Genomic DNA, 56599 nt, shown 5'->3' with positions numbered 1-56599 from the left:
GCGCCGGCCGTCGGCGCCTGTGCGGTCTGCCCCGTGGGGGCGGCGCTGCCCGGCGAGGCGGCGGGCTCCTCGGCCTTCACCGCCGGCGGCGTGTCCCTCTTGACGTCCACGCCCTTGGGGGGCGCGTCCGGCCCGTGAGTGCAGTTGCCCTCGGCGGTCCGCAGGACGCCGACGCACTTGTCGCCCTTGGGTGCCGCTTTGAGACCGGTGTACACCAGGCCGCGCGGCGGATCGTTGCTCGGTACTGCGGCCACCGGCTCCGGGGCCTTGTCGTGCGCGGGTTCGGACGCCGGCGCGGACCCGTCGGCGGACACGCCGGCCGCAGCCGTCGTCCGCTCCTCGGTGAAGACGCCGCCCATCGCGGCGCTGCCCACGAAGACCCCCGTTGCGGCCACGACGGCGGCGACCAGCATCACGCGGGTGCCCTTCCGCCGGTTGACCGCTCTTCTACGACCGGACAAAACCAGACCTCATTCCTTGGAGGGGTTGAGTGCCGGGAATCCTGCCAGAACGTTCGATCGGCTTGGATACACGTGTTCTACGCGCGAAGAAGTACGGAGTTCAACGACTCCACAATTTGATCAGATGGTCCGTCAATACTTGTGTGAAGATGCCGAGTTGGTCGATGGATGGACGATTGGTCCAGACCGCAGAGCGATCACATCCGTATGCGACTTTATGTAAACGTTATGTTTCGTGATCTGTCGTTAGACGGCTCGTCAAATAGTGAAATTGCACAGAGTAGGTGCAATATCACTCTGCATCATGGCGAGAAGATTCCATTTGGAGATGTCCCAGCCGTACTTATGGACCTCAGGTGACGATCCGTCATCAGCTCGGCGCGGAGCGGTCACACCGGACACACCGCCCGCGGCCGGCGCTGCGGGCCGCCGGAAAGGCACTGGCGTGGCGCTCCGACCGGGCGGCATGATCGCGACATGACCTGGACCGCACCCGACATCACCCGCACCGGCGGCTCCCTCGTGGCCGGCGAGCGCGAGATGCTGACCGGCTACCTCGCCTGGCAGCGCGACACCTTCCTGTTCAAGTGCCAGGGCCTGACGGGCGAACAGCTCGCCCTGCGCCCACTGCCGGAGTCGAACCTCTCGCTGCTGGGCCTGGTCCGCCATCTGGCGAAGGTCGAGCGGACGTGGTTCCGCGAGCGCTTCGCCGGCCTGCCGGTGCCACGCCTGTACTCCGAGAGCCCGAACAAGGACGCCGACTTCGACGAGCTCGACCCGGCGCGGGCCGAGGAGGACTACGGCCGGCTGCTGGAGGAACGCCGGCTCGCCGACGAGGTCCTGGCCGGCGCCACGCTGGACGACACCTTCGTGCTGGACGGCGAGGAGTTCTCGCTGCGGCTGGTCCTCTTCCACCTGGTGTCCGAGTACGCCCGCCACAACGGCCATGCCGACCTGCTGCGCGAGCACATCGACGGCGTCACCGGCGGCTGACCGGACCGCACCACACGGAGAGCACCCCTCTGCCGACGAGGCCGGGGGGTGCTCGCGTCACCGCGGCCGGCCGGACACCTGCTCACGGACGCTCAGTCGCGGCGGACCCGGAAGCGCAGGTGGCACACCCGGTCGCCCTGGACGATCTCCGGGTCGTCCAGCATCAGCGGTGAGCCGTGGTAGCCGCCGAAGTAGTGCACGCCGGCGCCGAACACCACCGGAACGAGGTCGACCAGGACCTCGTCCACCAGGCCCGCGGCGAAGGCCTGGCCGCCGATGTCGCCGGGGGTCACGCCGACGTCGCCGTCCCCGGCGTACTCCTTGGCGAGGGCGACCGCCTCGGCCGGGCCGCCGGTGACGAAGGTGAAGGGTGCGTCGGGGAAGTCCCAGTCGTCCGGCGGACGGTGGGTGACCACGAAGACGGCCTCGCCGACCGGCGGCCGGCCGTCCCAGCCGTTGGTGATGTCGAACAGGCGCCTGCCGATCACCGTGGCACGGACGGTGGACCACGCGGCGCGCAGGTACTGCGCGCTGGCGGCGGAGACCCGGAACACCCGGTCCGGGTCGGCGCCGGTGACCTCCACGTCCCCGTTGGAGTACCAGTCGAACAGTGCCCCGACCTGGTCGGAGTGGTCCGCGATGAATCCGTCCAGGGACATCGAGGCCTGTGTGACCACCCGTGCCATGTGCGCCCTCCTGCCGCCCACCGCCTGCCCGCCCACCGTAGGGGCGGGCGGCCGGGGCGGGCACGGGACACACCGGGCCGGCCGGCCGCTCACCCGGAGCGGTCAGGCCCGAGGGGCCGTCAGCCGACTGTGGTGTACCAGTGCGCGCGGACGGCGTCGGTGGGCCGGGGCTCGCCGAGGTCAGGGGTGCCCCAGGTGGCGAGCGCCTCCAGCACGGGGCGCAGCTCGTGTCCGCGGGCGGTGAGTTCGTACACCGAGGCGTTGGCGGGGCGCTCCAGCCGGCGGCGCTCGACCAGTCCTTCGCCCTCCAGCTGCTTGAGCCGGGCGGCGAGGATGTCGGTGGAGACGCCGGGCAGGTCGGCGTGCAGGTCGGTGTAGCGGCGGGGCCCGCCGAGGAGTTCACGGACGATCAGGAGGCTCCAGCGCTCCCCCACCGAGTCCAGGGCGCGGGCGACGGCGCAGTACTGGTCGTAGCTTCGGCGTGGCATGGGGATCAGCATAGCCAAAAGGTTGGACTTTCCAAGTGGTTACTTGGTAGAACAAAGCAACCAGAGGTGAGGTCGGGAGGCCGCAGTGGAGTTTCGGCAGTCCAGCAAGCTCAAGGACGTGTGCTACGAGATCCGTGGCCCGGTGGTCGACCAGGCGAACGCCCTGGAGGAGGCCGGGCACAGCGTCCTGCGGCTGAACACCGGCAACCCCGCGCCGTTCGGCTTCGAGGCTCCGCCGGAGATCCTCCAGGACATCATCCGCAACCTGCCGAACGCCCACGGCTACAGCGACTCGCGGGGCATCCTGCCGGCCCGCCGCGCGGTGGTGCAGTACTACCAGCAGCGCGGTGTCACCGGCATGACGGTCGACGACGTGTACCTCGGCAACGGCGCCTCCGAGCTGATCCAGATGGCCGTGCAGGCGCTGGTGGACGACGGCGACGAGGTGCTCGTCCCGATGCCGGACTACCCGCTGTGGACGGCGGTGGTGCGATTCGCCGGCGGCCGCGCGGTGCACTACCTCTGCGACGAGCAGGCCGACTGGTTCCCCGACCTCGACGACATCGCCGCGAAGATCACCGACCGCACCCGGGCCATCGTCGTGATCAACCCCAACAACCCGACCGGCGCCGTCTACTCGAAGGAGCTGCTGGAGGGCATCCTCGACCTCGCCCGACGGCACGGCCTGATGGTGCTGGCCGACGAGATCTACGACAAGATCCTCTACGACGGCACCGAGCACCACTGCCTGGCCGCGCTCGCCGACGACGTCCTCACCCTCACCTTCAACGGCCTGTCCAAGGCGTACCGGGTGGCCGGCTTCCGCAGCGGCTGGCTGGCTGTCTCCGGCCCCAAGCAGCAGGCGGCGGACTATCTGGAGGGTCTGACCATGCTGGCCGGCATGCGGCTGTGCCCGAACGTGCCGGCGCAGTACGCGGTGCAGGCGGCGCTCGGCGGCCACCAGTCGATCAACGACCTCACCCTGCCGAACGGCCGGCTCACCGAGCAGCGGGACGTCGCCCACCGAGCGCTCAACGAGATCCCGGGCGTCAGCTGCGTCAAACCGAAGGGTGCGCTGTACGCCTTCGCGCGGCTGGATCCCGAGGTGCACAGGATCGTCGACGACGAGAAGTTCGTGCTGGACCTGCTGCTCCGCGAGAAGATCCACGTCGTCCAGGGCACCGGCTTCAACTGGCCGCGCCCGGACCACTTCCGCTTCGTCACCCTGCCGCGCGCCGACGACCTGGAGACGGCGATCAGCCGGATCGGACGCTTCCTGGCCACCTACAAGCAGTGACCGCGGGCCCGGGCCCTCTCTGCCGGATCCTGTCGGATCGGCGTGCGGCTCCCCCGGCCCCCTTGGGACTGGGGGAGGTTGGGACTGGGGGAGGGATGCCCGGCGTCGCGCGCCCGGCACGATCCGAAAGAGAGGGCCCACGGCCCGGCGGGGTGCATGACACCCGCCGGGCGGCGGGCTAGCATCGGGCTGCGAGTAGACAGACAGGTCTGTCTACCAGACGCCCGAGGGGACACCCATGCCCAAGCCGCCCGAGGCCGGAACCCAGGCCCCCGACTTCGCCCTGCCCGGCCTGCTGCTCGACGGGGACACCGCGCAGCGCCGGGAGTACCGGCTCTCCGACGCCAAGGGCGGCGGCCCGCTGGTGCTGGTCTTCTACCCCGGCGACGACACTCCCGTCTGCACCAAGCAGCTCTGCGAGTACACCTCCGACCTGGAGCGCTTCACCGGCCTCGGCGCCACCGTCTGGGGCATCAGCCCACAGGGCCTGGACAGCCACGAGCAGTTCGCCCGCCGGCACCGGATCGCCTTCCCGCTGCTCGCCGACACCGACCGGACGGTCGCCAGGGCGTACGGCATCGCGGTGCCCGGACTCGGCCTGCGCCGTTCGGTGTTCATCCTGGACGGCGACCTCGCCGTCCGCTGGAAGCACGTCGCCCTGGCCGGCCTGACCTTCCGCCACAGCGACGAACTGGCCTCCGAGCTCGCCGCGTTGGGCTGAGCGACGACACCGGGCCCGCCTCCCCGACCGGAAGCGGGCCCGGCACGTCCGGCATCAGTGCGCCGCGCACTCGCCCGCGCGGCGGGCGATCGTGAAGTGGTCGACCTGCGTGCCGTCCTCGGCGAGGGCGGTGACCTTCATGGTGGCGGTGCGGCCCTTGTGCGCCGGGGTGACGTCCACCCGCACGAAGGAGTAGCCGGTGTAGCGCACCCGCGACCACTCCACCGTCTCCGGCACCTTCACCCCGCCCTTGGCGAAGTGGAAGGTGGCCACCGAGTCCACCCGCTTCTCATGGCCCTCGTAGCTGTCCGGTGCGTCGAAGGAGTACAGGCTGCGGCCGGCCGCGCCCGCCGTCACGTACACCACGCCGTCCTTGGCCGGCTCCACCGTGCCGCCGCTCGGCACCGCCTTCGCCACCTTGTTGCCGAGGATCGCGTCGGTGCGCTCGTACACGTGGTTGTGGCCGTTGACGACCAGGTCGACCCGGTACTTCTCGAACAGCGGCACCCAGGCCTCGCGGACACCGCCCTCGGAGGCGTGCTGGTGGGTGGTGGAGAAGGCGCAGTGGTGGAAGAAGACCACGACGAAGTCGACGCTCCCGTCGGCGCGCAGCGAGCGCAGCGTCCGCTCCAGCCAGGCGGTCTGCCGGCCCGCGGTGAGGCCGAGGTTGGCGGGGATCTCGTAGGAGACGTCGTTGGCGTCCAGCGAGACGACGCCGACGTTGCCGTAGACGAAGGAGTACACGCCGGGCGCGGTGCGTGGGTCCGGGCCGTTGCCGGGCAGGAAGAAGCGGGCGTCCTCGCCGCCGTAGCCGTGGTGCGAGTACCAGGCCTCCATGTCGTGGTTGCCGTAGGAGACCATCCACGGGATCTTCGCGGCGACCGTCTCGGTCTGCACCAGGAAGGCGTCCCAGGTGGTGGCCGAGTACACCGACTTGTCGGAGTCCTGGCCGGAGCCGGCCGGGTCGGCGTAGCAGATGTCGCCGGCGTGCAGGTGGAAGGCCGGCTTCTGGGCCAGGATCGCGTGGTCGTTCCCCGCGGCGTGCGAGGAGACGCCCTGGTCGCCGAAGGCGGTGAAGGTGAACGGCTCGTACGGGCGGCCGCCGCGGCCGTGCCGGGCCGGGGCGGTGCGGAAGGTCGACAGGGTGGAGATCGCCTGGCCGGACGCCGGGTCGAAGCCCTGGTGGCCGACGCCGTAGTAGTAGGTGGTGTCGGGCTGCAGGTGGTCCAGTGCGACGTGCAGGTAGTACTGGTCGACCGGGCTGCCGGTCGGGGTGAGCGCCGGGGTGTGCAGGGCGCGCACCTCCGCCTCGACCTTGTGCGAGAGGTCCCACGGGTGGCGGCCGAAGCGCAGGAACGGCCGCTTCACCGGCGCGGGGACCTGCCAGGAGATCCGGAACTGGGTGTCCGGCCGCGGGCCGAAGGCGAGGTGGCGGCCCGTCGGCGCGACCAGCGCGCCGTCGATGCCGTCGGTGACGGAGCCGCCGGCCGGCGCCGCCGAGGCCGTCCCGCTGCCCAGCGCGCCGCCGACGGCCAGCAGGCCCACGGTCACCGCCGAGGAGCGCAGCATCCTGCGCCGGGACAGCCTGCTGCGCAGGTACTCGTGCTGCTCGGCCATGCTCATGCGGTCGGCGAGCCCCGCGGGCACGCCCATGTTCGGTATATCCATGCCCGGGAGACTCCCAGCGGTGGTTGACCCACGGACGGACTTCCGGTGAACGGCCACCGTCGTGCCGGTCTGCCACCGAGCAAGAATCGGCCATCAGTTCGCAAAATCTCCGACCGGACCGGCCGACGGTGTGTCAGAGCTCCACGGTGACGGTGCGCAGCCGGCCAGCCGCCAGCTCCAGCAGCCCGCCGCCCTCCTTGTGCAGCGGGACGATCCGCAGCTCGACCGTGCAGGCCCGACCGTCGGCCGCTTTGACAGGCTGCGGTACGACTGTCGATTTCGAAGCGCTTCGACCTGCCACCTCGTGACGCCACGGCTCCGGCCCCCGTACCACAGCGGAGGACCATCCATGCCCGGCACCCCTGACCGCGACGCCCCGACCCGTCCACCGCACCGCGGACTTCGGCGACGGGGACGACCCGGGCCGGCCTCACCGTCGCCCGGGCGGCGGTCCACAACCGCTCCCGCGGCGCCGCCACTTGGCGATCCGCGCACGGATCGTGCACGGAGGGTGCACGGACCGTCCGAGGCCGCCCCGGGCACGCACGGGCTGAGGCAGGATCAGCCCCCATGACCGCCAGGATTCTCGTTCACACCCGCAACCTGCTCTTCCCGCACGAATCCGTCGTCGACGGCGTGCGCGCGCTGCACGAACTCGGCGCCGACCACGGCTTCGACGTGGACACCACCGACGAGCCCTCGGAGTTCCGCCCGGGCTCGCTGCGCCGCTACGCCGCCGTGGTCTTCCTCTCCACCGGCGGCGACGTGCTGGACGAGCCGGGACGGGACGCCCTGCGGGCCCACCTCGGCGCCGGGAACGGCTGGATGGGCGTGCACTGCGCGGCCGGCACCGAGCTGGAGTGGCCCTGGTACGAGGGCCTGGTCGGCGCCCGCTTCCACAGCCACCCGCCGATCCAGACCGCCACCGTCCGCACCGCCGACAGCGGCCACCCGGCCACCTCCCATCTGCCGCCCACCTGGACGTGGACCGACGAGTGGTACAACTTCCGCACCGATCCGCGGGATCGCGGCGCGCGGGTGCTGCTCACCGTGGACGAGGACGGCTACGAGGGCGGGCTGATGGGCCCCGGCCACCCGATCGCCTGGTCCGGCGAGCACGACGGCGCCCCCACCTTCTACACCTCGATCGGCCACGCGCCGGAGGCCTACCGGGACGCGTGCTTCCGGGCGCACCTGCTGGGCGGTGTCCGGCATGCGCTCGGCGAGAAGTGAGAGATGCCCGGTTTGACCGATTTCCTGTGAGAGGCTGGCGGGCGCCGGACAAGCCCGAGGAGCAGCCCCGATGTACGCCATCCACAGCCCGCTGCCCGACGCCGACCGCACCGTGGTCGGCGAGGCGCTGCAGGGTGCCCTGGTCGACCTGGTCGACCTCTCGCTGGTCGCCAAGCAGCTGCACTGGAACGTGGTGGGCCCGCGCTTCCGCTCCGTCCACCTGCAGTTGGACGAGATCGTCGCGCTGGCCCGGCAGCACGCCGACACGGTGGCCGAGCGGGCCGCCGCGATCGGCTTCCCGCCCGACGGCCGCTCGCGCACCGTCGCCGACAGCAGCGGCATCACCGCCCCCGCCTCGGGCCCGATCCGGGACGACGACACGGTCGCGGCCCTGGTCGCCGCCCTCGGCGCGGTGATCGCCCGGATGCGGCAGCGGATCGCCGTCACCGGCGAGCCGGACCCGGTCAGCCAGGACATCCTGATCGGCCTGTCCGCCGACCTGGAGAAGTACTCCTGGATGGCGCAGGCCGAACACACCGGCTGAGCCCGCCGCGGTGCGGGGCCGCGCGGGAGTCGTCCCGCGCGGCCCCGCTACAGCCGCTCCCCCGGCACCGCCGTGTACGCCGCCCGCAGGGCCGCCACCACCGGGTGCGCCGCGGCCAGGGCGGTGCCGTCCACCGCCGCCACCGGGCGCACCCCGACGGCGGCATTGGTCGCGAAGGCGGCCTCGAAGCCCGCCGCACCGGTGATCCGCTCGGCCCGCCACGGGTGGGCGGCCTGCAGCAGTTCCATGGTGGTGCCGCGCAGCTGATCGGCCGTCGGCCAGACCACCTCACCGCCGCGGACGAAGCCGATGTTCCAGGTGCCGCCCTCGGAGACGGCCCCGGAGGCGTCGGTGAACAGGGCGTCGTCGTAGCCGGCCGCCTGGGCCGCCCGCCGCTCGCGCAGCGCCCCGAACAGGCCGACCCCCTTGACGTGCGGTGCGTCCCGCTCGTACCGGACGGTCCGCACCCGCAGCGGCGGCAGCTCCGCCGGGCCGGCCGGACGGGTCGTCACCAGCACCCGCGGGCTCGCCGCGGCGCCGATCCGGCCGAGGTCCAGCTCGGGGTCGAAGACGGTCACCCGCACCGTCGCCGCCCCTGCCTCCGGCGCCGCCCGGCGCGCGCAGGCCCGGACGCGCTCCAGGTCGAGGGCGGTGTCGAACAGTTCGCGGCAGTCCCGATCCAGCCTGGCGAGGTGCAGCCCGAGGCCCCTGACCAGGCCGTTCTCCACGAGCATGGTGGTGAAGTGTCCGTAGTTGGTGAGTGCCAGGGCCTGCAGCTGTCCGGCCGTGGCCGGCTGCCCGTCGAGTTCCGCCATGCGCCCAGCATGGCAGCAGCCGCCGCGGTAGCCTCGGCCCGGCCCGGCCCGGCCGGCGCGGGCCGGCGGCGGCGACCGGTGAGGACGGAATGACGGCGATCGCGGTGACCGGGCACCTGGACCTCTCCGAGCGGACGGTACCGCTGGTGCGGGAGGAGCTGCGGGCACTGCTCGCGGCGCACCGCCCCACCCGGCTGACCGGGCTCTCCTGTCTGGCCCCCGGGGCGGACTCGCTCTTCGCCGAGGAGGTGCTCGCCGCCGGGGGACGCCTGGTCGCCGTCCTGCCCTCGCCCCGCTACCGCCGCTGGCTCGCCGAGCCGGACCGGCCGCGGTTCGACCGGCTGCTCGCGGCCGCCGCCGGGGCGGTCGTGCTGCCGTACCGGGAGCAGTCCGACACCGCGTACCAGGCGGCCAATGCCGAACTGCTGCGCCGCGCCGACCTGGTGGTCGCGGTCTGGGACGGCCGGCCCGGCCGCGGCCTCGGTGGCACCGCCGACATGGTGGCCACTGCGCGGCGGGCCGGGGTGCCGGTGCGGGTGGTGTGGCCGAACGGGTCGGCCAGGGCGTCGGCCTGACGGTCAGCCGGGCAGGTTCTCGCGGACCCGGCGGGAGACGGTGAACTCCTGCAGGTCGAGGGTGCCCGGTGCGGGCACCAGCCCGGGGCCACCGGCCCGTACCCACTCCACCACTTCGTCGATCATGTCGTCGGAGAGCACCCAGCCGAGCCAGACCGGCCGCCCGCCGGCCTGCCGCCCCTCGGCGGACGGGCCGACCACAACGACGTTGGAGTGCCCGCAGGCGTCCAGGCAGTCCACCGCCCGGACCTTGCCCGCCTCGCCGATCCCTTCGCGGAGCCGGGCCAGCTGGCCCTGGTGGTCGACGCCGGGGTGCTTGGCCGTCGTGCCGCAGCAGCAGCCCCGGCAGACGGTGACGGTGACCGGCGCGGCCGCGGCGGGCGGCTGGCTGCGGGGACGACGGGCCATGGGTTCCCTCCCTGTGCCCGCCGCCGTGCACCGCCGAACGGGTGACGGCTGCGAGGACGGCGGACCGGTACGAACGGCACCGCCGGAACGGTCGGTACCCGGGGAGATTCTGCCGCAGCCGGCCGCCGGCTCCGCGCGCGACCCCGGACGGGGATGCATATGGTGATCGCACCATCACGCTCCGCGTGCCGTCGCGGCCGCGACCGGCGGCCGACCCCACGGACGACGAGCGGACGACGAGAGGAACCCCCGTGACCACAGCCAGTGACATCATGCACCGCGGCGCCCAGTGCATCGACGCCGACCAGACCCTGATGGCCGCCGCCAAGATGATGCGCGACCTGGACGTCGGCGCCCTGCCCATCTGCGGCCCGGACAAGATGCTCAAGGGCATCATCACCGACCGGGACATCGTGGTGAAGTGTCTGGCGGTCGGCAAGGACCCGTCCACCATGATGGCGATGGACCTGGCCGGCCACCTGCACTGCGTGAAGGCCGGCGACGACATGGAGACGGTGCTCAAGAAGATGGAGCAGCACCAGATCCGCCGGATGCCGGTGATCGAGAACGGCAAGCTGGTCGGCATGATCAGCGAGGCCGACCTCGCGATGGGACACCGCGAGGGCCAGCGCCTGACCGACCGTCAGATCATCGAGTTCATGGACAGCATCTACGTGAGCCGCTGACGCCTGCGGCGAACACCTCGGGGCGCGGAGGACCGCACGGTTCTCCGCGCCCCTCGGGCGTCACCCGGTCGCCTTCGCCGCGGCCCGGCCCGCCGCCCGGCCGGAGAAGAGGCAGCCGCCGAGGAAGGTGCCCTCCAGGGCGCGGTAGCCGTGCACCCCGCCGCCGCCGAAGCCGGCCGCCTCGCCGGCCGCGTACAGGCCGTCGAGCACGGTGCCGTCGGCGCGCAGCACCCGCGAGGAGAGGTCGGTCTCCAGGCCGCCGAGCGACTTGCGGGTGAGGATGTTGAGCCGCACGGCGATCAGCGGACCGGCCTTGGGGTCGAGCAGGCGGTGCGGGGCCGCGGTGCGGATCAGCTTGTCGCCGAGGTAGCGGCGGGCGCCGTGGACGGCGGTGACCTGGAGGTCCTTGGAGAACGGGTTGGCCATCTCGCGGTCCCGGGCCTCGATCTCGCGGCGCAGCTCTGCGGCGTCGATCGGCGCCTCGGGCGTCTTGGCGTTCATGCCGCGGACGAGTTCGTCGAGGGTGTCGGCGACGACGAAGTCCGCGCCGTGCTCCTTGAACGCCTCGACCGGGCCGGTGGCGCCGGGCAGGGCCCGGCCGAGCACGCCCTTGATCGACTTTCCGGTGAGGTCGGGGTTCTGCTCGGAGCCGGAGAGGGCGAACTCCTTCTCGATGATCTTCTGGGTGAGGACGAACCAGGTGTGGTCGTACCCGGTGGTCATGATGTGTTCGAGGGTGCCCAGGGTGTCGAAGCCGGGGAAGAGCGGGACGGGCAGCCGGCGGCCGCGGGCGTCCAGCCAGAGCGAGGACGGGCCGGGCAGGATGCGGATGCCGTGCAGCGGCCAGATCGGGTCCCAGTTCTGGATGCCCTCGGTGTAGTGCCACATCCGGTCGCCGTTGATCAGGTGGCCGCCGGCGTCGCCGGCGATGCCGAGCATCAGGCCGTCGACGTGCGCGGGAACGCCGGAGAGCATCCGCTCGGGCGGCGTGCCGAGCCTGGCGGGCCAGGCCTTGCGGACGAGGTCGTGGTTGCCGCCGATGCCTCCGGAGGCGACGATCACGGCCTGGGCGCGGAGTTCGAAGGAGCCGGTGACCTCGCGGGAGCTGGACTCGCCGCGCCCGGCGCTGCTGGGGGTGAGGATCTCGCCGCTGACGGTGTCCAGGGTGCCGCCCGTCGCGGCGAGGGCGGTGACCCGGTGGCGGAAGCGGAAGTCGACCAGGCCCTTGCCGGCGGCGGCCTTGACCCGGCGGGCGAAGGGTTCGACCAGGCCGGGGCCGGTGCCCCAGGTGATATGGAAGCGCGGCACCGAGTTACCGGGGCCGGTGGCGGTGAGACCGCCGCGCTCGGCCCAGCCGACCACCGGGAAGAAGCGCACCCCGCGCTCGTGCAGCCAGGAGCGCTTCTCGCCGGCGGCGAAGTCGACGTAGGCCTCGGCCCAGCGGCGCGGCCACGCGTCCTCGGGGCGGTCGAAGCCGGCGGTGCCGAGCCAGTCCTGCCAGGCGAGCTCACGGGAGTCCCGGATGCGCATGCGGCGCTGCTCGGGCGAGTCGACCAGGAAGAGACCGCCGAAGGACCAGTGGGCCTGGCCGCCGAGCGAGGCGGCGGGCTCCTGGTCGAGGAGGATCACCTTGCGGCCCGCCTCGGCCAGTTCGGCGGTGGCGACCAGGCCGGCGAGGCCCGCTCCGATCACGATCACGTCGGCGTCGAGTGCCATCCGGGCGGTCCTCCAGGGCTGGGAGCGGGTTGTCGATCTCCGTGACCAGCATGGTGCGCTCCCGCCCGGGCGCAGGTCAACCGGCCGGTAACCCCGCTTCGGGAATTACGCTCCGCCGCGTAGTGGAAATACCGAACGCTTCACCGTGGAGCGTAATTCGGGGCGCGCTCTGACGGAATTTCAGGCGCGAATTGGGTGTCGAATATCTGGACAACTGCGTTAACGTGCCAGTAACTTACCGAGCAGTAACGCCCCCACCCTCCCCCCGTTTCTCTTCCCCAGGAGGAACCGTGTTCAGCCATGCCCTGAAGCGTTCGTCCGTCCTGGTCAGCGCCGTCCTCGCGACCGCCGCCGCGGGACTGCTCGGCGCCCCCGCCGCGGACGCCGCGGACGTCACCGGCGACTACGTCGCCCTCGGAGACTCGTACGCGGCCGGCGCCGGCGTCCCCTCGCAGTACGCCGGGCTCTGCCTGCGGTCGAGCAAGAACTACGGCCACCTGGTCGCGGCCGAACTCGGCAGCACCAGCTACCGCGACGCGACCTGCGGCGCCGCCAAGGTCTCCGACCTGACGGAGGCCCAGTACGACGCGTTCATCCGGGTCAACGACCCGCAGCTCGACTCCGTCTCGGCCGGCACCGACCTGGTCACCCTCGGCATCGGCGGCAACGAACTCGGCACCTCCGACCTCGGCATCGGCGACGTCATCGCCACCTGCATGGCGGGCGCCGTGGTCAACCCGTTCGGCACCCCCTGCAAGGACGTCTACGCCCACGGCCACTGGGACTTCCGCACCTGGTCCTGGCAGTGGGGCGCGGACACCCTGGTCAACCGGATCGACGCCGCCGGGCCGCAGATCGCCGCCGCCCTGCAGAAGATCCACGCCAAGGCACCGAACGCCAAGGTGCTGCTGGTGGGCTACCCGTCGGTGCTGCCCGACAACGAGCGCAACTGCATCGGCCGTCAGCCCATCACCACCGGCGACGTCGCCTACCTGCGCGGCATCCTGCACCAGCTGAACGACACCCTCGCCGCCACGGCCGCCGCCAACGGCGCCACCTTCGTCGACACCCTCACCCCGACCCGCGGCCACGACGTCTGCTCCGACGACCGCTGGATCGAGGGCGCCCTGCCCGGCTCCCCCGCCGTACCCTTCCACCCCAACGCCACCGGCGAGAAGGTGATGGCCCGCGCGGTCCTCGCCGCCCTCGGCAAGTAGGGCTCCTGACGGAGGCACGGCCCACAGGACCGGCAGGCCCCCAGGAGCTGTCTTCAAGGCGCCCGGGTGGTCGGTTCAGGGGCGCGTGGGGGTACCTCCCGGCCGAAGGCCGGGGGGAACTGCGTGATCCGGAAGGAGCGGCACCGTCACTTCCGTTGTCGCGCGCTCCCCCGCGCCCCTCGCGGTCGGCCCTGTGCCGAATCGCCGCCCAGGGCGCGCGTCAGACGGTCCAGCCATTCTTCGGCGGTGCCCGGGAAGCCCTGCCAGTCGACGTGGCAGTGCGGCAGGTCCTCCGGCCCGACGGGGTGCGGGGCACGGCGCAGTACGCGGCGCAGGAGGCGGGCGTCGAGGTCGGTGGCCGGGTGTTCGGCGAGCAGGACGGCGTCGTGGAGGTCCTTGCCGCGGGCGGTTCCGCCGTCGGCCGTGCCCTCGGCGAGCAGCCACAGCAGCTTCCAGGCGAGGGAGAGTTCGCGGCTCGCGGTGGGCAGGACGGTGGGAGGCCCGCCGTCGGCGCGCGGCAGCGCGGTGAACACCGGCGGCTCGGGCAGCGGTTCGTCCCAGGCGAAGTCGATCCGCAGGGTGCCCGGCGCGAGCCCGTCCACCGTCCACGGGACCGTCAGCCGCAGGCCCGTGGCGCCACCGCAGCCGTCGCCGTAGGGCGCGTAGTAGCCGCCGAGGACCTCGTGCCGGGCGGCCTCGACGTCGAGCAGCAGGCCCGGTGCGGCCTCGGGGACGTCCCGCAGCCGGTCGAGCAGGTCGTCGTGCGGCGCGTCCTCCGGTTCGGTGTCGCGCAGCCAGTGCAGGCCCTCGGGCGGGAGCCGGACGCGGGCGCCGCGCGGCTCGGCGCCCTCCGGATCCCAGAGTTCGGGGGCGCCCGCGCCGTGCGCGGCCTCCGGATCGAAGAGCACCGCATCGACGGTGTCGAGGTACGGGTACGGGCCCAGCGGGTCGATCGGCACCACGGGAACGGCGCGCAGGACGAAGTCGAGGTCGGCTGGCGGCCGGGCGGTCTCCGGGCACCAGGCGGCGAGGACGGCGCTGCCGCGCAGCACCAGGCCGTCGATCCAGGGCGCACCGGCGGCGGTCGCGAGCACGTGGTCGAGGACGGCCCGGTGGGCCTCGGCGGTCGTCCGGCTGGTCACGGGCGCACGCTAGCGGCCGGGACCGACAGCCGGGCGGGCCGGGCCGCCGGGGCGATTCGCCGGATCTGTCCCTTCGGACTGCCTCGGTCGGGCGGCGAGTTCGGCCAGCACGGCAGGTCGCCCCGCGCCGGCGGCGGCCGAGCCGCGGAGCAGTCCGGCCAGGTCGCGGGGGTGTGCCCGTTCACCGGTCGGAGTCGCCGCCGAGATCCGGTCCAGCCGGAAGCCCCGTCCGGCCCGTCGGGTGCGGCACCAGGCGATGAGGTACCAGCGGCCGTCGGCGGTGAGCAGGCCGGCCGGTTCCACGAGTCGGTCGCTCTCCCGTCCCGCCGCGTCGGAGTAGGACAGCCGCAGCACCGTGTGGTCGGCGAGGCCCTGCTCGACCGCGATGCGGATCGCGGGGTCGCCGTGCCCGGGCAGGGCGACGACGCGTGCGGCGAACTCCCGGGCCGCCGCCGAGGCGGGACCGGTCATCGAGGCCGTGATCTTCTGGGCTGCGGTGCGGGCCGCGCCCGCGTAGGGGGTGGCGGCGTCGACCGCGGCGAGCGCCGCGGTCAGCGCCGAGGCCTCGTCGGCGGTGAGGTGGATCGGGGGAAGGGTCGTCCCGGCGTCGACCGACCAGCCGCCGCCCCGCCCGGGTACGGCACGCACCGGGACGCCGGCCTCCATCAGTGTCTGGAGGTCGCGCTGCACCGTTCGCGTGCTGACCTCGAACCGCGCGGCGAGCACCGCGACCGTCAGCGACCGCGGTGCCGCCGCGCGCAACTCCTCCACCAGTGCGTACAGTCGGGCGGTTCGGTTCATGCCGCCGACGCTACCGTCACGCGGAGACCAGGAAGTCGCGCTCGCGCCGCTGCTCCCGCTCGGTGACGGCCAGCGGGAACAGAGTGAAACCGTGCATCGCACCGGCGACGACGCCGAGTTGCACCCGCGCACCCGCCGCCCGCCACCGGGCCGCCAGGAACAGCGAGTCGTCCAGCAGCGGGTCCTCGGTGCCGACGACGATCCGGGCGGGCGGAAGCCCGGTCAGGTCCGCGAAGAGGGGCGAGATCTCCGGACTGCGGCGCTGCTCCTCCCCCGCCCCGGGCGTGAACAGCTCGTAACTGCCCTGCAGGGAATCGGTGTTGCTCAGCAGCCGGCGTGGGCCGAAGTTGCGCTGGCTCGGTGTCATCGACAGGTCGTAGACGCCGTAGCGCAGGTTGGCCGCGCGGAACGCTCCGGTGAGGCCGTGCCGGTCGCGCAGGCGCAGCAGCGTCAGCACCGCGAGGTGGGCGCCGGCCGACTCCCCGCCGATCAGCAGCCGCTCGGTGCCGAACTCGGACGCCGCGTGCTCCACCAGCCACAACGCTGCGGCTTCGCAGTCGTCGGGCCCGGCGGGGAAGGGGTGTTCCGGGGCGAGGCGGTAGTCGATGCTCACCACGGCCAGCCGGGCCTGCTCGGCGAGCCCCCACAGCCGCTCGTCCTGGCCGTCCGCCGAGCCGAACGCCCAGCCGCCGCCGTGGATGTGCAGGTAGACACCGGTCACCTGCTCCGGGGCGAAGACCCTCACTCGGACGCCGCCCGCGACGGTGCGGTCCCGGCCGTGCGCCAGCCGCACCGGCGGGGTGTCCCCGCCGAGCCGGTTGCGCCGCAGGTGGGCCAGTACGGCGGCGTCGGGTGCCCGTCCGCGGGCCGGGCGGCCCGCGGCGGCGGCCTCGAACTGCTCGTTGAACGCCAGGGTCTCGGGGAGGCAGTCCTCGTCGGTGATCGTCATGCCGTCGACTGTCGCAGCCGACCGCGACAGCACCCTGTCACCCTTTCCCTGTGAACCGCGTCACGCTCAGCCGTCCTGACGGTGGAACGGGTGCGGGCAGCGGTTCGGCGGGAACGCCGGCGGGGCGCGGCCCGGGGGAAGTCCCGGGCGGCGCCCCGCCGTTCAGCCGCGGATCACGGCTTGACGCGCACGATCTGCGGGTCGTGGTCGCTCGCCTGGGCGGCGAACTCGCTGTTGACGTGCACCACGTCGTAGTCGACGTGCTGGCGCTTCAGGCCGGGGCTGACCAGGATGTGGTCGAGCACCTGGGAGTTGCCCTGGTAGACGTACGAGTAGCGCTCGGACGCCGGCAGTTCGTTGACCAGGTCGCGCAGCACGCCGCCCTCGGTGAGGGTCTGCAGCGCGGGCGAGAACTGGTAGTCGTTGAAGTCGCCGAGGGAGACCACACGGGCGCCCGGGTCGGCGGCGAGCAGCTTGGCCACGAAGGCGTGCTCGACGGCGGCCTGCTTGGCGCGCTGCACCTCGGAGCTGCGGGTCGGCGCCTGGAAGCGGCTGTCGATGCCCTGGTCGCCGCCCTTGCTGTTGAAGTGGTTGGCGATCACGAAGATCGGCTTGCCCTTGAAGGAGAACTGGCCGACCAGCGGCTTGCGGCTGGTGGTCCAGGCCTCGTTGCCGGGGTCGATGCGGCCCGGGGACGCGGTCAGCGCGGTGGACTTGCCGGTGCCGGTGACGTCGACCGCGGTGGTGGAGTCGCCACCCGCGATGTCGGTGAAGGAGATCCGGGCGGGGTTGAAGAGGAAGACCTGGCGGATGTTTCCGCCGGGCTCGCCGCCGTCCTTGCCGTCGACCGGGTCGATGGAGCGCCACTCGTAGGCCGGGCCGCCGGCGGCCTTGATGGCCGCGACGAACTTGGCGACGGTCGCGCCCGCGGTGACGGTGCCGTCGTTGACCGCGCCGTTGTCGTCCTGGATCTCCTCGAGGGCGACCACGTCGGGCGAGCGCAGGTTGGTGACGATGCCCTGGGCGAGCTGGGCGAACTTCTCGTCGGGGTCGGACGGGTCGAGGTTCTCCACGTTGTACGTGGCGATGGTGGCCTCGCTCGGCAGCGGGCGGGCGGTGACCTCGCGCCGCAGCCCGTTGTCCTTGAGCGTGCCCATCGTGGTGGCCGCGACGGTGTAGCCGCCGAACTGGTTGTAGTCGAGCGGGCCGGCGGTGGTGCCGGTGAGGCGGTCGCCGACGTTGGCGACCGGGAAGGCGCCCTCGGCGGCCGGGATCAGCGACTGCACCATCAGACGGCCGGTGTTGGGCTTGTCGTAGCCGAGGTAGACGACGCCGCCGCGGCGGGTGGCCGGGTCCTCGCAGGAGGCGTCCACCCACAGCTCGTTGTACTTGTCGGTGGCCTGGACGACGCGGGCGTCGGCGACCTCGACCCGCATGCCCTCCAGCGACTCGTACAGGTCGAGCGCGTACGTCGCGGGCTGCAGCGGCAGGTTCTCGATGGTGGCGCCGGCGGCCTCGGGGGCGTACGCGGCGGGGATGCTGCGGCTGTCCAGGCGGACGGCCGCGGGCAGCGGGTTGCCGGAGGAGAGCACGGTGGTCTTGGGCGCGCTCAGCTCGGTGACCGACTGGCTGCCGCCGCTGTACGACGGGTAGTACTCGGTGACCTTGGCGGTGACCAGCACCGAGTCGCCGATCTTGACGGCCGGGGCCGCGCTGCCGGTGTAGACGAAGACGGCCTCGCTGGTGGCCGGGTCGGCGTCCGGGGTGGCGTCCTGGATCCAGAAGCCCTTGGAGCCGGTGGTGCGCACGCCGGTGACGATGCCGGGGATGCCGGCGATGGTGCTGCCGGCCTTCGGGGATATCCGGGTGTTGCCCTGGATGTCGTGGATGCGGACGGTGCCGGGCTCGGTCGGGCCGGTGGAGCCGGAGTCGCCGGTGTCGGCGGTCTCGCCCTTGCTGTTGACCGGGGTGGGTGCGCCGGCCTTCAGGTCGGCGGCGTTGTCGTCGGTGTCGGCGAGGCCGGCGGCGCGGGCGACCGAGGCGGTGTTGCTCGCGCCGGCGGCGGACGCGCTGCCCTCGTGGACGACGGCGGTGCCGAAGCCGACCAGGTCGCGGATCCGGCTGTCGGCGGCGCAGTCCGCGGCGGTCTTGCAGGTCAGCGGGGCGGTGCCCTGGACGAGCGCGACGGTGCCGGAGGTGCCGGACAGGGCGAGGGTGCCGGAGGCGTCCGGGGTGGGCAGCGCGACGGTGCCGCCGGTGCCTGCGGCCTCGGCGATCAGGAAGCGGCCGCCGGGCGCGATCGCGCCGCTCAGCGGGGTGACGCTCCAGGTGCTGCTGGCGCCCGGGGTGCCGGAGATGTACTGGACGCTCCAGCCGTCGAGGCCGAAGGCGGCGCCGCCCTTGTTGGCGAGCTCGATGAAGTCGTTCTTCAGCGTGGCGCCGGAGTTGCCGCCGCCGCCGTAGACCTCGGCGACGACGGCGTCGGCGGAGGGTGCGGCGGTGGCGCCGGGCAGCGGGACGAGGACCAGCGAGGCCGCCACGGAGGAGGACAGCACGGTCGCGCGCAGCAGTCTCCGGCGGGAGCGGGGGTTGCGGGCGGCGGTGGTTTCGGTCACCGGGAGGGGCTCCTTAATCTGCCGGCGGACGCGGGACCACCGCGCGCGGGCAGCACGGTCACCCGGCGGACGTGGGCTCACCGGGTGCTGAGGGTGTGTCAGAGTTGGTAACTACTCGCGTAGATACCGTGCAGTAAGATACGCGCGTAGAAGGTGACACGACAAGACATCCTGCGTTAACTCTTGGCGCCGACCGCATGCCGTCCCGTCGCCGGAGGCACCGTCAGGGTCCGTGCCGGACGGGCCGACAGGGCCCGAGCGGCACGGACACCCGCGTCCGGCTACCCCAGCCGCGCGTCGGCGGCGAGCGAACCGACCAGCTCCTCGACCCGGTCCTCGGGCAGGCCCCGGGAGACGAACCAGGCGCCGACGTTGCGCACGTCCCGCTCCAGGAAGGAGAGCCCGCGCGGGTTGGCGACCACGTCGACGATCTGCGGTACGTCGATGATCACCAGCCGTCCGCGGTGCACGAGGATGTTGTACGCGGAGAGGTCGCCGTGCGCGTAGCCGTCGACGGCGAGCAGCGACAGGCTGCGGCCCAGCTGCTCCCAGAGGTCCTCGACGTCGGCCTCCTCGGCACGGAGCTGGGCCAGCCGGGGCGCTGCCGCACCGTCCTCGTCGCCGACGAACTCCATCAGGATCTCCGTCCCCGTGATCTGCACCGGGTACGGGACGGCCACCCCGGCCGACCAGAGCCGGCACAGCGCGGCGAACTCGGCCCCGGCCCACTGCCCGGCGATCGCCTCCTTGCCGAAGGCGGTGCGCTTGGCCATCGCCCGGGTGATCCGGGACTCCTTGTGCTGACGGCCCTCCAGGTAGCCGGAGTCGCGGTGGAACATCCGGTGCTGGGCGTCCCGGTAGCGCTTGGCGGCCATCAGGGTGCGGCGGCCGGTGCCCGGCACGGCACGCTCCAGCAGGAAGACGTCGGCCTCCTTGCCGGTCTTCACGATCCCGAGCTCGGTGTCCACGGCCGCCAGCTCGGTCACCACCCAGTCGGGGCGCGGCTCGGGGCCCTTCTCGGTGGGGGTGGACCGGTCCCAGGTGGACCAGCGGTCACCCTCGGCGGGGCCGTCGGACACAGCCGGGGCGAGGTCGTCGAAGCCCTCCGGGAGAGCGGCCGCGGAGGGGAAGTACTCGGGCTCGAAGTCGTCGAACCGGTCGGACCGGCGGCCGCGCCGCGGCCCGCCCTTGGGACGGATACGGGAGAAGGAATCGCTGTCGGCAAAGCGCTCGCGCACTGCGGTGGCTCCTGGGAGAGGCCCACCGGGTGCGTCGGATGCGACGCGCTGTCAGCCGGTGGGGAGGTGACGATCGAGGGAGGCGTATGGCGCGCACGCGAAGGCGCGCCGCGACACGGCGGCAACCATCCGGACACACCTCCTCGACGTCAGGTCCTCGCACGGCGTTCGCGAGGACGAGAGCACACTAACCGCTCCCACCGGCAGCGCAACCGAATATCCGAAGCGCGTCGGGCGCCGTGCTATCGGCCGGCCCGGACGATCCCCCGGACGGGCAGGTCGGAACCCTCGGTCGGAACCTTCCACCGGCGCAGAGCGTCCCTCGCACCGGACGGCCAGCCGTCCTCGTCCCGGCCCGCGAGGAAGCGCACGACACGCTGCTGCACGTCACTCGGGTCATCGACGTCGCTCAGGTCGTCGACGGAGTGCGGCGGTTCGACGGGCCGGAAGACCAGCGTGAACAACGTCTGCGCCGTGTAGTACCTGTCGTAGAACGCCTCCACGCCCGTGCAGCCGGCCAGGCCGGTCAGCATGGCATCGACCCGCTGGGAGCGTTGCGCCTTCGGGCGTTTCGGCCAGGCCATCGCCGCGAGGCCGCGGTAGGAGCCGCTCGGGATCGTCCCGGTCTTCTCGGGCGGCCCGGCGACGACCCCGGTCAGCACGTCGACGACGGCGGGGCCGGCGATGCCCAGCCGCGTCGACGCGAAGGCGGAGGCCCGGCGCAGCTCGACGACCGGGCTGTCCAGGTGGCGCTCGACGAAGGGGACGGCCGCCGGCTCGCCGAGCAGGCCGAGGACCAGTCCCGTCGCCGCGGCACCGGGCGAGACTTCGTCGGCGACGAACGCCTGCAGCAGCGGGACCGTGGCCGCCGCGGACTCGGGGAACCAGGCGATCAGGTTCGCCGTCTCGGCCCGCAGTTCCGCGCTGTCCGAGCTCAGCAGGACGTCGAGCACCGGAAGTGCCTCCCGAACGGCGCTGTGGCAGCGCACCACCGCTTCGGCGTCGACGAGCACCTGCGCCCGGCCGCCCTCGCGCTGTGCGCGCTGCTCGTCGTCCGCCGCTTCGGCGATCCACCGGGCCCGTACGTCGGCTTCGCCGCGCGGCCCCTCCAGGTGGGCGCGGTCCTCCCGGGGGTCGTAGCCGTTCGGCAGGTGGTTGTCGTCCACACCGATCGCGATGGCGACCAGCAGACCGACGAATCGACGCCTGTTGACCAATGTCGGGTCGAGTGCCATCCGCACGAGGACCGGAACGGTGTGCGCCGCGGCCTGCGACCGGGTGCCCTGGTGCACGATGCGGTCCGCGAGCTGCGCCATCGGCGGGTAACTGCCCTCCCGAACCCCCGCCCGGATCGCCCGGAGGCGTCCGGGGACGTCCTCGGCCGTGCCGTAGGAGTGAGGGAGTTGGGCGCAGGGCACGTCGTCCAGGCCGGCGAGGTCGTCCAGGCCGGCGAGAGGGTCGCTGTCCGTCACGGCAGCAGATCCCGGCACACCGGTTCGACACCCTGCCCGGCGCTCCCCGCACCTCCCCGGCCTGTCCGGAGGCCGGGCCCGGCTGCGTTACTCGGCCTCGGCGGCAACAGGCTCGCGGACGGCCGCCGACCACTTCTGCTCGACCTTGCCGAGCTTCCAGTAGGCGATCGCGCCGGCCCAGGTGACGACGAAGAGGCCGACGATGGCGTAGCCGACCAGGTTGAGGTCGAGCTCGGCGATCCAGCCGACCGGGCCGGCGGTGACGTCCAGCTTCTCGGCGAGCAGGCCGACCAGCTCGATGACGCCGATCACCAGGGCGACCAGCACCGACAGGCCGGTGACGGTGAGGTTGTAGTAGATCTTGCGGATCGGCTTGGAGAACGCCCACTCGTAGGCGAAGTTCATGAACGAGCCGTCGATGGTGTCGAGCAGGCTCATGCCGGCCGCGAAGAGGATCGGCAGCACCAGCAGCGCGTACCAGGGCAGCGAGAAGGCGGCGGCGCCGCCGGCCAGCACGAGCAGCGAGACCTCGGTGGCGGTGTCGAAGCCGAGGCCGAAGAGCAGGCCGACGGGGTACATGTGCCAGGGCTTGGTGACGGCGCGGGTGACCCGGCCGAGGATGCGGTTGAGGAAGCCGCGCTTGTCGAGCTGACGCTCCAGCTCCTCCTCGTCGAACTCCCCGGCCTTCAGGGCACGGAAGACCTTGAGGATGCCGTTGAAGGCGCCGAGGTTGATCAGGCCGATCAACACCAGGAAGGTGCCGGAGACGGAGACGCCGATCAGCCCGGTGGCGGTGTGCAGCGCGGACCCGTCGGACTCGACCTGGCCGGCCAGCGAGCGGATGCCGAAGGCGAGCAGCGCGCAGAGGCCGAAGACGATCGAGGAGTGGCCGAGCGAGAACCAGAAGCCCACCGACAGCGGCCGCTTGCCCTGACCCATCAGCTTCCGGGTGGTGTTGTCGATCGCGGCGATGTGGTCGGCGTCGAAGGCGTGCCGCATGCCGAGGGTGTAGGCGGTGAGGCCCATGCCGGCGCCGAAGACCTGGCCGCCGACGTCGTAGTGGTGCGGGGCGATCACGGCGAGCAGGGTGAACCAGCCGACGATGTGGAGGGTCAGCACGAAGCCGCCCATGCCGGCGAGCCGGATCCACTCCTCGCGGGTGAGCCGGTCGCGCAGACGGCTTGGCGTTGACATGGGAGTCCTCCCGGCAGCGGACGGATGAGCCGGGCCATCCTGTCGCCCCCGGAACTCAATTGCAAGTCATGTGCAACTGCTGAGCCGAGGCATGCCGAGCTGCACCGATGCACCGGGGGCGCATTCCGCGCAGGACATGTCACACGACGTACCCGATCCCTTAACCTCCCGCGTCTTCCTCCGCCCCCTTCTACGCGCGGATACTCGGCTCGGTGCTCGGATCTACGCGCGGATACCCCAACTGTCCGCGTGCGGTTCCGTGCGCGGGTACCACTGCCCCCCCCAATCCCCCAACTCCCCACGGAGGAACGGCAGATGATCGGCACTCGCACCATCCGCACGAAGGCCGCCCTGGCCGCGACCGCCGTCCTGGCGGCCACCCTCACGGGCCTGGCCTCGCCCACCGCCCCCGCCGCGGCCGCCACCCCCCACCGGGTGCTGTTCGACAACAGCAAGGCCGAGACCGCCGGCAACGCCGACTGGATCATCAGCACCAGCCAGCCCGACCCGCTCGGCCAGAACGCCAACCCCAGCACCGAGAAGAGCTGGACGGGCGCCCTCTCCGCCTGGGGCGTCGCCCTGCAGAAGGCCGGCGGCTACAGCCTCAAGACGCTGCCCGCCGGCTCCACCATCAGCTACGGCACCGGCGCCGCGCTCGACCTCGCCAACTTCGACACCTTCGTGATCCCCGAGCCCAACATCCGCCTCTCCAGCGCCGAGAAGACCGCTGTCATGCGCTTCGTGCAGAACGGCGGCGGCCTCTTCCTGGTCTCCGACCACAGCAACAGCGACCGCAACAACGACGGCTGGGACAGCCCCGAGATCATCAACGACCTGCTCACCGCCAACGGCGTCGACAACACCTCACCGTTCGGCTTCTCGGTCGACGTGAAGACCGTCAGCACCGACAACCCGCGCGCGGTCAACGACTCCGCCAACCCCGTGCTGCACGGCGCCTTCGGCAACGTCACCGGCTCGATCCTCCGCTCCGGCACCACCTTCACCCTCTCCCCCGCCGACAACCCCTCGGTCAAGGGCCTGGTCTACCGGACGGGCTACAGCGGCAACACCGGCGCCTTCTTCGTCACCAGCACCTTCGGCAGCGGCCGGGTCGCCGCCTGGGGCGACAGCTCCCCGATCGACGACGGCACCGGCCAGTCCGGCAACACCCTGTACGACGGCTGGAACGACCCCGCCGGCAGCGACGCGGCGCTCGCGCTGAACGCCACCGCCTGGCTCGCCAAGGCCTCCTGAGCCGCCCCGCCCGGCGGCCCCCGTCCCGCGGCGCGCTCCGCGGAACGGGGACCGCCGGGCGGCACGGGCCGGCCGCGGCGCGGCCCGGTGGAAATGGCGCCCGGCCGCGCCCATCCTGGGGAGGTCGGGCCCGCCCCGGGCCGCCGTACGACCCCACGGAGGGCCCATGCAGCCGCCGGCCCCGTACCCCTACCGCACCACCCGCAAGGACGTCCGGATCGCCATGCCGGACGGCACCCGCCTCGCCGCCCGGCTCTGGCTGCCGGTCACCGACCACCCGGTGCCCGCCCTGCTCGAGTACCAGCCGGGCGGACTCGGCGACACCACCGCCGTCCGCGACGCCCAGCGGCACCCCTGGTACGCCGGCCACGGCTACGCCTCGCTGCGGGTCGACGCCCGCGGCCACGGCAGCTCCGAGGGCACCCCCACCGACCCGGCCTCCACGGCGGGCACCGCCGACGGGCTCGCCCTGCTCGACTGGATCACCGCCCGGCCCTGGTCGAACGGCCGCGCCGGCGCACTCGGCATCGGCCGCGGCGGCACCGCCGCCCTCGCCCTCGCCGCCCGGGCACCCGAGGCGCTCGCCGCCGTGGTCGCCGTCTGCGCGGACGACCGCACCGCACCCGCACGGGAGCTGACCGGCGCCCCGCTCGCCGCCGCCGTGCACGCCGAGTCGGCCGACCGGCTCGCCGCCGCGTGCCGGCCGCCCGACCCCCGCTATACCGGCGACGACTGGCGGCGGCTCTGGCTGGAACGCCTCGCCGCCGTCGAACCCGACGGCCCCGAGGACGAGGGCGGGCCGATCGAACTCCGGGCGATCCGCGCCGCCGTGCTCGCCTTCGGCGGCTGGGCCGACCCGCAGGCCGGCACCGTGCTCCGCCTCGTCGAACGGCTCGGCGAGAACGCCCGCGGCGTCCTCGGCCCCTGGCCGCACCAGTACCCCGACCAAGGGCTGCCGCCCGGCCCCGCGATCGGCTTCCTCCAGGAGTCGCTCCGCTGGTGGGACCACTGGCTCAAGGGCGCCGACACCGGTGTCCTCAAGGAACCCGCCCTGCGCAGCTGGATGAACGAGTCCGTGCCGCCCGCCACCTTCTACGCCAACCGGCCGGGCCGCTGGATCGGCGACGAGAGCTGGCCCTCCCCCGACGTCCGCGAGGTGCACTACCGCCTCGACGACGCGCTGCGGACGGCCGGGACGCCCTCCGGCGAGCGATTCGTCCCCGTCCGCTCCCCCCAGCACACCGGCATCGACGCCGGGGCGGTGCGGCCGCTCGGCCGGCCCGCCGACCTGCCACCGGACCAGCGCGAGGAGGACGGCCGCTCGGTCTGCTTCGACTCGGTGCCGCTGCCCGAACCCGAGGAACTGCTCGGCACCCCCTCGGTACGGCTGCGGGTGCGCCTGGACTCGCGGCACGGGCAGGTCGCGGCCAGGCTGTGCGACGTCGCCCCGGACGGTTCGTCCACGCTGGTCAGCCGCGGTGCGGCCGCCCTGGCGGGCGGCTTCGGCCCGGTGGAGGTCGAGTTCGGACTGGCCGCGGTCGCACACGCCTTCCCCGCGGGCCACCGGATCCGGCTCGCGCTGTCCTCGGCGTACTGGCCGTGGTTGTGGCCGGTGGCGGAGACCGGCGGCTTCGAGGTGGACCCGGGCGGCTCGGTGCTCACCCTGCCGGTGCGGCACCTGGCGGCGGACGCGGGCAGCCGGCCGGTCTCCTTCGACCCGCCCGAGCATGCGCGGACCCCGGCCGAGCTGCACCCCGAACCGCTGACCGCCCACCCGGAGCGGCAGGCGGTGCACGACGTGGCCGCCGGCGAATGGCGCCTGCAGCTGGCCCGCCCGGACGGCGCGGTGGTGCGCCCCGACGGCCTCGCCGAGGAGGAGCACGTCCTGGAGGCCTACCGCATCCGCTCGGACGACCCGCTGAGCGCCCGGGCCCGCACCGACCGCACCCTACGGCTGGAACGGACGGACATCGGCTGGGACGTCACCCTGCAGATCCGCTCCGAGGCGAACTGCGACGCCGGGCACCTCACCGTCCACGACCACATCCGCGCGCTGGAGGGCGGCGACGTGATCTTCGAACGCACCTGGCGCCGCCGCACCCCGCGGGGCGACCACCAGTGACGTGAGTCGGAGATTCACCGGCCGTAGGCGGCGACCTTGTCCCTCGGTGTCGAGGTGGGCCACTTCACCACCGGGCGCCACGCGGAGATGATCAGGGTTCGCGCTGGCCCCGGCCCGACCTTCCGCTCCGGGTTGCTCTGGGCGTCCTTGATGTGGCGTGCGCTCTGGGCCACTGCAGGGTCCGAGAGCTTCATGACCAGCTCGACCCTCGCCTCGGCGAAGACCGTGCCCTTGTGCTTGCCGCCGGGAGGGCCGGCATCACCTTCCCCTCCTTCGTCGGGAAGACGGTGCCCGGCGAGGAGCAGCCCCTGCACCGCCTGGTCGACCGTGCGAAGCAGGACACCAACCGGGCAGCGGCGATCAAGACGTGCGACGACGTGTGGGGCGACTGCTCGGGGTCCGGCCTCGAGTGTGACGAGTACCCCTTCTCATCCACCTACGAGCGGGCCGCCGCGGGTGGCGATTCGCCGACCAGGCGGTACTCGTCCCGGCTGATCGATGCTGCCGACAACGGCGCGGGTGGCACCATGATCCTCGCCGTGTACACGCAGAACCGGATTCTGGGCGGCGACCCGTTCTATGTGACGATCACCCCGTGACGCAGGGACAGGAGAAACATGGCCGTGGCGCTTGAGTTCCGTACCGAGGCGAAGCCGGACCACGGTCTGATCTTCGTCTACGACTCGGACGCCTACCTTCCGGACAACGATGCCGCCGAGCTGAGCCGGCAGACCGTTGTGGCAGGCCTCGGTCCCCAGCTCTACATCCGAAGCCTCCAGGGCACCTCGCCCGCCGAGATCGTCCTGCGCGTGTGGGACGGGCCGGTGACCGGCGGCAGCCTCGGGGAGTGCGACGCCTTCTGCCCAGCTGTCCTGGACTGCCCCACCGGCACCGTCACCATCCGGGCGTTCTCCCCCGAGTACCCCGGATACATCGAGCTGCCCCGGCCCGGCGTGTACGCCGCCCTGGTCTCGTGGCGCGGCAGGGAAGCCGCTGCCGCCCAGCAGGCGTCCCTGTTGCGCAGCCTGGCGGAGCCGGAGGGCCAGGCCGATTCCGACGGGGTCTTCGCCGCCCACGCCGAAGTGCTCGAGTCCTACCGGATCGACCTGTGGTGGCAGTACGAGTCGGACATCGAAGTCGACTGAGTCCGGGCGTCGCACCCGCCGGCACAGCGAGGAACATTCCAGGCACCGACCGGGTCCGGGTCCGCACAGCAGCGCGTGCGGGCCCGGCCCCGGCCTGGCGTACCGTCGCCGCCCGGACCGGCCGTCGGCTGCTGCGATGACCTGCGCGATCCGGCACAACCGCACCACCGGCCGACCCGTCACCCGCTCGCCCCTCGCCCACGACCACGCCCACGCCCACGACCACGACCGCTGACCGACGTCGGAGCTGCTCGTCCGGGCCCCGGGGTCAGGCCGCCGCCTCCGCCCGGGCGCGTCCGGGGAGCTCCCCCGGGAGGACGCGCCGGCGGCGGGAGGGCATGCCCGCGGTCGGGTTGGCGACGCCCCAGGCCGCGCCCTTGCAGATCAGTTCTTTGTAGAGGGCGGCCACCCGGCCGGTCAGGGTGCGGTCGACCGCCCGGTCGTCGGCGGTGACGAACTGGATCAGGCCTTCCCTGCGGCCGAGCGAGATGCACTGCTGGAAGTAGCGGACGGGCACGCGGGGGACCTTGGTGCCGGCGAGGCGGGCCGCGATGGCGTCGGCGGCCTGCCAGGCCATCGGGATGCCCGAGGCGCAGGACATGCGGAGCGGCTTGCCGGCCGGGCCGATCGCCATCGCGGCGTCACCCACGGCGTAGACGTCCGGGTGGGAGACCGAGCGCATCGTGCTGTCGACCACGATGCGGCCGTGGTCGGTGACCTCCAGGGTGGTGGCCCCGGCGATCGGGTGGACGGCGAAGCCGGTCGTCCAGACGGTGACCTCGGCGGGGATGCTCCGGCCGTCGGCCGTCCTCACGCGGTCCGCCTCCACGGCGGTGACCGCGGTGTGGTCGTGGACGGTGATGCCGAGCCCGTCCACCACCTTCCGCAGGTGGGCGCGGCCCTTCGCGGAGAGCCAGTCGCCGAGGGCGCCGCGGGCGGCCAGGGCGACGTCGAGGTCCGGGCGGGCCTCGGCGATCTCGGTCGCGGCCTCCAGGCCGGTCAGACCGCCGCCGATCACGACCACCGGCCGGCCGGCGTCCAGCGCGGCCAGGCGGTCGCGGAGGCGGAGGGCGCCGGGGCGGCCGGAGATGTCGTGGGCGTGTTCGCCGGTGCCGGGGACGCCCCCGTCGTTCCAGCCGCTGCCGAGGGCGTAGACCAGGGTGTCGTACTCCAGTTCCTCCTGCCCGCGGCCGTTCACGGCGGTGACGGCGACCGTCCTGCGGTCCACGTCCACGGCCGTGACCTTCGCCAGCTTCAGGGCCACGCCGGTGCCCGCGAACATCTCGCCGAACGGCCGGGGCCTGAGGTCCTGGCCGGCCGCGAGCTGGTGCAGCCGGACCCGCTCGACGAAGTCGGGCTCGGGGTTGACGAGGGTGATGGTGACGTCCTCGCGGTGCAGCCGCTTGGCGATGCGGCCGGCGGCGACGGCTCCGGTGTAGCCGGCTCCGAGGACGACGATGCGGTGCTGCATGTGCCTGCTCCTGTCTGGAGGGTTCCGCCGCTGTCTCTGCGCGGTTTCGCCTCTTGAACCGGGCAGCCCGGCGTTTCCTGACAGGGTCGGGATGTGAAGCACGTCACACGGGGTCAGAGCACGACGAGCGGGGTGCTCCCGTGGTCCGCAGCGGCCCACTGCCCGGTCGCGCGGACCAGCTTGTCGGGGTTGACCTGGCTGCGGACTGCGGCGATGCCGTCCGCGGTGACCTCCAGGCAGGTGATCCCGACGACCCGGCCCTCCACGACCGCCACCACGGCGGGCCCGCCGTTGGCGATCGCGAAGTGGATCTCGGGCGCACCGCCGACGTGGGCCCGCTTGGCCTCGCTGGGCTTGAACAGGCCGCGCAGGAACTTCGCGACCGCGAGCGCGCCCTCGAACGCCTTCGCGCGGGCCGGGACCTTCCCGCCGCCGTCGCCGACCGAGACGGCGTCCTGGGTGAGCAGGCGCACCAGGGGCTCGGTACGGCCGCTGGTCGCGGCGGCCAGGAACTCGTCGACGACCCTCCGGGCGGCGGCCTCGTCGATCTCGGTGCGGGCCCTGCCCTCCGCGACGTGCTTCTTGGCCCGGTGGTGGATCTGCTGGCTGGCCGCCTCGGTGATGTTCAGGATCTCGGCGATCTCCCGGTGCGGGTGGCCGAAGGCCTCGCGCAGCACGTACACCGCCCGCTCGTTGGGCGACAGGCGCTCCAGCAGCACGAGGACGGCGTACGACACCGACTCGCGCTGCTCGGCGGTGTCGGCCGGGCCGAGCATCGGGTCGCCGGCGAGCAGCGGCTCGGGGAGCCACTGGCCCACGTACGTCTCGCGCCGGGCACGTGCCGAAGTGAGCATGTTGAGGCACAGGTTGGTGAGCACCTTGGTCAACCAGGCCTCGAGCACCTCGATCCGCTCGGCGTCGGCCGCCTGCCAGCGCAGGAACGTCTCCTGAACGGCGTCCTCCGCCTCGCCCGCCGAGCCGAGCAGGCGGTAGGCGATGGCCTCCAACCGGGGCCTGGCAGCCTCGAACCGCTCCACGTCGCTCATGATCAGGGCCATGCCCGCGATCCTAGTTGCCACCGGGGTGGAACGGCAGACGGGCCGGAGCTTCCGGGTGGGTGAAACGGCTGCTCGGTCCGCCGCGGAGGCGGCCCTGCGGGAGCCTGCGGCCGTAGGCCAGCAGCAGGAGGTCCTGGGCGGCGCCGTAGAGGGGAGTGCCGGAGCCGTAGGACCAGTCCATGTCCTCGGCGCACAGCCGCACTCCGCGGAGGTCGGCACCGAAGAACCTCAGGCCGCGGGGCGTGATGTCGTCGAGCAGGAGGCGCAGCCTGTCCTCGGGGACACTCCGCCCGAGTCCGAGCGCGACCGTCACGTCCAGCCCGTGCACCACGTCGTGGCCGAGGGCGGCCGCGAGGCCGCCGACCGGCGGCGTCCACGGGTGCTCGGCGTTGTCCCGCAGGAAGGCGCTGAGCTCGCCGGTGGAGTACGCGGCCGCGTCCCTGCGGGCGACGCGGTCGGTCATGCGGTGCAGGCTTCCCCGGGCCTTGACCAGTTCGCCCAGAGTCGCCGGCAGGGAGAACCGGAACCCCGTCGACATGTGGGCGACGACCTCGCGGACCCGCCACCCGCCGCACAGGCTCGGTGCGTCCCACGCGCCGGCCCGCAAACCCTCGAACAGGTCGGCCAGTTCCCGGCGCTCCGCTGCGATCGCGGCCCTGATCCCCACCTCGGTGCCCGCCCGTCCGTCCCGGCGTCCCGCTGCGTTCTCCATGGGTCCAAGCCTGCTGACGGCGGATCAAGACGTCCAATACACAGGTGTGCTGCGATCTAGAATGATCACTTATGGAGCTTCGCCAGCTGCGCTACTTCGTCACCGTCGTCGACGAGGGCGGCTTCACCCGCGCAGCCGCCCGACTGCACCTGGCCCAGCCGGGTCTGAGCGCTCAGATACGCCAGCTGGAGCGGGAGTTGGGGCAGCAGCTGCTCGACCGCTCGCACCGGGCGGTGACGCCGACCGAGACCGGCCGGGCGATCCTGCCGTACGCCCGGGCCGCGCTGGCCGCGGCGGATGCGGTACGGCAAACGGCTGACGCGTACACCGGGCTGCTGCGGGGCCGGGTCTCGCTCGGGACGGTCTCGGGCGCCACCGGCCATGCGTTCGACATCGCCTCGTTCCTCGCGGACTTCCATGACGCCCATCCCGCCCTGGAGATCACGCTCACCGAGGACACCTCCGAGCGGATGCAGGCGGCACTCCTGGCCGGCGACCTCGACATCGCCCTCCTCGGACCCACCGACGAGGTGCCCCCGCCCGGCCTGTCGCTCGTCACGGTCGTCGACGCTCCGCTGGGCGTCCTCGCTGCGCCCGGAGACCCGATCCACGCCGCGGCCGGGCCCGCGGGCGTCCCGCTGACGGAGCTGCGCGACCGGGCGCTGATCTGCCTGCCCCGTGGCACCGGAGTCCGAGCGGCGCTCGAACGTGCCTGTGCGCAGGCCGGGTTCCGCCCCCGCGTCACGTTCGAGGCAGCTGTACCGGATGTGCTGGCACGGCTCGCCTCCCGTGGGCTCGGTGTCGCGGTGCTGCCGGCCGGGGGCGACGGCCCGGCCGTCGACGGACGGGTGCGGCCGCTGCCGATCGTCCGTCCCGGTGTCCGCGCCCGGATCGCGCTGGCCTGGCGGGGCGCCGGCCCGGCGAGTCCCGCGGCCCGGGCGCTGCTCGACCGCCTGCGCGAGGCCCTGCGCGAGGCCCTGCCCGCACCTGCCCCGGACACACCGGGGCAACCTGCGGGGAGCTGACGACGAGGGGTCCGGCGGCCGCCGCCGCCGGACCCCTCGGTCTGCGGGTCAGCGGGTGCGGTGGTTGCGGATGATCTCCGCGTACCGCTCGCCGCTGGCCTTCACGGTGCGCCGCTGGGTGTCGTAGTCGACGTGCACAAGGCCGAACCGCTTGTCGTAGCCGTACGCCCACTCGAAGTTGTCGAGCAGCGACCAGGCGAAGTAGCCCGCCAGCGGGGCGCCCTTGGCGACGGCGCGGGCGCAGGCGTCCAGGTGGCCCTCCAGGTAGGCGGTGCGCTCCGGGTCCTCGATCCGGCCGTCCGCGGTCACGGTGTCGCGGTAGGCGGAGCCGTTCTCGGTGATGTAGATCTTCCGGACGCCGTACTCCTCGGTGAGGCGCATCAGCAGCTGGTGGATGCCCTCGGCGTCCACCTCCCAGCCCATGGCGGTGTGTTCGGCGTTGCGGCCGGGGGCCTGGCGGAACTGCGGGACGGCGCCGGTCGGGTCGTCCTCGACGAACTGGCGGAAGTAGTAGTTGAGGCCGATCCAGTCGAGCGGGGCCGAGATGAGATCCATGTCGCCGTCACGGACGGGGAGTTCGACGCCGTAGAGCTTGACCATGTCCTCCGGGTAGCCGCGGCCGAGGACGGGGTCGAGCCACCATCGGTTGATGTGGCCGTCGGCGCGGACGGCGGCGAGGCGGTCGGCCTCGCTGTCGGTGGCCGGGACGATCGGGCTGAGGTTGTTGACGATGCCGACCTGGACGTCCGGGTGGGCGGCGCGCAGCGCCTGCACGGCGTAGCCGTGGCCGAGGTGCAGGTGGTACGAGGTGCGGACGGCGGCGGTGAGGTCCGTCCAGCCCGGGGCCATCGCGCCCTCGAGGTGGCCGATCCAGGAGGAGCAGAGCGGCTCGTTGAGGGTGGCCCAGTGCTTGACGCGGTCGCCGAGGCGGTCGGCGACGACGGCCGCGTACTCGCCGAAGCGCTCGGCGGTGGCGCGCTCGGGCCAGCCGCCGCGGTCCTGCTGGGCCTGCGGGAGGTCCCAGTGGTACAGGGTGCCGTGCGGGGTGATGCCGGCGTCCAGCAGGCCGTCGACCAGGCGGTCGTAGAAGGCGAGGCCCTCGGCGTTGATCCGGCCGTCGGCCTGCGGCACCACGCGGGGCCAGGCGACGGAGAAGCGGTAGGCGCCGAGGCCGAGCCGCTTCATGAGGCCGATGTCCTCGTTGTAGCGGTGGTAGTGGTCGCAGGCGGTGTCGCCGTGGTCGCCGTTGTCGATCTTCCCGGGGGTGTGGGAGAAGGTGTCCCAGATGGAGGGCGCACGGCCGTCCTCGTCCACGGCACCCTCGATCTGGTACGCGGAGGTGGCCGCGCCCCAGACGAAGTCGTCCGGCAGGGCGTTGAGGTCGTTCACAACTGGCCTTTCAATCAGGGTCACTTGACGGCGCCGGCGGTGAGTCCGGCGACGAGGTAGCGCTGCAGCAGGAGGAAGCCGGCGACGACCGGGACGCTGACCACCAGCGAGGCGGCCATGACCTGGTTCCAGTACACGTCGTTGAGCGTCGCGTAGCCCTGGAGGCCGACGGCGAGGGTGCGGGTCTCGTCGTTGGTCATGACGGAGGCGAAGAGGACCTCGCCCCAGGCGGTCATGAAGGCGTACACGGCGACGGCGACGATGCCGGGGACGGCGGCCGGGACGATGATCTGCACCAGGGCCCGGACGGGGCCGCAGCCGTCGACCAGGGCGGCCTCGTCCAGGTCCCGCGGGATGGAGTCGAAGTAGCCGACCAGCATCCAGATCGAGAACGGCAGCGAGAAGGTGAGGTAGGTGAGGATCAGTCCGCCGCGGCTGCCGTAGAGGGCGACGCCGGTGCTGTTGCCGATGTTGACGAAGATGAGGAACAGCGGCAGCAGGAAGAGGATGCCGGGGAACATCTGCGTCGACAGCACGGTGACGGTGAACAGCCGGCGGCCGCGGAAGCGGTAGCGGCTGACGCCGTAGGCGGCGAGGATCGCGATGAGCACCGAGCAGACCGTCGCTCCGCCGGCCACGATGATCGAGTTGATGAAGTACTTGCCGAGCGGGACGGTCTTCCAGATGTCGAAGTAGGGCCGGACGGTGAGCGTGCTCGGTATCCAGCGGAACGGCCCCTGGACGTCCTGGAGCGGCTTCAGCGAGGAGCTGACCATGACGCCGACCGGGACGAGGGTGAAGACCGCGAGCAGGGCGAGCACGATCCGGCGGGTCCACCGGAAGGACGCGGGCGGGTTAATCATCGGCGCCCCTCCGACGCGAGGTGGTGAACAGGTAGACCGACGTCACCAGCAGCAGGAACAGCAGCAGCAGGACGGACATGGCCGAGCCGGCGCCGAAGTTCCAGGTGACGAAGGAGGACTGGTAGATGTGGATGGAGATGAGGTCCGACGCCTCCGGTGCCGACTTGCCGAAGAGCACGTACGGCGTGTTGAAGTCGTTGAACGTCCAGAGGAAGAGGACGAGCACGAGGACGAGGTTGACCGGGCGCAGCGAGGGCAGGGTGATCCGGCGGATCTGCTGCCATACGCCGGCGCCGTCCATCGCGGCGGCCTCGTAGAGCTCGCGGGGGATGTTCTGCAGACCGGCCGTCAGGGTGAGGAAGGCGAACGGCCAGGAGCGCCAGACGGAGACGACGACGAGCGCGGTGAAGCTGTTATCGCCGATCAGCCAGAACGGCCGGTCCGAGGTGAGGTGGAGCTGGTCGTGCAGGACGTGGTTGACCAGCCCGGTGTCCCGCTGGAACATGAACGACCAGGTGATGACGGCCGCGTAAACGGGCAGGGCGTAGGGCAGCAGGAAGGCCGCGCGGAGCAGCCCCCTGCCGCGGAAGGCGTCCTGCATCATGATCGCCGCCGTGGTGCCCACCAGCCAGGAGAGGCCGACGGCGAGGATCGTGAAGGCGCAGGTCACCCAGAACGAGTTGAGCAGCGACTGGCCGACGGGGGCACTGAAGTCCACCGCCAGGTGGTAGTTCCCGAGGCCAGTCCACGGTGCGGACGACCAGTCCCGGATGAAGAACTGGGTGAGCTGTTTGAAGCTCATCGCGATGCCGACCACCATGGGCACCAGGTGGATCAGCAGCTCCAGGAGCAGCGCCGGGAGCAGGAGCAGATAGGGTAGGCCCTTGGGGGTCAGGCGCAGTCGGCCGAGTCGCTGTCGCACGTCAGTTGGCCGGCATCTGCTGCTGGGCCTTGGTGAGTTCGGCCTTGACGGACTCGTCGGTGACCGGCTTGCCGGCGGCGGCCGCGGCGAGCAGGTTCTTGACGGCGGTGCCGACGAGGGTCTCGAACTGGCTCTCGTTGGCGACCTGCGGGAGCGGCTGGGCGCTGGAGCCGAGGACCTTGGAGAGGGCCTGGAGCTCGGGGGTGGCGAAGGCGGCGTCGCCCTGGGCGTCGGCGACCGGCGGGATCGAGCCGTAGGTCTTGTTGAGCTGGATCTGCTCGTCCTTGCCGGTCATGAACTTCACGAAGTCCAGCGCGCCGTTGAGGTTCTTGGTGTTCTTGAAGACGGCGAGGTTGATGCCGGCGACCATGGAGCTGGTGAGCTTGGTGCCGGAGGCACCCGCGGGGACGGGGACGGGGGCGACGCCGTAGTCGTCGGGGTTCATGCCGTGCGACTTGAGGTTGGCGCCGGCGGACTGCCACATCATCATGCCGACCTTGCCGGTGGCGAAGTCGGTGAGGGTCTGGTTGTTGGCGTACTCGGCGTTGCCCGGGGCGGCGATCTTGTCCTTGGCGATCAGGTCGACGTACTGCTTGATCGCGGCGACGGCCTCGGGGGCGTCGAAGGCGGGCTTGCCGGAGGCGTCGAAGAAGTCGGCGCCGTGCTGCTTGCCGAGGGTGAAGGCGTGGTGGACGTTCTCGGAGACGTTGCCGCCCTCGACGGCGATGCCGTACTTGCCGTCCTTGGTGAGCTTCTGGCCGTCGGCGATCAGCTCGTCCCAGGTGGCCGGCGGGCGCTCGATGCCGGCGGCCTGGAACATCTTCTTGTTGTAGTAGAGGCCGTAGGCCATCGAGTACAGCGGGACGGCTGCCGGGTCCTTGCCGGCCGCGCCGGCGGAGGCGATGGTGGCGGGCAGGAAGCGGTCCTTGCCGCCGATCTTGCCGAAGGTGGCGTCGTCGAAGGACAGCAGGGCGCCGGTGGCCTGGAGCGAGGCGGACCAGGTGTTGCCGATGTTGAGGACGTCGGGGCCCTGGCCGGAGGTGGTGGCGGCGAGGATGCGGTTGAGCAGGTCGGACCAGGGGATGACCTCGAGCTTGACCTTGATGCCGGTCTGCTGCTCGAACTTTCTCAGCTCGGGCTCCAGGACCTGCTTGTCGTTCTCGAGGCTGGTGCCCTGGTTGCTGGCCCAGTACGTCAGCGTCTTGGGGCTGCTGTTGTCGCCGGAGCCGCCGGTGCTGGAGCCGCCCCCGCAGGCGGTGGCGGTGAGTGCAAGAGTCGCGACCACGGCGGTCGCGGCAGCCAGACGGTTGATACGCATGACCATGCCCCTCTCGGGCGGGTGGATGGCGTGGTGGGGGTGGAAGGGCCCTCCGCCGGGGTGCCGGCCCCGGAGAGGGCTTTCTTCAGGCCGTGATTTAACGTGTGAGAAAAGCTGGCGTCAAGAGGACGTGCAGCGCTAGATTCGCTGCAGGAGGGAGTACCGATGGCAGAGCGAGGCAAGCAGACGGTCCGCGACCTGCGGCGCGGCAGCAGATCGACCCTTTTGCAACGGTTGTATTTCGAAGGGCCGCTCAGCAGGCAGGAGTTGGGCCAGATCAGCGGGCTCAGCGCCGGTTCGGTCAGCAATGTGATCGGCGAGCTGCTGGCGGACGGGCTGGTCGAGGAGTGCGGATCGGTCGAATCGGACGGAGGCCGGCCCCGCATCCTGCTGCAGGTGCCGCCCGACCGGGCCCACCTGGTCGGCGTCGACGTCGGCGAGACCCAGGTCAGGGTCGCGCTCTTCGACCTGGGGCTCACCGAGCTCGCCGCCAGCGACCACCCGCTCTCGGACTGCGGCCACGACTCCGACCACGTGGTGGAGCTGATCCTCACCGGGCTCGCCGAGGTGCTGCACGCCACCGGCACCGACCCGGCCACCGTGCTCGGCGTCGGCGTCGGCGTGCCCGGCATCGTCGAGCAGGGCGACCCGGGCACCGACGGCCTCGGCATCGTGGTGCACAGCCAGACCGTGGACTGGGACGCCGTGCCGCTCGGCCGGATGCTGCGGGCCGGCACCGACCTGCCGCTCTACGTCGACAACGGCGCCAAGACGCTCGGCCAGGCCGAGATGTGGTTCGGTGCGGGCCGCGGCGCCCGGCACGCGGTGGTCGCGCTCTTCGGCTCCGGCGTCGGCGCCTGCGTGATCGCCGAGGGCGCCCGCTTCCGCGGCGCCACCAGCAGCGCGGGCGAGTGGGGCCACACCAAGGTGCACGTGGGCGGCCGGCTCTGCCGCTGCGGCTCGCGCGGCTGCCTGGAGGCCTACGTCGGCGCGGAGGCGCTGGTCGAGCGCTGGGGCCGGGCACCCGCCGGGTCCAGCGAGAAGGCCGGGCTGGCCGCCCTGCTGGCGGCCGCCGAGGCCGGCGAGCAGGACGCCGTCGAGCTGCTGGCCGAGGCCGCCGAGTACTTCGGCGCGGCCATCGCCGACCTGATCAACCTGTTCAACCCGGAGCGGATCGTGATCGGCGGCTGGGCCGGGCTGATGCTCGGGCCGCGCCTGCTGCCCGCGATCCGGGACGCCGCGACCGCGTACGCCCTGCGCTTCCCCCGCGCGCAGACCTCGATCGATCTCGGCCTGCTCGGGCCGGACGCCGTCACCGTCGGCGCGGCCACCCTGCCGCTCTGGCACTTCCTGCAGTCCGGCGGCGAGCTTCCCGCCCGGATGTCGGCCGCCGCCACCGGCTGAGCCGCACCCCTCGCGGCCTGCGCGAACCCGCCGTCCACTGCGCCTGGCGGCGGGTCAAAGGGCGCTCCGCGCAGGCCGGTTGATCCGTGTCGGAACTCCCGACCGGGGACTTGACACCCGAGATCGCAGCCCCACAGACTCCCTCCGGGGAGCGCTCTCTCGGCTCGGCCGCAAGGATTCCGGCCCCGCCCTGCCCCGCATTTCCCGGCGCCCCTGCGCCGCGCCGGCCCGCCAGTCGCGGGCCGGTTCCCCACGCCGACGCCCGACGTCCGCGCCCCCACGAAACCCCCACCCACCCCACCGCAGGAGAAGCCCGTGAGGCTCACTTCAGCACGCCCCGGCGCCCGAGCCGGCCGCCGCGGCCCCGCCGCCCTGCTCGGCATGGCCCTGCTCTCGGGCGCCGTCCTGGCGCTCCCCGGCAGCGCCGCCCACGCCGCCGACACCCTGATCTCGCAGGGCCGGACGGTCACCGCCTCGTCCGTCGAGAACGGCGGCACCCCGGCCGCCTACGCCGTCGACGGCAACACCGGCACCCGCTGGTCCTCGGCCGCGAGCGACCAGCAGTGGATCCAGGTCGACCTGGGCGCCTCGGCGACCATCAGCAAGGTCGTGCTCCAGTGGGAGGCCGCCTACGGCAAGGCCTACCAGATCCAGACCTCCGCCGACGGCAGCAACTGGACGACCGTCTACTCCACCACCACCGGCGCCGGCGGCAGCGAGACGCTCAACGTCTCCGGCACCGGCCGCTACGTGCGGATGAACGGCGTCACCCGGGCGACCGGCTACGGCTACTCGCTCTGGGAGTTCCAGGTCTACGGCTCGTTCGGCGGCACCACCCCGGACACCTGCGGCACCACCAACGCCGCCCAGGGCAAGGCCGCCACCGCCTCCAGCACCGAGAACGCGGGCACCCCCGCCTCGGCCGCCGTCGACGGCAACACCGGCACCCGCTGGTCCTCCGCCGCGAGCGACCCGCAGTGGCTGCAGGTCGACCTCGGCTCCGTCCAGCAGGTCTGCCAGGTCCAGCTGAACTGGGAGGCCGCGTACGGCAAGGCCTACCAGATCCAGACCTCCGCCGACGGCGGCAACTGGACGACCGTCTACTCCACCACCACCGGCGCGGGCGGCAACGAGACCCTGAACGTCTCCGGCTCCGGCCGCTACGTGCGGGTCTACGGCACCCAGCGCGGCACCGGCTACGGCTACTCGCTCTGGGAGTTCGCGGTGCACACCGGCGGCGGCTCCACCGTCCCGCCCGTCCAGGGCGGCGGCGACCTCGGCCCGAACGTGCTGGTCTTCGACCCGTCCACGCCGAACATCCAGGCCAAGGTCGACGAGGTCTTCACCAAGCAGGAGTCGAACCAGTTCGGCAACGAGCGGTACGCGCTGCTCTTCAAGCCCGGCACGTACAACAACATCAACGCCCAGATCGGCTTCTACACCTCGATCGCGGGCCTGGGCCTGAACCCGGACGACACCACCTTCAACGGCGACGTCACCGTCGACGCCGGCTGGTTCAACGGCAACGCGACCCAGAACTTCTGGCGCTCCGCCGAGAACCTGCACCTCAAGCCGGTCAGCGGCACCGACCGCTGGGCCGTCTCGCAGGCCGCGCCGTTCCGCCGGATGCACGTCGAGGGCGGCCTCAACCTCGCCCCCGACGGCTACGGCTGGGCCTCCGGCGGCTACATCGCCGACTCGAAGATCGACGGCCAGGTCGGCAACTACTCGCAGCAGCAGTGGTACACCCGCGACAGCTCGATCGGCGGCTTCTCCAACGGCGTCTGGAACCAGACCTTCTCCGGTGTCCAGGGCGCCCCCGCCCAGGGCTTCCCGAACCCGCCGTACACCACGCTGGACACCACCCCGGTCTCCCAGGAGAAGCCGTTCCTGTACCTGGACGGCAACGACTACAGGGTCTTCGTGCCCGCGAAGCGCACAAACGCCCGCGGCACCTCCTGGGGCAACGGCACCCCGCAGGGCGCCTCGCTGCCGCTGAACCAGTTCTACGTGGTCAAGCCGGGCGCCACCGCGGCCACCATCAACCAGGCGCTGGCCCAGGGCCTCAACCTGCTCTTCACGCCGGGCGTGTACCACGTCGACCAGACCGTCAACGTCACCCGCCCCGGCACGGTCGTGCTCGGCCTCGGCCTCGCCACCGTCGTCCCGGACAACGGCGTCACCGCGATGAAGGTCGCCGACGTCGACGGCGTCAAGGTCTCCGGCCTGCTGCTGGACGCCGGTGCCGTCAACTCCCCCGCCCTGCTGCAGGTCGGCGACGCCGGCCCGGGCGCGAGCCACGCGGCCGACCCGGTCGTCGTCCAGGACGTCTTCGTCCGGGTCGGCGGCGCCGGTGCGGGCAAGGCCACCAACGGCATGGTGATCAACAGCAACAACACCGTCGTCGACCACACCTGGATCTGGCGCGCCGACCACGGCGCGGGCATCGGCTGGGAGACCAACCGCTCCGACTACGGCTTCGTCGTCGGCGGCAACGACGTGCTCGCCACCGGCCTGTTCGTCGAGCACTTCAACAAGTACGACGTCTGGTGGAAGGGCAACGGCGGCCGCACGATCTTCTTCCAGAACGAGAAGGCGTACGACGCCCCCAACCAGGCGGCGATCCAGAACGGCAGCACCCGCGGCTTCGCGGCCTACAAGGTCGAGGACTCGGTCAACACCCACGAGGGCTGGGGCCTGGGCAGCTACTGCTACTTCAACGTGGACCCGACCATCGTCATGGACCACGGTTTCGAGGTGCCGAACAAGTCCGGCGTCAAGCTGCACGACGTCCTGGTCAACTCGCTCGGCGGCAACGGCCAGTTCGCCCACGTGGTGAACGACACCGGCGCCCCCACCTCCGGCACCTCCACCACCCCGTCCAACGTCGTCTCCTACCCGTGACAGCCTGACCCCCACCCAGCAGGACCGTCACGCGGCGGCCGCCGCACCGGGACACCGGTGCGGCGGCTTCGCCGTGCGTGCGGGTCAGGCCTCGTCGCCCTCCGTGTTGATGTGCGGCAGGATCTTGTCGAGCCAGCGCGGGGTCCACCAGGCGTGCGGGCCGAGCAGCGTCATCACCGCCGGCACCATCAGCAGCCGGACGACGGTGGCGTCGATCAGCACGCTCACCGCGAGGCCCAGGCCCAGCATCTTGACCACGATGTTGTCGCTCAGGATGAACGCCGCGAACACGCTCACCATGATCAGTGCGGCGCAGGTGATCACCCGGGCGGTGATCTCCAGCGCGTGCGCCACGCTGTCCTTCGCGTCGCCGGTGCGCATCCAGTTCTCGTGCACCCGCGACAGCAGGAACACCTCGTAGTCCATGCTCAGACCGAAGACGATGGCGAACATCATCATCGGCACGTAGCTCTCGATCGGCACCGTTCCCGACACCCCCAGCGCAGGTCCGCCCCAGCCCCACTGGAAGACCGCCACCACCACGCCGTACGAGGCCGCGATCGACAGCAGGTTCAGCACTGCCGCCTTGACCGCCACCAGCAGGCCGCGGAAGACCGCCAGGATGATCAGGAAGGCGAGGCCCACGACCACCGCGATGATGGCCGGCAGCCGGCTGGCGACGATGTCGCGGAAGTCCACCTGGGCCGCGGTCGTACCGGTCACGTAGGTGACCGCCGGGGTGTTCGCCACGGCCTTCGGCAGCGCGGTGTCCTGCAGGCTGTTGACCAGCTGGGTGGTCTTCTCGTCCTGCGGCTGCTGGGCCGGGATCACCGTGGAGGTCAGCACGTCGTTGTCGCTGGACGGCAGGAACGGGCCGATGCTCGCGATGTTCGGGGTACCGGCCAGCGCCTGCTGGACATCGGTGACCACCGCCTGCTGGTTCGCCGCCGGCACGTTCGTCTGGTCGATCACCACCGTCAGCGGGCCGTTGGAGCCCGGGCCGAAGGCGTCCGACATCAGGTCGAAGGCCTGCTTGTCGGTGAAGGAGGGCGGATCGGCGCCGTCGTCGATGTGCCCGAGCTGGATGGAGAACAGCGGGATCGCCAGCACGCACACCACCACCACACCGGAGATCAGGAACCGCCACGGGTGGCGCTCCACCACCTGCGCGTACCGGTGCCAGGTGCCGGTGGCCTCCTCGCCCGGCGCGGCGTCGGTCTCGGCGACCGGCTTGCGGACGTGCCAGCGGTCGATCGCCCGGCCGATGATGCCGAGCATCGCCGGCAGCAGGGTCAGCGCACCGGCGACGGCCGTGACCACCGTGACGCCCGCGGCCAGGCCCAGCTTGGAGATGAAGCTGACGCCGGAGACCGAGAGGCCCGCGAGGGCGATGATCACCGTGCAGCCGGAGACCAGCACCGCCCGGCCCGCGGTGGACACCGCGTGGCCGGCCGAGCCCACCGGGTCCGCGCCGTCCATCAGCCCCTGCCGGTAGCGGGTCAGCAGGAACAGCGCGTAGTCGATGCCGACACCCAGGCCGATCATGGTGGCCAGGGTCGGCGAGACGGTCGCGAAGGTCGTCGCCGCGGCCAGCAGGCCGAGGCAGCCCAGGCCGACGACCACCGCGATCAGCGCGTTGATCAGCGGCAGGCCTGCAGCGATCACGCTGCCGAAACCGATCAGCAGCACCACGATCGCCACCGCGAAGCCGATCGCCTCGCTGCTGCGGTCGTCCGCCTTGGGCCGGGCCGCCTCGCCGAGCGGTCCGCCGTACTCCACCTGCACCCCGGCCTGGCGCATCGGTGCGACCGCGTTGTCCACCTGGGTCAGGTAGTCGCTGCCGTAGGTGCTCGGGTTGGCGTCGGTCTTGAAGGTGATGAAGGCGGTCAGCCCGTCCGTGGAGAGCGGGCCGTTCGGGGTCTGGGTGGTCGGCTGGCCGGGCTGCGGCAGCGGGTTCTGCACCGACAGCACGTTCGGCAGCTTCTGCAGGTTGGCGACCGACTGGTTGATCTGGTCGGAGAAGCCGGTGAGCGCCTGGGCGTCGTGCAGCACGATCTGCGAGCCGACGCCGCCCGCCGCCGGGTTGTGCGCCCGCAGCACGTCGAGGCCCTTCTGGGCCTGGCTGCTGGAGATGTTGAAGTCGTCCGAGAAGGTGCCGCCGACCAGCCGGTCGGCGGCCTGGATGCCGCCCAGCGCGACCAGCCAGGCGATCAGGACGAGGACGCCGTGCCGGGCACACCAGGATCCGAGCCGGTGCAGCGCGCCGGGGCGGCGGGTCCTCTCCGCGGTGGCGGTGCTCGGCGGCGGTGACGGCATGCGCCCTCCCGGGGTCGGCACGGCCGGGTGCCACCGGCGGTGCGTCGGGCGATCGGAGGCCGGCAGGCCGGGCGCCCGGCGGTGCGAGCGGTGATCGGCGGATGACGGCCGGTGACGAGCGTAGGCAGCGAACACGGCGCCGGGCGGGCCGACACACCGCCCCGTCCCCCGGACGCCAGCGCCCCCCGGCCCCGTCCCGGCAACCGCCGACCGTCCGTCGGGTCCACCGCCGCGCGGGCCGTCCGTGCACATTCTTGACACAGCCCGGGGGCGTTCTGAACGCTTTCTGACAGTCCTCTACGATCAACGCGTGTTGAGCCTGACCGGACTGCCGCTGCGCGTCCTCGCCCTCCTCCTCGCCGTCGCCGCCTTCGCCGCCACCATGTGGCTCTGGCCGAAACTGGCCGGCCGCGGCTGGAAGGCCTGGCTCGGCAGGCTCGGCGCCTTCTTCGGCACCCAGCTCGCGGTGTTCGCGGCCATCGGCCTGGTCGCCAACGCCTACTTCGGCTTCTACACCACCTGGGGCGACCTGCTCGGCACCGACGGAAAGCCCGGCACCGTCGTCGACCACGAGCCCGGCGGCCGCGCCGTGTCGGTGCTCGGGCAGCAGAAGATGTACTCCTCGCAGGGCTCCGCCGAGGAGCGCTCCGGGACGATCGAGAAGGTCCGCATCCGCGGCGCCGCCTCCGGCCTCACCGGCACCCCCGCCTACGTCTACCTGCCGCCGCAGTACTTCCAGCCCGCCTACGCGCACAGCCGCTTCCCGATGGCGCTGGTGCTCTCCGGCTACCCGGGCTCCGCCGAGAAGCTGATCTCGCTGCTGGAGTACCCGGACTCCACGCTGAAGGCGATCCAGGGCGGACAGCTGCCGCCCACCGTGCTGGTGATGATGCGGCCCACCCTCGGCGGCAACCGGGACACCGAGTGCATGGACATCCCCGGCGGCCCGCAGGTGGAGACCTTCTTCACCGAGGACCTCCCGCGCGCGATGGCCGGCACCTACCGGATCCTCGACCGGCCCGAGGCACGGGCCGCCGTCGGCGACTCCACCGGCGGCTACTGCGCCCTCAAGTTCGCACTCCGCAAGCCCGACTCGTACCGCTCGGCGATCTCGCTCTCCGGCTACTACAGCGCCCCGACCGACCCCACCACCGGCGACCTGTTCGGCGGCAAGCCGCGGCTGAAGCAGGAGAACGACCTGCTGTGGCGGCTGCGGACGCAGCCCGCCCCGCCGGTCTCGCTGCTGCTCGCCACCAGCTACGACGAGCACAACTACGGTGCCACCCAGAAGATGGTCGGCGCGTTCAAGGCGCCGACCAGGGTGTCCACCATCACCCTGGACACCGGCGGCCACAACTTCCGGACCTGGACGCGGGAGATCCCGCCCGCACTGGAGTGGCTCGGCCACCGGCTGGCCCCGCCCGCGCCCACCGGCTGACGCCCCCGGGCCGACGGCCCCGCAGGGCGGCCGGACGGCCGGACCGGCGGGCCCGAAGAAGATCACACCGGGCTCATAGGCCGCTCTCATGGAGCTCTCAGCCCGCGCGGTCAGCGTATCCCCCATGACCACGACCAGTTCCGTACCTCCGACCAGCGAACCGTGGCCCGAGGCCGCGAACTTCCCGCCGCCGGCGCCCGCCGACCGGCAGGCCACAGTCGAGCCGCTCTTCCCGCCGGCCGAGCTGCCGCTGCGCGGCCCCAAGGGGCCCGGGTCGTGGGCCGGCCGGCTGCGGACCCTGCCGGCCCGCGCCTGGCGCGGGCGCGAGGACGACCCGCGCTGGGTCCGGCCGGCGTTCCTCGCACTGCTCGCCGCGACCGCCGCCCTCTACTTCTGGAACCTGACCGCCTCCGGGTGGGCGAACTCCTTCTACTCGGCCGCCGTCCAGGCCGGCTCGCAGAGCTGGAAGGCCTTCTTCTACGGCTCCTCGGACGCGTCGAACTTCATCACCGTCGACAAGCCGCCGATGTCGCTGTGGCCGATGGCTCTCTCGGTGCGGCTGTTCGGCCTGAGCTCCGGCAGCATCCTCGCACCGCAGGTGCTGATGGCGGTGGCGACCGTCGCCACCGTGTACGCCACCGTGCGCCGCCGCTTCTCGCCGGTCGGCGGACTGGTCGCCGGCGCCGCACTGGCGCTCACCCCGGTCGCGGCACTGATGTTCCGCTTCAACAACCCGGACGCACTGCTGGTGCTGCTGCTCACCCTCGCCGCGTACGGCCTCGTCCGGGCGACCGAGACGGCGAGCACCCGCTGGCTGGTGTTCGTCGGAGTGATGTTCGGCTTCGGCTTCCTCACCAAGACGCTGCAGGCCTTCCTGGTGCTGCCGGCCTTCGCGATCGTCTACCTGGTCACCGCCCCGACCGGCCTCGGCCGACGGTTCCGCCAGCTGCTCCAGGGCGGCCTCGCCATGGTCGTCGCCGCCGGCTGGTGGGTCGCGATCGTGGAACTCGTCCCGGCCTCGGCCCGCCCCTACATCGGCGGCTCGCAGGACAACGACTTCCTCTCGGTGACCTTCGGCTACAACGGCTTCGGCCGGATCACCGGCAACGAGACCGGCAGCGTTGGCGGCGGTGGCCGCGGCGGCGCGGGCGGCGGCATGTGGGGCGAGACCGGCATCACCCGGCTCTTCGACGGCGACATCGGCGGCCAGATCGCCTGGCTGATGCCCGCCGCCCTGATCCTGCTGGTGGTCGGCCTCTGGGCGACCCGCCGCCACCCGCGCACCGACAGCGCCCGGATCGCCTTCCTGGTCTGGGGCGGCTGGCTGGTCTGCACCGCGCTGACCTTCAGCTTCATGTCCGGCATTTTCCACCAGTACTACACGGTGGCCCTCGTCCCCGCCGTCGCCGCCCTCGTCGGCATGGGCGCGGACGGCCTCTGGCGGGCCCGGCACCGGCTGCCGTACGCCGCCCTGCTCGGCGGCACGGTCGCCGTCACCGCGGTCTGGGCGTACGTGCTGCTCGGCCGCAGCGCCGACTTCGTGCCCTGGCTGCGGTGGGTCGTCCTGATCGGCGGCCTCGCCGCGGCGGTCGCGCTGCCGCTCGCCGGCCGGGCGAGCGGGCGGCTCGGGGCGCGGCTGGCCACGGTCGCCGGGCTGGCGGCGCTGGCCGCGGCACTCGGCGGGCCGACCGCCTACGCCCTGCAGACCGTCTCCACCGGGCACAGCGGCTCCATCGTCACGGCCGGCCCGCAGGTCCAGGGCGGCGGGTTCGGCGGCCCGGGCGGCGGCCGGTTCCGGGCGGGCGGCGGTATGCCCGGGGGCACGGGCTTCCCCCCGGGCATGCAGGGCGGCCAGACCGGCCAGGGCCAGACGCAGGGTCAGAACGGCTTCCCCGGCATGAACGGGCAGGGCTTCCCCGGCGCGACCGGCCAGAACGGCTTCCCGGGCATGAACGGGCAGGGGTTTCCCGGCACCGGGACCGGCGAGGGCCGGACAGGGCGCGGCGCGGGCGGTCCGGGCGGCATGGGCGGACTGCTCAACGGCGCCCAGGTCAGCAGCGAGGTCGCCGCCCTGCTCACGCAGGACGCCGGCCGGTACACCTGGGTCGCGGCCGCCGTCGGCTCGCAGAACCAGGCCAGCTACCAGCTCGCCACCGGTGAGCCGGTGATGGCGCTCGGCGGCTTCAACGGCACCGACCCGTCGCTGACCCTGGCCCAGTTCCAGCAGTACGTGAAGGAGGGCAAGGTGCACTGGTTCATCGGCGGCGGCGGCTTCGGCGGCGGTGGCATGGGCGGCTCGTCCGACTCCTCGGAGATCACGAGCTGGGTCCAGGAGAACTTCACCGCCAAGACCGTGGGGAACACCACCCTCTACGACCTGACGGCGACGAAGTAGGGAAGGCTCGACAGCAGGGCGAACCCAAGGGGCCGCCGGACACGTGGGGCAAGCCACCGGGGGTGCGGGGAACTGCGCGCAGCGGAACGTGACGAACCGTCACCTTCCGCCCGCGCAGTTCCCCGCGCCCCTGGCTTCGGGTCTGCCCGAGCTGTCGGGCCCGCCGTCCCCGGATTGCGCAGTTCCCCGCGCCCCCGAGGTCGTGCCCACCCTGTCCGGTCTCGGTCAGCTGCACTGGGCGAGCATGGTCTGCTTGTCGGCCGGGGTGACCGGCAGGTCGTACTTGAGGGCGACCTGGGCGAAGCGGACCACGTAGGCGCAGCGGATCTTCGGGTCGGCGGGGAGCCACTCGGAGGGGCCGGAGTCGCCCTTGGCGGAGTTCTGGGGGCCGTCGGCGGGGATCAGGTTGAGCGGGTCGTTGGCGATCCTGACCCGCTTGGCCTTGTCCCACTTCGCGGCGCCCATCTGCCAGTCGTAGGACAGCGGCATCACGTGGTCGATCTGGATCCTCGTGGCCTGCGCCTTGGTCCACTGCACGTCCTTGCCGGTGTACGGGTCGTGGATGGTCATGGAGGTGACGGTGCAGGCGGAGCCGTCCTTGTGCTGGACGGAGCGGCCGTCGCGGGCGAGCAGGTCGTTGCGGGTGTCGCAGTTGTTGTGGCCGAGGGCGGTGCCGTCGACGTTGTCCGTCCAGGCGGGGCCGAACTGGTCGCGGTCGTAGCCGGTCCTGGGGCCGGCCGCGGCGGTGCGGACCTTGCCGATCAGGTCGCGGCCGGCCTTGTGGTCGGCGGCGGTGGTGAGCGGGGCGAGGCCGGGCCTGGTGCCGTCCGGGTTCTGCAACGGGCTGGTGCCGAGGGCGCCGGCCGGGGCGTGGTCAGCGGAGCTGCCGGAGGTACCGGAGGTGCAGGCGGTGAGCAGGAGGGCGGGCAGCAGCAGGGCGGACAGGGTGGTGGCAGGGCGGGCGCGCACGGGTTCTCCCCCGACGGTGTGGCGGTGACGGCGCACCAGCAGAGCAGGGGCCGTCGTGCCGGGTCAAGCCGCCGGGGTGCGGGGCCGGGGGGTCAGCCCCCGATCGCGGACATCGGGCGGTCGGGGCGGACGAAGCCCGCGGAGTCGATGGCGTGGCCGGGGCCCTTGCGGGCGATGGTGGCGCGCCAGGCGGCCTCGATCCGGTCGTCGTCGGCGCCGCCGCGCAGCAGGGCGCGCAGGTCGGACTCCTCGGTGGCGAAGAGGCAGTTGCGCAGCTGGCCGTCGGCGGTGAGCCGGACGCGGTCGCAGCCGCCGCAGAACGGCCGGGTGACGGAGGCGATGACGCCGACGACGGTGTCGGTGCCGGCGATCCGCCACTCCTCGGCGGGGGCGTTGCCGTGCCGGCCGACCGGGACGAGCTCCCAGCGGCCGCCGAGGTCGGCGAGGATCTCGTCGGCGGTGACCATGCGGGCACGGTCCCAGGCGCCCTGGGCGTCGAGCGGCATGGATTCGATGAAGCGCATCCGGTAGCCGTGTCCGGCGGCGAAGGCGACGAGGTCGCGGAGTTCGTCGTCGTTGACGCCTCGGACGGGGACGGCGTTGACCTTGACCGGGCCGAGGCCGGCGGCGCGGGCGGCGGCGAGTCCGTCGAGGACGTCGGTGAGCCGGTCGCGGCGGGTGATCTCGGTGTAGCGCTCGGGGCGGAGGGTGTCGAGTGAGACGTTGACCCGGTGCAGGCCTGCGGCCTTCAGGTCGGCGGCGGTGCGGGCGAGGCCGATGCCGTTGGTGGTGAGCGAGAGCTCGGGACCGCTGTCCGGGCCGCCGAGGGCGGTGAGGGCGGCGACCAGGCCGGGCAGTCCGCGGCGGAGCAGCGGTTCGCCGCCGGTGAGGCGCAGGCTGCGGATGCCGAGGCGGTGGACGGCGATCCGGGCGAGCCGGACGACCTCGTCGTCGGTGAGGAGTTCGGGGCGGGGCAGCCAGTTCAGGCCCTCGGCGGGCATGCAGTAGGTGCAGCGCAGGTTGCAGCGGTCGGTCAGCGAGATCCGCAGGTCGGTGTGGATCCGGCCGTGGCGGTCGAGCAGGGGGCCGCCGGGGGGCTGCGCGGTGCCGGGAGCGGTGGAGCGGGGTGCCATGCGCCCAGTACAGGGCGAGGGCGGGGGGCGCGGCCAGCGGCGGAAGTTCCGGTGTGTGCCGCTGACCTGCGAGGTCTCCTTGTCGGATCGTCCAACTGCCGCTGCGGCGCCCGGGTCGGGAGACTGGGGGCATGAGTGATCGGCGGATTCCGGCCCTGGTGCTGGCGGCGGGCGGCGGGCGCAGGTTGGGCGGCCGGCCGAAGGCGCTGGTGGAGCACCGCGGGCGGCCGCTGCTGGAGCATGCGCTGGAGGTCGTCCGGGCGGGCGGCTGCGGGCCGGTGGTGGCGGTGCTGGGGGCGGCCCGGGAGGAGGTGCGGGCGCGGGCGGAGACGGGCGACTGCCTGCTGGTCGACAATCCGGCGTGGGAGAGCGGGATGGGCTCCTCGCTGCGGGCGGGGCTGGCGGCACTGCCGGCCGGTGCGCCGGCGGTGCTGGTGATGCTGGTGGACACGCCGGGGGTGACGCCGGAGGCGGTGCGCCGGCTGCTGGCGGCGCACCGGGCGGGCGGCCAGCTGGTGGCGGCGGCGTACGGCGGGCGGCGCGGGCATCCGGTGCTGATCGGGGCGCGGTACTTCGCGGAGGCGGCGGACGGGGCCACCGGGGACGCGGGGGCGCGCGCCCTGCTGGCCGCGCACGCCGGGGGGCTCCTCCTGGTGGAGTGCGGCGACGTCGCGGTGCCGGACGACCTGGACACTCCGGAGGACCTGGCGCGCTGGAGGGCGTCCGCCGGATGAACCGGCTTGCGGCGCAGGAACGTTGGCCACTCGCGTGCGCCTCGGCCACCGGTGCCCCCGCTGTTCGGCGGGGGCGCCGCCGCCGACCGGTCGTACGCCCCTCAACTCTCCCTGAGGTTTGCCGTAACCCGTTCCACCACCTGCCCGGATCAGCGAAGATATGGGTGACCTGCCCAGCCGACACCGAACGGACGGTGCCAGCATGACCGCAGTGCCGCAGCCCGACGACTTCAGCGACCGGGTGCCCGGCCCCGCCCCGTCCGCGGGTGGCACCGCGATCCGCTGCCCCGCCTGCCGGGCCGAGCACGTGTACGAGGCACCCAACCTGCCGTGTCCGTGCGGGGCGCAACTGCGGGTGCCGCTGCTGCGCGGCGGGGTGCCGGTGCAGGTGCGGTTCCGCTCCTGGGAGGACTCCTGGCTGAGCATGCGGTGTCCGCACTGCGGCCGCAACGACCAGTGGCCGCAGCCCGAGTTCACCTGCAACTGCGGGGCGACGGTGCGGCTGCCGGTGGACCGGGCGCCGCGGCAGCCCGCCACGGGGGCGAGCGGCCGGCCGGTGGGCGCCCGCCCGTACACCACGGCGGTGCCGCCGGACCAGGTGGCGTCGCCGTCGGGCCGGCACCGGCTGATGCGGCCGCCGTTCCGTCCGCAGCCGGTGCACTCGCCGCAGGACGCGATGCTGGCCGCGGCCCGCTACCTGCAGTGGCTGGGCTTCGAGGATCTGGAGCTGACGGACGGCCAGGACCGCGAGGCGGTGACGCTGCTCGGCTCCCGGATGGTGGCCCAGGTGGACACCTGGTCGGACCCGGCGGACGTGAAGGCCGTCGAGTGCCTGTGGATGCAGACGCTGCACAGCGAGGAGATGGCGGCGGCGATGTTCACGCTGGCCGGCTTCTCGCACCAGGCGGTGGTGCGCGGCGAGCAGTTGCTGGTCGCGCTGTTCACGCTGGACGCGTCGGGCATCCCGCAGCCGGCGAACGGCGCGGCCGAGGCGCTGATGGAGACCGGCTGGACGTCCTGACCCCCGCCGCGGCGGAAGGTGCCACTCCGTAATCCGTGCCGCTCGTGATCTGGTGCACAAGCGCGCCCCCGTGTTGAATTGCCGCCACAGCGCGGCCGTGGGGACGACCCGCGCCTGCCGGATGGCGCACACAAGGAGGTGGCGTTGTCGGAGCACGGAACGGGCCCGGGGGGCGTGGCGGACGCCGTATGGCGGCTGCGGTCGCGCGGATGCTGGCAGGAGGCTGCGGAGTTACTGCGACCGCACGCCGGACGGGATCCGGCCGCCGCCCTCCAGCGGGCCGAACTCCTCATCGAGCAGTGCATGTTCACGGCCGCGAACTGGGCCGAGGCGGAGGCCGCGCTGCGGCTCGCCGAGGCGGGGGCGGCGGCGCCCGCCCAGCGCGCCGCGGCGGCCTGTGCCCGCGGGTTCCTGGCGTACGTGGCGAGCGTGCTGGGCAGACGGGACCGGTTGGACGAGGCGCAGGCGGCGCTCGGGCGGACCTCCGCGCTGCTCGCCCCGGACGCACCGGGCCGCCCGCTGCTGGACTTCCGGCGCGGCCTGGTCGCCGAGAACCTGCTGCACGACCCGGCGGCGGCGCGGATCGCCTACCGGCGGGCGCACGACGCGGCGGTGGAGCGGCACGACGACCTGCTCTGCTCCTACACCTGGCGGCACCTGGCCGGGCTGGCGCTGGCCGGTGGCGACCGGGAGCGGGCCAGGGAGGGGTTCCGGGCCTCGTTGCGGCTGCGCGAGGAACTCGGCTTCACGGTGGGGGTGGCACCGGCCCTGGCCGCTCTCGCGGACGTCGTCGAACCCGCGGAGGCGGCCCGGTTGCGGGCTGAGGCGGCCCGGCTCGTCCAGGCCCTGGGCGGGGTCCCGGTCTGGCTGGCCGGCCGGCTGCAGGTCCCGCCGCAGAGCGCCGGCCCGGACGGCGCGGTGGTGCGGGCGCCGGGGACGACGGCCTGACCGGAGGGAGCTGCGCGGGGCGGACCGCCCGCACCGCGCGGCCCTCCCCGGCGCGGCCCGCGACGCCGCCCCCACCCCCGGCACGCCCCGGCATCGGCAGGTCCGATGGCGTCCCGGGCGGCCTCGGCAGCCCGGTCGACGTGAGCTAAGGTAAGGCTAACCTGCCCGGGGCGAGCAGTGCTCCGGACGGGTTCCGCCGTCCCCGGGCTCCGCCGAGCCCCGTACCGCTGGGGCCCGCATGACCCTGACCGCCGCCGAGCCCGCCGCGGTGCCGGCCCGCCCCGCGTCCCCGCTCGCGGGCACGTACCGCAGGCTGGCCGCCGCCCACCCCGCCCTGCGCGTCCGGCTGGCGCCGCTGCCCTCCGGCGACGGCTGGGCCGCCGCCGGCGACCTGGCACGGGACCCGGAGGCCGTCCGCGCCGCGATCGCCCACGACGCCGAGGCCGGCGAGCGCGACTACGGCACCCCGCTGCGCCCGGACGTGGCGGCCGGCTTCTGCTTCCACCGCTGGGTGTGGCCGGTGGCGCTGGCGATCACCCTGCCGTGGTTCCTGGAGCGCCGGGTGCCCCGGCTGCCGGTGGGCCGGGTCGCCTTCCACCGGGCACGCGGCGAACTCGCCGTGGACCCGGTCGAGCTGGTCGGCCTGCCCGGCGACCCGCTCGCCGCCGGCGGTCTGCTGCGCACCGTGCCGGACGAGGCCGCGCTGCGCGCCGAGCTGCTGGACGCGGTCCACGAGCACGTGGCGCCGATGGTGGCCGCCTTCCGCCCCTGGGTGCGGCGCGGCCCGCGGACGCTCTGGGGCACGGCCACCGACGACGTGGTCGAGGGCCTCTGGTTCCTGGCCGGCCGACTCGGCGAGGAGGAGCGCGCCGTCGCGGAGCTCACCGCGCTGCTGCCCGGCGGCGGCCCCGCCCCCTTCGTCGGCGGTGCCGCCTTCCGCCGGGCGGACGGAATGCGCACACGCACTCGGTCGAGCTGCTGTCTGTTCTACACGGTTAGCCCGAACGAGCTGTGTTTCACCTGCCCGCGGCAGCAGGAAAGGTGATTGCCATTCGAATATTCGCCGATAATTCCCCCGCACCGGTGCATCGCCGGTAATCCCGCCTTCGGCGCCCGCATTCTCCGCCATCATGGTCCAGCCGTCCCTACGCAGGAAAGCGAGGCTGGTTCAGGCCATGAGACTGTCCGACATACCACTGGGCTGGGGCGCGGTGGGCGTGGCCCTCCTGGTGGTCGCCGCCGTGCTCGTGGCGTTCGCCCGCAACCGGGCCGCCGCGGCGACGGGCGGGTCCGACTCCTGGGAGCGCTCGGAGGAGCGCCGCCGCCGCAAGGAATCCCTGTACGGGGCCGCCTCGTACACCCTGCTCTTCTGCTGCGCCGCGGTCGCCGCGGCCCTGTCCTTCCACGGCCTGGTCGGCTTCGGCGTGCAGAACCTCAACCTCTCGGGGGGCTGGGAGTACCTGGTGCCGTTCGGCCTGGACGGTGCCGCGATGTTCTGCTCGGTGCTGGCCGTCCGCGAGGCCAGCCACGGCGACGCGGCGCTCGGCTCCCGGCTGCTGGTGTGGCTGTTCGCCGGCGCCTCCGCCTGGTTCAACTGGGTGCACGCGCCGCGGGGCCTGGGCCACGCCGGGGCACCGCAGTTCTTCGCCGGCATGTCGCTCTCGGCGGCCGTGCTCTTCGACCGAGCGCTGAAGCAGACCCGCCGGGCGGCGCTGCGCGAACAGGGCCTGGTGCCCCGTCCGCTGCCGCAGATCCGGATCGTCCGCTGGCTGCGGGCCCCGCGGGAGACCTACGCCGCCTGGTCGCTGATGCTGCTGGAGGGCGTGCGGACGCTGGACGAGGCGGTCGAGGAGGTCCGCGACGACCGGCGGACGGCCGCCGCCGACCGGGAGCGCCGACGGCTCGCCAGCCGACGCGAACGGGCCGAGATCCGCGCCATCGGCCGCCACCACGGAGTCTGGCGCCAGCGTTCGGCTGCCAGGCAGCTGGAGGCGGGCGGCACGGAGCCCGTCATAGCCGTCGACTCCGCCCCCGCCGGGGGGCGGGCGGCCCCGCAGCCGGGTCTGCCGGTCCGGCCGGCGCCGCTGAGCGTCGACCTGACGCCGGAGGAGGACACCATGACGCTCCCCCGGCTGGACTCCCTGGAGCAGAAGCTCAAGGACCTGGAGCAGCAGTTCGGCTGATCGACCGGAGCGGACCGGGGGCGACGCGCCCCTGGTTTCAGTACCCCTGGTTGTCCGTCGGGGCCGGGCCCTCGGCGGACAGCTCGAACCACATCCGCTTGCCGGAGCCGCGGGGCTCCACGCCCCAGCCGTCGGCGAGTGCCTCGACCAGCATCAGTCCGCGCCCGGAGGAGGCCTGCTCGCCGGGCGTGCGGCGGGTCGGCCACAGGTCCGACTCGTCCTCGACCTCGACCCGCAGCCGGGCCCGGCCCTGACCGGGCACCTGGTAGAGCCGGGCGGTGAACATCGCGTCCCGGTCGGTGTGCCGGATCGCGTTGGTGACGAGCTCGGAGCAGAGCAGCTCGGCGGTGTCGATGAGGTCCGGCACCTGCCAGCGGCGCAGTGCGTCCCGCAGTTCGCCGCGGAGCTCGGAGATCCGGGCGAGGTCGGCCTGGCCGATCCGGCGGCGCAGCTGCTGGGCGGCGCGGCCACCGGTGGGGCCGTCCCAGCGGAGCAGCAGCAGCGCTATGTCGTCCTCGCGCTCGCTGGAGTCGGCGGCGCGGGCGGCGACCCGGTCGGCGAGTTCCTCCAGCGGGTCGCGGGCGGACTCGTCGCGGGCGGGCAGTGGTGCGGCGACGGCCTCGCAGAGCCGGCCGAATCCGGTGTCGAGGTCCATGCCTCGCGCCTCGACCAGACCGTCGGTGCAGAGCACCACGGTCTCACCGGGGTCGAGGCTGAACCGGGTGACCCGGTACTCCTCGTCGGGGTCGACGCCGAGCGGCAGGCCGCCGGCGACCGGGAGGACGGAGGCCGAGCCGTCGGCGCGGCGGACCACCGGGTCGAGGTGGCCGGCCCGCACCGCGTAGACCACGCCGTAGTCGACGTTGACCTCCGCGTAGGTGCAGGTGGCGAAGTGGTCGGTGTCCAGGTCGGCGAGGAAGCGGGAGGCGCGGGCCATTACCGCGGCGGGCGGGTGGCCCTCGGCGGCGTAGGCGCGCAGGGCGATGCGGAGCTGGCCCATGATGCCGGCCGCGTGCACGTCGTGCCCCTGGACGTCGCCGATGACGAGGCCCACGTGGCCGCCGGGCAGTGGCACCACGTCGTACCAGTCGCCGCCGATCTGCAGGCCCGAGCCGGCCGCCAGGTAGCGGACGGCGGTGGTGACGCCGGGCACCGAGGGCACGGCGCGCGGCAGCATGACCCGCTGGAGGCTGGCGGCGAGCTCGTGCTCGGCGTCGTGCAGCTGGGCGCGGGCCAGGGACTGCGCGACCAGGCCGCCGAGGGTGGAGAGCAGGGTGCGCTCGTCGGCGTCGAGCTCGCGGTCGTCGTCGAAGCTGACCACGCAGACGCCGATCGCCCGGCCGCTGACGACCAGCGGCAGGAAGGCCCAGGAGCTGCGGCCGGTCCCGGCTCCGAGCTGCTCCCAGGCCTCCGGGTAGCGCTCGCGGTACTCGTCGCGGTCGGCGATGAAGACGGGGGTGCGGGTGCGGACGGCGAAGGACATCGGGTGGTCGGCGGCGAGCGGGGAGCGGTCATGCCGGGCGATCAGCTCGCTGCGGTAGCCGCTGGCGCCGAGGATGGCGAGCCGGCCGGCCTCCATCGAGGCGAGCACCAGGCCGTCCGGCGGCAGGCCGGGCAGCGGCAGCTCGGTGAAGACCCGGGCGACGTCGCGGACGGTGACCGCCTCGGAGAGCGCGCGGGCGGCCTCCTTGATGAACCGGGAGCGCTCCTCGCGCAGCGCGGCGAGTTCGCCGGCCTTCTCGCGCTTGTGCAGCTCGACGGTGGCGTCCCAGACGAAGCCGACCATCCGGGACGGGCGGCCGAATGCGTCGGCGAGGACCCGGCCCCGGAAGCGCACCGCGTGCATCTCGCCGCCGGGGTGGACGGTGCGGTAGTAGGCGCCGCACTGGCCGAGCTCGGCGACGGCCCGCTCGACGCGGCGGCTGACGACCGGGGCGTCCTCGGGGTGGAGCAGCGCGAGGAAGGCGGCGGAGCTGCGGTCGAAGCGGTCCGGGTCGAGGCCCAGGATGTCGCAGGCCCGCGTGTCGCCCTCGAGGATGTCGCGGCGGATGTCCCAGTCGAACGAACCGATGCCGTTGGCGGCCATCGCCGGCTCGAGCCAGTCCGGGGTGGTGTCGCCGCCGCGGGCGGACAGGCTGCGGCCGGTCGGGGGGACCGGCAGGCCGGCGGTCGCGGTGCGCAGCGCGTGGCCCGCGGCGGTGCGCACCGCCTGGGCCGGTGGGCTCCGGCGCGCGGGCCCCTGCGGCTCGGGCTCTGTCGCCATGTGTCTCCTGCCGCTGCAGGCCGTGCCGTCCGGGCGGACGGCACGGCCGTGTCGTGATCGGATCGGTGTGCCGGCCGGTGGGGCAGGTCGGGAATCGGTTCTTACCGCCGCGCACCGCGCACACATTCTCACTAGCCTCTCGTATGTTCGGCAAGGCGGCAATCCCGGAGCACCGTTCGGGTGTCGCAAAGGTGGGGCCGATGTAACGGTTCGTACACGTTTCACGACGGTCCGAGCTCGAACCAGGTGACCTTGCCGTCGCCGCGGAGCTGCACCCCCCAGTCGTCCGCCAGCGCTTCGACCAGCAGCAGCCCGCGACCCGAGGTCGCGTACTCGGCGGGTGCGCGACGCCCGGGCAGTCCGGTCGCGGCATCGCGGACTTCGATCCGGAGCAGCCCGTCCGGGGTGAGCATCGCGTCGAACACCGCGCCGGCCCCCGTGTGCACCAGCGCATTGGTGATCAGTTCCGAGGCGAGCAGTTCCGCGCTGTCGGCACGCTCCGGCGGTATCCCCCAGCGGTCGAGCACGGCCCGCAGCCGACGGCGGACGGCCCCCACGGCGTGCAGCTCGCCCGGCTCCAGCACGGCGTGCAGCCGGCGGTGCAGCCCGCAGCCGGCCTCCCGCCCCGGGGCCGTGGCGCCGTCGGGCGCCGCCCTCGGTGGCGGCGGGCCGCCGGCCCGCACCGGGCTCCCG

General features: G+C 73.0%; 49 protein-coding genes and 1 pseudogene (1 of these 50 only partly in view). 22 read left to right on the top strand and 28 right to left on the bottom strand.

Going from position 1 to position 56599, the window contains the following annotated elements:
* Window positions 1-413: the beginning of an RICIN domain-containing protein gene (locus KSNIM_RS28840; protein ID WP_263108150.1), read on the bottom strand. It extends 1597 nt beyond the left edge of the window; only the first 413 of its 2010 coding nucleotides appear in the window; it begins with the start codon at window positions 411-413; its stop codon lies beyond the left edge, outside the window.
* A 525-nt stretch (window positions 414-938) separates the two neighbouring features.
* Between KSNIM_RS28840 and KSNIM_RS28835 the strand changes: the two genes are divergently transcribed.
* On the top strand, window positions 939-1454 hold the full coding sequence (locus tag KSNIM_RS28835; RefSeq protein ID WP_263106047.1) for a DinB family protein: 516 nt from the start codon (window positions 939-941) through the stop codon (window positions 1452-1454).
* 92 nt (window positions 1455-1546) lie between these two features.
* Here the strand turns inward: KSNIM_RS28835 and KSNIM_RS28830 are convergent, their stop codons facing one another.
* Together KSNIM_RS28830 and KSNIM_RS28825 are read right to left on the bottom strand one after the other, a co-directional pair.
* Window positions 1547-2140: a dihydrofolate reductase family protein gene (locus tag KSNIM_RS28830; protein ID WP_263106046.1), complete on the bottom strand. Its 594-nt coding sequence runs from the start codon at window positions 2138-2140 to the stop codon at window positions 1547-1549.
* Between the two features lie 134 nt (window positions 2141-2274).
* Window positions 2275-2628, bottom strand: a pseudogene (locus KSNIM_RS28825) (winged helix-turn-helix transcriptional regulator); the annotation flags it as partial.
* An 85-nt stretch (window positions 2629-2713) separates the two neighbouring features.
* Between KSNIM_RS28825 and KSNIM_RS28820 the strand changes: the two are divergent.
* On the top strand, window positions 2714-3925 hold the full coding sequence (locus tag KSNIM_RS28820; RefSeq protein ID WP_263106045.1) for a pyridoxal phosphate-dependent aminotransferase: 1212 nt from the start codon (window positions 2714-2716) through the stop codon (window positions 3923-3925).
* A gap of 238 nt (window positions 3926-4163) precedes the next feature.
* Complete coding sequence (locus tag KSNIM_RS28815) at window positions 4164-4646, top strand: peroxiredoxin (protein ID WP_263106044.1); 483 nt, start codon at window positions 4164-4166, stop codon at window positions 4644-4646.
* Window positions 4647-4700: 54 nt separating this feature from the next.
* Here the strand turns inward: KSNIM_RS28815 and KSNIM_RS28810 are convergent, their stop codons facing one another.
* Window positions 4701-6314, bottom strand: coding sequence for a purple acid phosphatase family protein (locus KSNIM_RS28810; RefSeq protein WP_263106043.1), 1614 nt, complete (start codon window positions 6312-6314; stop codon window positions 4701-4703).
* 133 nt (window positions 6315-6447) lie between these two features.
* A complete protein-coding gene (locus tag KSNIM_RS28805) occupies window positions 6448-6615 on the bottom strand; it encodes a hypothetical protein (protein WP_263106042.1) in 168 nt (55 codons plus the stop codon).
* A gap of 269 nt (window positions 6616-6884) precedes the next feature.
* Between KSNIM_RS28805 and KSNIM_RS28800 the strand changes: the two genes are divergently transcribed.
* Together KSNIM_RS28800 and KSNIM_RS28795 are read left to right on the top strand one after the other, a co-directional pair.
* Window positions 6885-7547: a ThuA domain-containing protein gene (locus tag KSNIM_RS28800; protein WP_263106041.1), complete on the top strand. Its 663-nt coding sequence runs from the start codon at window positions 6885-6887 to the stop codon at window positions 7545-7547.
* A 70-nt stretch (window positions 7548-7617) separates the two neighbouring features.
* Window positions 7618-8091: a Dps family protein gene (locus KSNIM_RS28795; RefSeq protein WP_263106040.1), complete on the top strand. Its 474-nt coding sequence runs from the start codon at window positions 7618-7620 to the stop codon at window positions 8089-8091.
* A 47-nt stretch (window positions 8092-8138) separates the two neighbouring features.
* Here KSNIM_RS28795 and KSNIM_RS28790 read toward each other — a convergent pair whose 3' ends face one another.
* Entirely contained in the window at window positions 8139-8906 is a 768-nt protein-coding gene (locus KSNIM_RS28790) for an aminotransferase class IV (RefSeq protein WP_263106039.1), read from the bottom strand.
* Between the two features lie 89 nt (window positions 8907-8995).
* Here KSNIM_RS28790 and KSNIM_RS28785 point away from each other — a divergent pair, with 89 nt between their 5' ends.
* Window positions 8996-9481, top strand: coding sequence for a hypothetical protein (locus tag KSNIM_RS28785; protein WP_263106038.1), 486 nt, complete (start codon window positions 8996-8998; stop codon window positions 9479-9481).
* A gap of 3 nt (window positions 9482-9484) precedes the next feature.
* Here the strand turns inward: KSNIM_RS28785 and KSNIM_RS28780 are convergent, their stop codons facing one another.
* Window positions 9485-9889 (bottom strand): (2Fe-2S) ferredoxin domain-containing protein, encoded by a 405-nt coding sequence (locus tag KSNIM_RS28780; RefSeq protein ID WP_263106037.1) that lies wholly within the window; start codon window positions 9887-9889, stop codon window positions 9485-9487.
* A 251-nt stretch (window positions 9890-10140) separates the two neighbouring features.
* Between KSNIM_RS28780 and KSNIM_RS28775 the strand changes: the two genes are divergently transcribed.
* Entirely contained in the window at window positions 10141-10575 is a 435-nt protein-coding gene (locus KSNIM_RS28775) for a CBS domain-containing protein (RefSeq protein ID WP_263106036.1), read from the top strand.
* A 60-nt stretch (window positions 10576-10635) separates the two neighbouring features.
* Here KSNIM_RS28775 and KSNIM_RS28770 read toward each other — a convergent pair whose 3' ends face one another.
* On the bottom strand, window positions 10636-12291 hold the full coding sequence (locus KSNIM_RS28770; protein WP_263106035.1) for an FAD-binding dehydrogenase: 1656 nt from the start codon (window positions 12289-12291) through the stop codon (window positions 10636-10638).
* Between the two features lie 290 nt (window positions 12292-12581).
* On the opposite strand from KSNIM_RS28770, the gene KSNIM_RS28765 reads away from it, so the two are divergent.
* The gene (locus KSNIM_RS28765; RefSeq protein WP_263106033.1) at window positions 12582-13508 is read left to right on the top strand and encodes an SGNH/GDSL hydrolase family protein; all 927 of its coding nucleotides are present in this window, start codon (window positions 12582-12584) and stop codon (window positions 13506-13508) included.
* Between the two features lie 146 nt (window positions 13509-13654).
* Here the strand turns inward: KSNIM_RS28765 and KSNIM_RS28760 are convergent, their stop codons facing one another.
* The 7 genes from KSNIM_RS28760 to KSNIM_RS28730 form a co-directional block, all read right to left on the bottom strand.
* Window positions 13655-14650 carry a nucleotidyl transferase AbiEii/AbiGii toxin family protein gene (locus tag KSNIM_RS28760; RefSeq protein ID WP_263106032.1) on the bottom strand — a complete coding sequence of 332 codons (996 nt, stop codon included), beginning with the start codon at window positions 14648-14650 and terminating at the stop codon, window positions 13655-13657.
* Between the two features lie 9 nt (window positions 14651-14659).
* Window positions 14660-15451: a helix-turn-helix transcriptional regulator gene (locus tag KSNIM_RS28755; protein ID WP_263106031.1), complete on the bottom strand. Its 792-nt coding sequence runs from the start codon at window positions 15449-15451 to the stop codon at window positions 14660-14662.
* A 16-nt stretch (window positions 15452-15467) separates the two neighbouring features.
* Window positions 15468-16400, bottom strand: coding sequence for an alpha/beta hydrolase (locus KSNIM_RS28750; protein ID WP_263106030.1), 933 nt, complete (start codon window positions 16398-16400; stop codon window positions 15468-15470).
* 173 nt (window positions 16401-16573) lie between these two features.
* Window positions 16574-19015, bottom strand: a complete 2442-nt coding sequence (locus KSNIM_RS28745; RefSeq protein WP_263106029.1) for an endonuclease/exonuclease/phosphatase family protein — start codon at window positions 19013-19015, stop codon at window positions 16574-16576.
* Between the two features lie 281 nt (window positions 19016-19296).
* Entirely contained in the window at window positions 19297-20253 is a 957-nt protein-coding gene (locus tag KSNIM_RS28740; RefSeq protein WP_263106028.1) for a serine protein kinase RIO, read from the bottom strand.
* 242 nt (window positions 20254-20495) lie between these two features.
* Complete coding sequence (locus KSNIM_RS28735; RefSeq protein ID WP_263106027.1) at window positions 20496-21725, bottom strand: HEAT repeat domain-containing protein; 1230 nt, start codon at window positions 21723-21725, stop codon at window positions 20496-20498.
* A gap of 87 nt (window positions 21726-21812) precedes the next feature.
* Window positions 21813-22919, bottom strand: coding sequence for a HoxN/HupN/NixA family nickel/cobalt transporter (locus KSNIM_RS28730; protein ID WP_263106025.1), 1107 nt, complete (start codon window positions 22917-22919; stop codon window positions 21813-21815).
* Window positions 22920-23234: 315 nt separating this feature from the next.
* Here KSNIM_RS28730 and KSNIM_RS28725 point away from each other — a divergent pair, with 315 nt between their 5' ends.
* Both KSNIM_RS28725 and KSNIM_RS28720 read left to right on the top strand, forming a co-directional pair.
* The gene (locus KSNIM_RS28725) at window positions 23235-24173 is read left to right on the top strand and encodes a hydrolase (RefSeq protein ID WP_411543789.1); all 939 of its coding nucleotides are present in this window, start codon (window positions 23235-23237) and stop codon (window positions 24171-24173) included.
* A 166-nt stretch (window positions 24174-24339) separates the two neighbouring features.
* Window positions 24340-26295 carry a CocE/NonD family hydrolase gene (locus KSNIM_RS28720; RefSeq protein WP_263106023.1) on the top strand — a complete coding sequence of 652 codons (1956 nt, stop codon included), beginning with the start codon at window positions 24340-24342 and terminating at the stop codon, window positions 26293-26295.
* Between the two features lie 14 nt (window positions 26296-26309).
* Here the strand turns inward: KSNIM_RS28720 and KSNIM_RS28715 are convergent, their stop codons facing one another.
* Window positions 26310-26489 carry a hypothetical protein gene (locus KSNIM_RS28715; protein ID WP_263106022.1) on the bottom strand — a complete coding sequence of 60 codons (180 nt, stop codon included), beginning with the start codon at window positions 26487-26489 and terminating at the stop codon, window positions 26310-26312.
* 93 nt (window positions 26490-26582) lie between these two features.
* On the opposite strand from KSNIM_RS28715, the gene KSNIM_RS28710 reads away from it, so the two are divergent.
* Entirely contained in the window at window positions 26583-26894 is a 312-nt protein-coding gene (locus KSNIM_RS28710; RefSeq protein ID WP_263106021.1) for a NucA/NucB deoxyribonuclease domain-containing protein, read from the top strand.
* An 18-nt stretch (window positions 26895-26912) separates the two neighbouring features.
* On the top strand, window positions 26913-27440 hold the full coding sequence (locus tag KSNIM_RS28705; RefSeq protein ID WP_263106019.1) for a hypothetical protein: 528 nt from the start codon (window positions 26913-26915) through the stop codon (window positions 27438-27440).
* A 268-nt stretch (window positions 27441-27708) separates the two neighbouring features.
* On the opposite strand, the gene KSNIM_RS28700 is transcribed toward KSNIM_RS28705, so the two are convergent.
* The 3 genes from KSNIM_RS28700 to KSNIM_RS28690 form a co-directional block, all read right to left on the bottom strand.
* Complete coding sequence (locus KSNIM_RS28700) at window positions 27709-28911, bottom strand: NAD(P)/FAD-dependent oxidoreductase (RefSeq protein WP_263106018.1); 1203 nt, start codon at window positions 28909-28911, stop codon at window positions 27709-27711.
* Between the two features lie 113 nt (window positions 28912-29024).
* Window positions 29025-29969 (bottom strand): RNA polymerase sigma factor SigJ, encoded by a 945-nt coding sequence (gene sigJ / locus KSNIM_RS28695; RefSeq protein ID WP_263106017.1) that lies wholly within the window; start codon window positions 29967-29969, stop codon window positions 29025-29027.
* 10 nt (window positions 29970-29979) lie between these two features.
* Window positions 29980-30681, bottom strand: a complete 702-nt coding sequence (locus tag KSNIM_RS28690) for a maleylpyruvate isomerase family mycothiol-dependent enzyme (protein WP_263106016.1) — start codon at window positions 30679-30681, stop codon at window positions 29980-29982.
* 71 nt (window positions 30682-30752) lie between these two features.
* On the opposite strand from KSNIM_RS28690, the gene KSNIM_RS28685 reads away from it, so the two are divergent.
* A complete protein-coding gene (locus KSNIM_RS28685; RefSeq protein WP_263106015.1) occupies window positions 30753-31706 on the top strand; it encodes a LysR family transcriptional regulator in 954 nt (317 codons plus the stop codon).
* Window positions 31707-31754: 48 nt separating this feature from the next.
* Here the strand turns inward: KSNIM_RS28685 and KSNIM_RS28680 are convergent, their stop codons facing one another.
* From KSNIM_RS28680 to KSNIM_RS28665, 4 genes are read right to left on the bottom strand one after another with little or no spacing between them, the layout of a single operon-like run.
* On the bottom strand, window positions 31755-33095 hold the full coding sequence (locus KSNIM_RS28680) for a GH1 family beta-glucosidase (RefSeq protein ID WP_263106014.1): 1341 nt from the start codon (window positions 33093-33095) through the stop codon (window positions 31755-31757).
* 20 nt (window positions 33096-33115) lie between these two features.
* Entirely contained in the window at window positions 33116-33958 is an 843-nt protein-coding gene (locus tag KSNIM_RS28675; protein WP_263106013.1) for a carbohydrate ABC transporter permease, read from the bottom strand.
* Window positions 33951-34880, bottom strand: coding sequence for a carbohydrate ABC transporter permease (locus tag KSNIM_RS28670; RefSeq protein WP_263106012.1), 930 nt, complete (start codon window positions 34878-34880; stop codon window positions 33951-33953). The genes KSNIM_RS28675 and KSNIM_RS28670 overlap by 8 nt, the downstream gene beginning before the upstream one ends.
* Before the next feature lies 1 nt (window position 34881).
* The gene (locus KSNIM_RS28665) at window positions 34882-36198 is read right to left on the bottom strand and encodes an ABC transporter substrate-binding protein (protein WP_263106011.1); all 1317 of its coding nucleotides are present in this window, start codon (window positions 36196-36198) and stop codon (window positions 34882-34884) included.
* 165 nt (window positions 36199-36363) lie between these two features.
* Here KSNIM_RS28665 and KSNIM_RS28660 point away from each other — a divergent pair, with 165 nt between their 5' ends.
* Window positions 36364-37602, top strand: coding sequence for an ROK family transcriptional regulator (locus KSNIM_RS28660; RefSeq protein ID WP_263106009.1), 1239 nt, complete (start codon window positions 36364-36366; stop codon window positions 37600-37602).
* Window positions 37603-37983: 381 nt separating this feature from the next.
* On the top strand, window positions 37984-40506 hold the full coding sequence (locus tag KSNIM_RS28655) for a discoidin domain-containing protein (RefSeq protein WP_263108149.1): 2523 nt from the start codon (window positions 37984-37986) through the stop codon (window positions 40504-40506).
* 84 nt (window positions 40507-40590) lie between these two features.
* Here the strand turns inward: KSNIM_RS28655 and KSNIM_RS28650 are convergent, their stop codons facing one another.
* Window positions 40591-42822, bottom strand: a complete 2232-nt coding sequence (locus KSNIM_RS28650; protein WP_263106008.1) for an MMPL family transporter — start codon at window positions 42820-42822, stop codon at window positions 40591-40593.
* A 310-nt stretch (window positions 42823-43132) separates the two neighbouring features.
* On the opposite strand from KSNIM_RS28650, the gene KSNIM_RS28645 reads away from it, so the two are divergent.
* The gene (locus KSNIM_RS28645) at window positions 43133-44260 is read left to right on the top strand and encodes an alpha/beta hydrolase (RefSeq protein ID WP_263106007.1); all 1128 of its coding nucleotides are present in this window, start codon (window positions 43133-43135) and stop codon (window positions 44258-44260) included.
* 124 nt (window positions 44261-44384) lie between these two features.
* Window positions 44385-46655, top strand: a complete 2271-nt coding sequence (locus KSNIM_RS28640) for a glycosyltransferase family 39 protein (protein WP_263106006.1) — start codon at window positions 44385-44387, stop codon at window positions 46653-46655.
* A gap of 225 nt (window positions 46656-46880) precedes the next feature.
* On the opposite strand, the gene KSNIM_RS28635 is transcribed toward KSNIM_RS28640, so the two are convergent.
* On the bottom strand, window positions 46881-47624 hold the full coding sequence (locus tag KSNIM_RS28635; RefSeq protein ID WP_263106005.1) for an HNH endonuclease family protein: 744 nt from the start codon (window positions 47622-47624) through the stop codon (window positions 46881-46883).
* Window positions 47625-47716: 92 nt separating this feature from the next.
* Complete coding sequence (gene moaA / locus KSNIM_RS28630) at window positions 47717-48757, bottom strand: GTP 3',8-cyclase MoaA (RefSeq protein WP_263106004.1); 1041 nt, start codon at window positions 48755-48757, stop codon at window positions 47717-47719.
* Window positions 48758-48888: 131 nt separating this feature from the next.
* Here moaA and KSNIM_RS28625 point away from each other — a divergent pair, with 131 nt between their 5' ends.
* The 5 genes from KSNIM_RS28625 (at window position 48889) to KSNIM_RS28605 (ending at window position 53643) form a co-directional block, all read left to right on the top strand.
* Window positions 48889-49491 carry an NTP transferase domain-containing protein gene (locus KSNIM_RS28625; protein WP_263106003.1) on the top strand — a complete coding sequence of 201 codons (603 nt, stop codon included), beginning with the start codon at window positions 48889-48891 and terminating at the stop codon, window positions 49489-49491.
* A gap of 202 nt (window positions 49492-49693) precedes the next feature.
* A complete protein-coding gene (locus KSNIM_RS28620; RefSeq protein ID WP_263106002.1) occupies window positions 49694-50512 on the top strand; it encodes a hypothetical protein in 819 nt (272 codons plus the stop codon).
* A 144-nt stretch (window positions 50513-50656) separates the two neighbouring features.
* A complete protein-coding gene (locus KSNIM_RS28615; RefSeq protein WP_263106001.1) occupies window positions 50657-51460 on the top strand; it encodes a hypothetical protein in 804 nt (267 codons plus the stop codon).
* Window positions 51461-51698: 238 nt separating this feature from the next.
* Window positions 51699-52505: a (2Fe-2S)-binding protein gene (locus tag KSNIM_RS28610; RefSeq protein WP_263106000.1), complete on the top strand. Its 807-nt coding sequence runs from the start codon at window positions 51699-51701 to the stop codon at window positions 52503-52505.
* Window positions 52506-52635: 130 nt separating this feature from the next.
* Window positions 52636-53643 (top strand): DUF2637 domain-containing protein, encoded by a 1008-nt coding sequence (locus KSNIM_RS28605; RefSeq protein ID WP_263105998.1) that lies wholly within the window; start codon window positions 52636-52638, stop codon window positions 53641-53643.
* Between the two features lie 37 nt (window positions 53644-53680).
* Here the strand turns inward: KSNIM_RS28605 and KSNIM_RS28600 are convergent, their stop codons facing one another.
* Both KSNIM_RS28600 and KSNIM_RS28595 read right to left on the bottom strand, forming a co-directional pair.
* Window positions 53681-55906 carry a SpoIIE family protein phosphatase gene (locus KSNIM_RS28600; protein ID WP_263105997.1) on the bottom strand — a complete coding sequence of 742 codons (2226 nt, stop codon included), beginning with the start codon at window positions 55904-55906 and terminating at the stop codon, window positions 53681-53683.
* A gap of 221 nt (window positions 55907-56127) precedes the next feature.
* Entirely contained in the window at window positions 56128-56589 is a 462-nt protein-coding gene (locus KSNIM_RS28595; protein ID WP_263108147.1) for an ATP-binding protein, read from the bottom strand.
* Between the last annotated feature and the right edge of the window lie 10 nt (window positions 56590-56599).

It is taken from the genome of Kitasatospora sp. DSM 101779, from assembly GCF_025655475.1.
Classification (GTDB): Bacteria; Actinomycetota; Actinomycetes; order Streptomycetales; family Streptomycetaceae; genus Kitasatospora.
The sequence above is the reverse complement of the archived record's forward strand: the minus strand, read 5'-3'. Positions and strand labels throughout refer to the sequence as shown.

Excerpts from the sequence above, each read along its gene's own strand:
- KSNIM_RS28835 (WP_263106047.1), top strand. The coding sequence starts at position 939 with ATGACCTGGACCGCACCCGACATCACCCGCACCGGCGGCTCCCTCGTG.
- KSNIM_RS28830 (WP_263106046.1), bottom strand. The coding sequence starts at position 2,140 with ATGGCACGGGTGGTCACACAGGCCTCGATGTCCCTGGACGGATTCATC.
- KSNIM_RS28815 (WP_263106044.1), top strand. The coding sequence starts at position 4,164 with ATGCCCAAGCCGCCCGAGGCCGGAACCCAGGCCCCCGACTTCGCCCTG.
- KSNIM_RS28810 (WP_263106043.1), bottom strand. The coding sequence starts at position 6,314 with ATGGATATACCGAACATGGGCGTGCCCGCGGGGCTCGCCGACCGCATG.
- KSNIM_RS28800 (WP_263106041.1), top strand. The coding sequence starts at position 6,885 with ATGACCGCCAGGATTCTCGTTCACACCCGCAACCTGCTCTTCCCGCAC.
- KSNIM_RS28795 (WP_263106040.1), top strand. The coding sequence starts at position 7,618 with ATGTACGCCATCCACAGCCCGCTGCCCGACGCCGACCGCACCGTGGTC.
- KSNIM_RS28790 (WP_263106039.1), bottom strand. The coding sequence starts at position 8,906 with ATGGCGGAACTCGACGGGCAGCCGGCCACGGCCGGACAGCTGCAGGCC.
- KSNIM_RS28785 (WP_263106038.1), top strand. The coding sequence starts at position 8,996 with ATGACGGCGATCGCGGTGACCGGGCACCTGGACCTCTCCGAGCGGACG.
- KSNIM_RS28780 (WP_263106037.1), bottom strand. The coding sequence starts at position 9,889 with ATGGCCCGTCGTCCCCGCAGCCAGCCGCCCGCCGCGGCCGCGCCGGTC.
- KSNIM_RS28770 (WP_263106035.1), bottom strand. The coding sequence starts at position 12,291 with ATGGCACTCGACGCCGACGTGATCGTGATCGGAGCGGGCCTCGCCGGC.
- KSNIM_RS28755 (WP_263106031.1), bottom strand. The coding sequence starts at position 15,451 with ATGAACCGAACCGCCCGACTGTACGCACTGGTGGAGGAGTTGCGCGCG.
- KSNIM_RS28750 (WP_263106030.1), bottom strand. The coding sequence starts at position 16,400 with ATGACGATCACCGACGAGGACTGCCTCCCCGAGACCCTGGCGTTCAAC.
- KSNIM_RS28730 (WP_263106025.1), bottom strand. The coding sequence starts at position 22,919 with ATGTCAACGCCAAGCCGTCTGCGCGACCGGCTCACCCGCGAGGAGTGG.
- KSNIM_RS28725 (WP_411543789.1), top strand. The coding sequence starts at position 23,235 with ATGATCGGCACTCGCACCATCCGCACGAAGGCCGCCCTGGCCGCGACC.
- KSNIM_RS28720 (WP_263106023.1), top strand. The coding sequence starts at position 24,340 with ATGCAGCCGCCGGCCCCGTACCCCTACCGCACCACCCGCAAGGACGTC.
- KSNIM_RS28715 (WP_263106022.1), bottom strand. The coding sequence starts at position 26,489 with ATGAAGCTCTCGGACCCTGCAGTGGCCCAGAGCGCACGCCACATCAAG.
- KSNIM_RS28705 (WP_263106019.1), top strand. The coding sequence starts at position 26,913 with ATGGCCGTGGCGCTTGAGTTCCGTACCGAGGCGAAGCCGGACCACGGT.
- KSNIM_RS28700 (WP_263106018.1), bottom strand. The coding sequence starts at position 28,911 with ATGCAGCACCGCATCGTCGTCCTCGGAGCCGGCTACACCGGAGCCGTC.
- sigJ (WP_263106017.1), bottom strand. The coding sequence starts at position 29,969 with ATGGCCCTGATCATGAGCGACGTGGAGCGGTTCGAGGCTGCCAGGCCC.
- KSNIM_RS28690 (WP_263106016.1), bottom strand. The coding sequence starts at position 30,681 with ATGGAGAACGCAGCGGGACGCCGGGACGGACGGGCGGGCACCGAGGTG.
- KSNIM_RS28685 (WP_263106015.1), top strand. The coding sequence starts at position 30,753 with ATGGAGCTTCGCCAGCTGCGCTACTTCGTCACCGTCGTCGACGAGGGC.
- KSNIM_RS28675 (WP_263106013.1), bottom strand. The coding sequence starts at position 33,958 with ATGATTAACCCGCCCGCGTCCTTCCGGTGGACCCGCCGGATCGTGCTC.
- KSNIM_RS28665 (WP_263106011.1), bottom strand. The coding sequence starts at position 36,198 with ATGCGTATCAACCGTCTGGCTGCCGCGACCGCCGTGGTCGCGACTCTT.
- KSNIM_RS28660 (WP_263106009.1), top strand. The coding sequence starts at position 36,364 with ATGGCAGAGCGAGGCAAGCAGACGGTCCGCGACCTGCGGCGCGGCAGC.
- KSNIM_RS28655 (WP_263108149.1), top strand. The coding sequence starts at position 37,984 with ATGGCCCTGCTCTCGGGCGCCGTCCTGGCGCTCCCCGGCAGCGCCGCC.
- KSNIM_RS28650 (WP_263106008.1), bottom strand. The coding sequence starts at position 42,822 with ATGCCGTCACCGCCGCCGAGCACCGCCACCGCGGAGAGGACCCGCCGC.
- KSNIM_RS28640 (WP_263106006.1), top strand. The coding sequence starts at position 44,385 with ATGACCACGACCAGTTCCGTACCTCCGACCAGCGAACCGTGGCCCGAG.
- moaA (WP_263106004.1), bottom strand. The coding sequence starts at position 48,757 with ATGGCACCCCGCTCCACCGCTCCCGGCACCGCGCAGCCCCCCGGCGGC.
- KSNIM_RS28625 (WP_263106003.1), top strand. The coding sequence starts at position 48,889 with ATGAGTGATCGGCGGATTCCGGCCCTGGTGCTGGCGGCGGGCGGCGGG.
- KSNIM_RS28620 (WP_263106002.1), top strand. The coding sequence starts at position 49,694 with ATGACCGCAGTGCCGCAGCCCGACGACTTCAGCGACCGGGTGCCCGGC.
- KSNIM_RS28610 (WP_263106000.1), top strand. The coding sequence starts at position 51,699 with ATGACCCTGACCGCCGCCGAGCCCGCCGCGGTGCCGGCCCGCCCCGCG.
- KSNIM_RS28605 (WP_263105998.1), top strand. The coding sequence starts at position 52,636 with ATGAGACTGTCCGACATACCACTGGGCTGGGGCGCGGTGGGCGTGGCC.
- KSNIM_RS28600 (WP_263105997.1), bottom strand. The coding sequence starts at position 55,906 with ATGGCGACAGAGCCCGAGCCGCAGGGGCCCGCGCGCCGGAGCCCACCG.